49 protein-coding genes (2 of these 49 only partly in view) are annotated in these 57,671 nt (G+C 64.3%); 33 read left to right on the top strand and 16 right to left on the bottom strand.

Features of this window, described 5'->3' with window-relative positions; translation table 11 throughout:
* The 18 genes from BUE39_RS08955 to BUE39_RS08870 all read left to right on the top strand — a co-directional run.
* Positions 1–1,766, top strand: partial view of a DUF3683 domain-containing protein gene (locus BUE39_RS08955; RefSeq protein WP_073428290.1) — the 3' portion only. The gene continues 2,329 nt to the left of window position 1, outside the view; the window shows 1,766 of its 4,095 coding nt (coding positions 2,330–4,095); its start codon lies beyond the left edge, outside the window; the stop codon is at positions 1,764–1,766.
* 34 nt (positions 1,767–1,800) lie between these two features.
* On the top strand, positions 1,801–2,229 hold the full coding sequence (locus BUE39_RS08950; protein WP_073428289.1) for an HIT family protein: 429 nt from the start codon (positions 1,801–1,803) through the stop codon (positions 2,227–2,229).
* 84 nt (positions 2,230–2,313) lie between these two features.
* A complete protein-coding gene (locus BUE39_RS08945) occupies positions 2,314–2,727 on the top strand; it encodes a gamma-butyrobetaine hydroxylase family protein (RefSeq protein WP_073428288.1) in 414 nt (137 codons plus the stop codon).
* Positions 2,728–2,793: 66 nt separating this feature from the next.
* Positions 2,794–3,525, top strand: a complete 732-nt coding sequence (ubiE, locus tag BUE39_RS08940) for a bifunctional demethylmenaquinone methyltransferase/2-methoxy-6-polyprenyl-1,4-benzoquinol methylase UbiE (RefSeq protein ID WP_073428287.1) — start codon at positions 2,794–2,796, stop codon at positions 3,523–3,525.
* A 38-nt stretch (positions 3,526–3,563) separates the two neighbouring features.
* Positions 3,564–4,553, top strand: a complete 990-nt coding sequence (locus BUE39_RS08935) for a Tim44 domain-containing protein (protein WP_073428286.1) — start codon at positions 3,564–3,566, stop codon at positions 4,551–4,553.
* 154 nt (positions 4,554–4,707) lie between these two features.
* Complete coding sequence (locus tag BUE39_RS08930; protein ID WP_073428285.1) at positions 4,708–5,352, top strand: ubiquinone biosynthesis accessory factor UbiJ; 645 nt, start codon at positions 4,708–4,710, stop codon at positions 5,350–5,352.
* A 15-nt stretch (positions 5,353–5,367) separates the two neighbouring features.
* The gene (gene ubiB, locus BUE39_RS08925) at positions 5,368–6,945 is read left to right on the top strand and encodes a ubiquinone biosynthesis regulatory protein kinase UbiB (protein WP_073428284.1); all 1,578 of its coding nucleotides are present in this window, start codon (positions 5,368–5,370) and stop codon (positions 6,943–6,945) included.
* A 40-nt stretch (positions 6,946–6,985) separates the two neighbouring features.
* Positions 6,986–7,606: a class I SAM-dependent methyltransferase gene (locus BUE39_RS08920; RefSeq protein ID WP_073428283.1), complete on the top strand. Its 621-nt coding sequence runs from the start codon at positions 6,986–6,988 to the stop codon at positions 7,604–7,606.
* A 223-nt stretch (positions 7,607–7,829) separates the two neighbouring features.
* Positions 7,830–8,225, top strand: a complete 396-nt coding sequence (locus BUE39_RS08915) for an FmdB family zinc ribbon protein (protein WP_073428282.1) — start codon at positions 7,830–7,832, stop codon at positions 8,223–8,225.
* 75 nt (positions 8,226–8,300) lie between these two features.
* Complete coding sequence (locus tag BUE39_RS08910) at positions 8,301–8,954, top strand: DUF502 domain-containing protein (RefSeq protein WP_073428281.1); 654 nt, start codon at positions 8,301–8,303, stop codon at positions 8,952–8,954.
* A gap of 76 nt (positions 8,955–9,030) precedes the next feature.
* Positions 9,031–10,830, top strand: a complete 1,800-nt coding sequence (gene aspS, locus BUE39_RS08905) for an aspartate--tRNA ligase (protein WP_073428280.1) — start codon at positions 9,031–9,033, stop codon at positions 10,828–10,830.
* Positions 10,831–10,998: 168 nt separating this feature from the next.
* Positions 10,999–11,553, top strand: coding sequence for a dihydroneopterin triphosphate diphosphatase (gene nudB, locus BUE39_RS08900; protein ID WP_073428279.1), 555 nt, complete (start codon positions 10,999–11,001; stop codon positions 11,551–11,553).
* Positions 11,550–12,809 carry a cardiolipin synthase ClsB gene (gene clsB, locus BUE39_RS08895; RefSeq protein WP_073428278.1) on the top strand — a complete coding sequence of 420 codons (1,260 nt, stop codon included), beginning with the start codon at positions 11,550–11,552 and terminating at the stop codon, positions 12,807–12,809. The genes nudB and clsB overlap by 4 nt, the downstream gene beginning before the upstream one ends.
* Positions 12,810–13,042: 233 nt before the next feature.
* Positions 13,043–13,642, top strand: a complete 600-nt coding sequence (locus BUE39_RS08890; RefSeq protein WP_073428277.1) for a TetR/AcrR family transcriptional regulator — start codon at positions 13,043–13,045, stop codon at positions 13,640–13,642.
* Positions 13,643–13,756: 114 nt separating this feature from the next.
* Positions 13,757–15,544: an acyl-CoA dehydrogenase C-terminal domain-containing protein gene (locus tag BUE39_RS08885; protein WP_073428276.1), complete on the top strand. Its 1,788-nt coding sequence runs from the start codon at positions 13,757–13,759 to the stop codon at positions 15,542–15,544.
* A gap of 112 nt (positions 15,545–15,656) precedes the next feature.
* A complete protein-coding gene (locus tag BUE39_RS08880) occupies positions 15,657–18,092 on the top strand; it encodes a 3-hydroxyacyl-CoA dehydrogenase/enoyl-CoA hydratase family protein (RefSeq protein ID WP_073428275.1) in 2,436 nt (811 codons plus the stop codon).
* A gap of 238 nt (positions 18,093–18,330) precedes the next feature.
* Positions 18,331–19,530 carry an acetyl-CoA C-acyltransferase gene (locus BUE39_RS08875; protein ID WP_073428274.1) on the top strand — a complete coding sequence of 400 codons (1,200 nt, stop codon included), beginning with the start codon at positions 18,331–18,333 and terminating at the stop codon, positions 19,528–19,530.
* A 91-nt stretch (positions 19,531–19,621) separates the two neighbouring features.
* Positions 19,622–20,392: an enoyl-CoA hydratase gene (locus BUE39_RS08870; RefSeq protein ID WP_073428273.1), complete on the top strand. Its 771-nt coding sequence runs from the start codon at positions 19,622–19,624 to the stop codon at positions 20,390–20,392.
* A gap of 36 nt (positions 20,393–20,428) precedes the next feature.
* Here BUE39_RS08870 and fdhD read toward each other — a convergent pair whose 3' ends face one another.
* On the bottom strand, positions 20,429–21,259 hold the full coding sequence (gene fdhD, locus BUE39_RS08865) for a formate dehydrogenase accessory sulfurtransferase FdhD (RefSeq protein WP_412534855.1): 831 nt from the start codon (positions 21,257–21,259) through the stop codon (positions 20,429–20,431).
* 180 nt (positions 21,260–21,439) lie between these two features.
* On the opposite strand from fdhD, the gene BUE39_RS08860 reads away from it, so the two are divergent.
* Both BUE39_RS08860 and BUE39_RS08855 read left to right on the top strand, forming a co-directional pair.
* Positions 21,440–21,916 carry a nitrate reductase associated protein gene (locus BUE39_RS08860; protein WP_073428271.1) on the top strand — a complete coding sequence of 159 codons (477 nt, stop codon included), beginning with the start codon at positions 21,440–21,442 and terminating at the stop codon, positions 21,914–21,916.
* 185 nt (positions 21,917–22,101) lie between these two features.
* On the top strand, positions 22,102–25,212 hold the full coding sequence (locus BUE39_RS08855; RefSeq protein WP_073428270.1) for an EAL domain-containing protein: 3,111 nt from the start codon (positions 22,102–22,104) through the stop codon (positions 25,210–25,212).
* 43 nt (positions 25,213–25,255) lie between these two features.
* Here BUE39_RS08855 and BUE39_RS08850 read toward each other — a convergent pair whose 3' ends face one another.
* Positions 25,256–25,870 carry a glutathione S-transferase gene (locus BUE39_RS08850; RefSeq protein ID WP_073428269.1) on the bottom strand — a complete coding sequence of 205 codons (615 nt, stop codon included), beginning with the start codon at positions 25,868–25,870 and terminating at the stop codon, positions 25,256–25,258.
* 161 nt (positions 25,871–26,031) lie between these two features.
* On the opposite strand from BUE39_RS08850, the gene BUE39_RS08845 reads away from it, so the two are divergent.
* Positions 26,032–26,961, top strand: a complete 930-nt coding sequence (locus tag BUE39_RS08845; protein ID WP_073428268.1) for a LysR substrate-binding domain-containing protein — start codon at positions 26,032–26,034, stop codon at positions 26,959–26,961.
* Between the two features lie 53 nt (positions 26,962–27,014).
* Here the strand turns inward: BUE39_RS08845 and BUE39_RS08840 are convergent, their stop codons facing one another.
* Positions 27,015–27,410 (bottom strand): acyl-CoA thioesterase, encoded by a 396-nt coding sequence (locus BUE39_RS08840; protein ID WP_073428267.1) that lies wholly within the window; start codon positions 27,408–27,410, stop codon positions 27,015–27,017.
* A gap of 319 nt (positions 27,411–27,729) precedes the next feature.
* Here BUE39_RS08840 and BUE39_RS08835 point away from each other — a divergent pair, with 319 nt between their 5' ends.
* Positions 27,730–29,619: an ABCB family ABC transporter ATP-binding protein/permease gene (locus BUE39_RS08835; protein ID WP_073428266.1), complete on the top strand. Its 1,890-nt coding sequence runs from the start codon at positions 27,730–27,732 to the stop codon at positions 29,617–29,619.
* 67 nt (positions 29,620–29,686) lie between these two features.
* On the opposite strand, the gene murU is transcribed toward BUE39_RS08835, so the two are convergent.
* Complete coding sequence (murU, locus tag BUE39_RS08830; RefSeq protein WP_073428265.1) at positions 29,687–30,400, bottom strand: N-acetylmuramate alpha-1-phosphate uridylyltransferase MurU; 714 nt, start codon at positions 30,398–30,400, stop codon at positions 29,687–29,689.
* Between the two features lie 3 nt (positions 30,401–30,403).
* Complete coding sequence (locus BUE39_RS08825) at positions 30,404–31,492, bottom strand: aminoglycoside phosphotransferase family protein (RefSeq protein WP_073428264.1); 1,089 nt, start codon at positions 31,490–31,492, stop codon at positions 30,404–30,406.
* Between the two features lie 222 nt (positions 31,493–31,714).
* Between BUE39_RS08825 and BUE39_RS08820 the strand changes: the two genes are divergently transcribed.
* The 4 genes from BUE39_RS08820 (at position 31,715) to rsmA (ending at position 37,516) form a co-directional block, all read left to right on the top strand.
* The gene (locus tag BUE39_RS08820) at positions 31,715–34,081 is read left to right on the top strand and encodes an LPS-assembly protein LptD (protein ID WP_073428263.1); all 2,367 of its coding nucleotides are present in this window, start codon (positions 31,715–31,717) and stop codon (positions 34,079–34,081) included.
* Between the two features lie 73 nt (positions 34,082–34,154).
* On the top strand, positions 34,155–35,519 hold the full coding sequence (locus BUE39_RS08815; RefSeq protein ID WP_073428262.1) for a peptidylprolyl isomerase: 1,365 nt from the start codon (positions 34,155–34,157) through the stop codon (positions 35,517–35,519).
* 5 nt (positions 35,520–35,524) lie between these two features.
* A complete protein-coding gene (pdxA, locus tag BUE39_RS08810; RefSeq protein WP_073428261.1) occupies positions 35,525–36,535 on the top strand; it encodes a 4-hydroxythreonine-4-phosphate dehydrogenase PdxA in 1,011 nt (336 codons plus the stop codon).
* Positions 36,536–36,643: 108 nt separating this feature from the next.
* Positions 36,644–37,516 (top strand): 16S rRNA (adenine(1518)-N(6)/adenine(1519)-N(6))-dimethyltransferase RsmA, encoded by an 873-nt coding sequence (gene rsmA, locus BUE39_RS08805; RefSeq protein ID WP_073428260.1) that lies wholly within the window; start codon positions 36,644–36,646, stop codon positions 37,514–37,516.
* 93 nt (positions 37,517–37,609) lie between these two features.
* Here the strand turns inward: rsmA and BUE39_RS08800 are convergent, their stop codons facing one another.
* Positions 37,610–38,545 (bottom strand): DMT family transporter, encoded by a 936-nt coding sequence (locus BUE39_RS08800; RefSeq protein WP_073428259.1) that lies wholly within the window; start codon positions 38,543–38,545, stop codon positions 37,610–37,612.
* Positions 38,546–38,832: 287 nt separating this feature from the next.
* Between BUE39_RS08800 and BUE39_RS08795 the strand changes: the two genes are divergently transcribed.
* From BUE39_RS08795 to BUE39_RS08785, 3 genes are all read left to right on the top strand, one after another.
* On the top strand, positions 38,833–39,954 hold the full coding sequence (locus tag BUE39_RS08795) for a porin (RefSeq protein ID WP_073428258.1): 1,122 nt from the start codon (positions 38,833–38,835) through the stop codon (positions 39,952–39,954).
* An 87-nt stretch (positions 39,955–40,041) separates the two neighbouring features.
* A complete protein-coding gene (gene gloA, locus BUE39_RS08790; protein ID WP_073428257.1) occupies positions 40,042–40,428 on the top strand; it encodes a lactoylglutathione lyase in 387 nt (128 codons plus the stop codon).
* A 33-nt stretch (positions 40,429–40,461) separates the two neighbouring features.
* Positions 40,462–40,860, top strand: a complete 399-nt coding sequence (locus BUE39_RS08785) for a DUF4440 domain-containing protein (RefSeq protein ID WP_073428256.1) — start codon at positions 40,462–40,464, stop codon at positions 40,858–40,860.
* Between the two features lie 6 nt (positions 40,861–40,866).
* Here the strand turns inward: BUE39_RS08785 and BUE39_RS08780 are convergent, their stop codons facing one another.
* From BUE39_RS08780 to BUE39_RS08745, 8 genes are all read right to left on the bottom strand, one after another.
* Positions 40,867–41,769 (bottom strand): M48 family metallopeptidase, encoded by a 903-nt coding sequence (locus BUE39_RS08780; protein WP_073428255.1) that lies wholly within the window; start codon positions 41,767–41,769, stop codon positions 40,867–40,869.
* 44 nt (positions 41,770–41,813) lie between these two features.
* A complete protein-coding gene (locus tag BUE39_RS08775) occupies positions 41,814–42,572 on the bottom strand; it encodes a lysophospholipid acyltransferase family protein (RefSeq protein WP_073428254.1) in 759 nt (252 codons plus the stop codon).
* A gap of 40 nt (positions 42,573–42,612) precedes the next feature.
* Positions 42,613–43,167, bottom strand: a complete 555-nt coding sequence (gene gmhB / locus BUE39_RS08770) for a D-glycero-beta-D-manno-heptose 1,7-bisphosphate 7-phosphatase (RefSeq protein ID WP_073428253.1) — start codon at positions 43,165–43,167, stop codon at positions 42,613–42,615.
* A 10-nt stretch (positions 43,168–43,177) separates the two neighbouring features.
* On the bottom strand, positions 43,178–45,277 hold the full coding sequence (gene glyS, locus BUE39_RS08765) for a glycine--tRNA ligase subunit beta (protein WP_073428252.1): 2,100 nt from the start codon (positions 45,275–45,277) through the stop codon (positions 43,178–43,180).
* Positions 45,278–45,292: 15 nt separating this feature from the next.
* Complete coding sequence (gene glyQ, locus BUE39_RS08760; protein ID WP_073428304.1) at positions 45,293–46,300, bottom strand: glycine--tRNA ligase subunit alpha; 1,008 nt, start codon at positions 46,298–46,300, stop codon at positions 45,293–45,295.
* A 136-nt stretch (positions 46,301–46,436) separates the two neighbouring features.
* Complete coding sequence (locus BUE39_RS08755) at positions 46,437–48,047, bottom strand: FMN-binding glutamate synthase family protein (RefSeq protein WP_073428251.1); 1,611 nt, start codon at positions 48,045–48,047, stop codon at positions 46,437–46,439.
* Between the two features lie 226 nt (positions 48,048–48,273).
* The gene (gene mnmA / locus BUE39_RS08750) at positions 48,274–49,443 is read right to left on the bottom strand and encodes a tRNA 2-thiouridine(34) synthase MnmA (RefSeq protein ID WP_073428250.1); all 1,170 of its coding nucleotides are present in this window, start codon (positions 49,441–49,443) and stop codon (positions 48,274–48,276) included.
* A gap of 57 nt (positions 49,444–49,500) precedes the next feature.
* Positions 49,501–49,983, bottom strand: a complete 483-nt coding sequence (locus BUE39_RS08745; RefSeq protein WP_073428249.1) for an NUDIX hydrolase — start codon at positions 49,981–49,983, stop codon at positions 49,501–49,503.
* A gap of 300 nt (positions 49,984–50,283) precedes the next feature.
* Here BUE39_RS08745 and BUE39_RS08740 point away from each other — a divergent pair, with 300 nt between their 5' ends.
* From BUE39_RS08740 to BUE39_RS08730, 3 genes are read left to right on the top strand one after another with little or no spacing between them, the layout of a single operon-like run.
* On the top strand, positions 50,284–51,426 hold the full coding sequence (locus tag BUE39_RS08740; protein WP_073428248.1) for a Re/Si-specific NAD(P)(+) transhydrogenase subunit alpha: 1,143 nt from the start codon (positions 50,284–50,286) through the stop codon (positions 51,424–51,426).
* 25 nt (positions 51,427–51,451) lie between these two features.
* Positions 51,452–51,781 (top strand): NAD(P) transhydrogenase subunit alpha part 2, encoded by a 330-nt coding sequence (locus BUE39_RS08735; RefSeq protein ID WP_073428247.1) that lies wholly within the window; start codon positions 51,452–51,454, stop codon positions 51,779–51,781.
* On the top strand, positions 51,781–53,235 hold the full coding sequence (locus BUE39_RS08730) for an NAD(P)(+) transhydrogenase (Re/Si-specific) subunit beta (RefSeq protein ID WP_073428246.1): 1,455 nt from the start codon (positions 51,781–51,783) through the stop codon (positions 53,233–53,235). Before BUE39_RS08735 ends, BUE39_RS08730 begins: the two co-directional genes overlap by 1 nt.
* 46 nt (positions 53,236–53,281) lie before the next feature.
* Here the strand turns inward: BUE39_RS08730 and BUE39_RS08725 are convergent, their stop codons facing one another.
* Together BUE39_RS08725 and BUE39_RS08720 are read right to left on the bottom strand one after the other, a co-directional pair.
* Positions 53,282–54,022, bottom strand: coding sequence for a helix-turn-helix transcriptional regulator (locus BUE39_RS08725; protein ID WP_073428245.1), 741 nt, complete (start codon positions 54,020–54,022; stop codon positions 53,282–53,284).
* Between the two features lie 143 nt (positions 54,023–54,165).
* Positions 54,166–54,549, bottom strand: a complete 384-nt coding sequence (locus tag BUE39_RS08720; RefSeq protein ID WP_073428244.1) for a VOC family protein — start codon at positions 54,547–54,549, stop codon at positions 54,166–54,168.
* Positions 54,550–54,882: 333 nt separating this feature from the next.
* On the opposite strand from BUE39_RS08720, the gene BUE39_RS08715 reads away from it, so the two are divergent.
* On the top strand, positions 54,883–57,671 hold the 5' end (the start) of the coding sequence (locus BUE39_RS08715; RefSeq protein ID WP_073428243.1) for a hemagglutinin repeat-containing protein. It continues 6,241 nt past the right edge of the window; 2,789 of the gene's 9,030 nt are visible here — the first part of the coding sequence; it begins with the start codon at positions 54,883–54,885; its stop codon lies off the right edge, out of view.

Here is a 57,671-nt window from a genome sequence, read left to right as displayed (position 1 = left end):
TGATTTCCGGCGAGCACGGCATCGGCATCACCAAGCTCGAATTCCTCACCGACGACGAGATCGGCGAATTCCGCGCGTACAAGCAGCGCGTCGATCCGCATGGGCGCTTCAACGCCGGCAAGCTGCTCGCAGGCGCCGACCTGCGCAACGCCTATACGCCGAGCTTCGGGCTGATGGGCTATGAATCGCTGATCATGCAGCAGTCCGACATCGGCGCGATTTCCGAGTCGATCAAGGACTGCCTGCGTTGCGGCAAGTGCAAGCCGGTGTGCGCGACCCACGTGCCGCGCGCGAACCTGCTGTACAGCCCGCGCAACAAGATTCTCGCCACTTCCTTGCTGGTCGAGGCGTTCCTGTACGAAGAGCAGACGCGCCGCGGCGTGTCGATCAAGCACTGGGACGAATTCAACGACGTCGCCGATCACTGCACCGTCTGTCACAAGTGCGTGACGCCGTGCCCGGTGAAGATCGATTTCGGCGACGTGACCATGAACATGCGCAACCTGCTGCGCAAGATGGGCAAGAAGAAGTTCAATCCGGGCAACGCGGCCGGCATGTTTTTCCTGAACGCGACCAATCCGCAGACGATCAACCTCGCGCGCACCGCGATGATGGGCGTCGGCTACAAGGCGCAGCGCCTCGGCAACGACCTGCTGAAGAAGTTCGCGAAGAAGCAGACGGCGCACCCGCCGGCCACCGTGGGCAAGCCGCCGGTCACCCAGCAGGTGATCCACTTCATGAACAAGAAGATGCCGGGGAATCTGCCGAAGAAAACCGCGCGCGCGTTGCTGGATATCGAGGACAACAAGATCGTTCCGATCATCCGCAATCCGCAAACGACCAACGCCGACACGGAAGCGGTGTTCTACTTCCCCGGCTGCGGCTCCGAGCGGCTGTTCTCGCAAGTCGGGCTGGCGACCCAGGCCATGCTGTGGGAAGCCGGCGTGCAAACAGTGCTGCCGCCGGGTTATCTGTGCTGCGGCTATCCGCAGCGCGGCTCGGGCCAGTTCGACAAGGCCGAGCAGATCGTCACCGATAACCGCGTGCTGTTCCACCGCGTCGCGAATACGCTGAACTATCTCGACATCAAGACGGTGGTGGTGTCGTGCGGCACGTGTTACGACCAGCTCGCCGGTTACGAATTCGAAAAGATTTTCCCCGGCTGCCGGATCATCGACATCCACGAGTTCCTGCTGGAAAAAGGCATGAAGCTCGAAGGCGTGAACGGCGTGCGCTACATGTATCACGACCCGTGTCACACGCCGATCAAGACGATGGATCCGGTCAAGCTCGTCAACGAACTGATGGGCTCGGAGAAAGATGGCTACAGGATCGAGAAAAACGATCGCTGCTGTGGCGAGTCCGGCACACTGGCCGTGACTCGGCCTGACATTTCGACGCAGGTGCGCTTTCGCAAGGAAGAGGAAATCCGCAAGGGCGCGGCGAAGCTGCGCGGCATTCCGCTGCTCGCGGAAGCCGGCGCGAACGCGATCAATCCGGTCAACGCATCGGCCGGCTCGGCGGGCGCGCCGAACGGCTCCGTGCTGAAGGCCGGCGACGGTCCGCAGCCGAAGGGCGCCACCGACGTGAAGATCCTGACGAGCTGCCCGTCCTGCCTGCAAGGCCTGTCGCGTTACAACGAAGACGCGAATATCGACGCGGATTACATCGTGGTCGAGATGGCGCGTCATGTGCTCGGTGAAAACTGGATGGCCGATTACGTGCAGCGGGCGAACAATGGCGGAATCGAGCGCGTGCTGGTTTAATGCAAGCACTGACGATTTTTGCCTGAGGACGACGATGGATTGCGTTTTTTGCCATGAAGATGGCGGCGATGTGCTGTGGCAGGACGACACCTTGCGCGTCGTCCTCGCCGACGAACACGATTATCCGGGCCTTTGCCGGGTGATCTGGAACAGGCATGTAGCCGAGTTTTCCGATCTCGACGGAAGCGACCGCGATCGCGTGATGAAGGCCGTTTATGCGGTCGAACGCGCGATGCGGCGCATCCTTCAGCCGGTGAAGGTCAACCTGGCGAGCCTCGGCAACCAGGTGCCGCATGTGCACTGGCATGTGATTCCGCGTTTTTCGAACGACGCGCATTTCCCGCTGCCCATTTGGGCGCCGCGCCAGCGCACGGTGTCCGAAGCCATGCTGTCGTCGCGCCGCGCGCAAGCTACCTTGTTGCGCGAAGCCGTGCGGCAGGAAATCGAACAAGCGCTTGGCTGAGCGCCCCGTAACCTGCCGCTACGCGCCAAGCTCCGCGACGGGGCGACATCTTGGGGCGGCCCGGCGTTTTCTTTTGAGGCCATCATGAGCGGACTGACCCCCGATACACCGGTGCCGACCGGCGTCGTCCTGCATTCGAAATCGCGCGTGCTCGAATTGCAGTATGCAAACGGCGAATCGTATCGCCTGCCGTTCGAACTGCTGCGCGTGTATTCGCCTTCGGCGGAAGTGCAGGGTCACGGGCCCGGCCAGGAAACGCTGCAAACCGGCAAGCGCGAGGTGACGATCACGATGCTCGAAGGCGTCGGCAACTATGCGTTGCAGCCGACTTTCTCGGACGGCCACGCCACCGGCATCTATTCGTGGGATTTGCTGTACGACATGGCGGTCCGCCAGGATGAACTCTGGCGAGCCTACCTCGCCAAACTGGAAGCCGCCGGAGTCGACCGCGATACGCCGATGGTTCCAGCCGGCGCTGCGCACGGGCATTGTCACTGATACGATTCGCCCCATCGCCGCACTGATGCGGCGCAACATTTCAGAATACGCGAAAGGACGAGCGCGATGAGCAAAACCCACTTCGGCTTTCAATCGGTCGACGAACAGGAAAAGGCGCAGAAGGTGGCGGGCGTATTCCACTCGGTTGCCGCTAACTACGACCTGATGAACGACCTGATGTCGGGCGGATTGCACCGGGCGTGGAAGATGTTCACGATCGCCCAGGCCAACGTGCGGCCGGGTTTCAAGGTGCTCGACATTGCGGGCGGCACGGGCGATCTGTCCAAGGCGTTCGCGAAGCAGGCGGGCGACACGGGCGAGGTGTGGCACACCGACATCAATGAATCGATGCTGCGGGTGGGCCGCGACCGCCTGCTGGACAAGGGCGTGATCACGCCGGCGCTGCTCTGCGACGCCGAAAAAATCCCCTTTCCGGACAATTACTTCGACGTGGTGACCGTGGCATTCGGCTTGCGCAACATGACGCATAAGGATGTCGCGCTGGCGGAAATGCGCCGCGTGTTGAAGCCGGCGGGCCGTCTGCTGGTGCTGGAATTCTCGAAGGTATGGGACCCGCTCAAGAAGGTCTACGACGTCTATTCGTTCAGAGTGTTGCCGTGGCTCGGCGACCGCTTCGCGAAGGACGCCGAGAGCTACCGCTATCTCGCCGAGTCGATCCGGATGCACCCGGACCAGGAAACCTTGAAAACAATGATGGAACAAGCGGGCCTCGATGGCGTCAAATATTACAATTTGTCAGCTGGCGTGGTAGCTTTACATGTGGGGACCAAATACTAGGGTTCCTAACCCATCGATTTTTAAAGGAAAGTACGAAAATGTCCGATTCAGGTGTGTCATCTCCCCGTAAGGTGTCGAGGTCGTTGGTGAGAAGAATCGGACTGATCGCAATGGTCGGTCTGATCATGGCCGGCTCGCTCGCCTCGCTCGACGCGGAAGCTCGCCGCATGGGCGGCAGCCGCAGCATCGGCCGTCAGTCGAATACCGTTCAGCAACAGCAGGCGGCGCCGACCCAACCTTCACCGACCAATCAGGCTACGCAGCGTGCCCAGCCGGCCCCCGCGCCTGCGGCGCCGGCCCCGCAGCCTAACCGGTCGCGCTGGCTCGGGCCGATCGCCGGTCTGGCCGCCGGTCTCGGCATCGCGGCGTTGCTGTCGCACTTCGGTCTGGGCGGTGCGTTCGCCAGCGCCATGGCCAACATCATCGTGATTGCCTTGATCGCGATGATCGCCATCTGGTTGATCCGCCGCTTCATGGGTCGCAAGCGCGATGCGGCGCACCCGGCCTACGCGGGCGGCGCGCCGACTCTCAATTCGGGCGGCACCGGCTACTCGCAGGAACCGCGTTACACCGCACCGCCCACCGGCTCGTACCTCGAACCGCAAGGCAATCCGTTGACCACGCCGTCCATCAACGCTGTGCCCGCCGTGCCGGCCGGCTTCGATTCGGAAGCGTTCCTGCGCAACGCCAAGGTGTATTTCGTGCGGCTGCAAGCCGCATGGGACGTCGGCAACATGGACGACATCCGCGAGTTCACCACGCCCGAAATGTTCGCTGAAGTGAGGGTCGATCTGTCTTCGCGCGGTGCAGAGCCCAATCAGACCGACGTGGTGCAGCTGAACGCCGAACTGCTCGGCGTTGAGGAGCGCGCGAACGAGTACTTCGCCAGCGTGCGCTTCTCCGGCTTGATTCGCGAGGCACCGGGTGCGGCGGCGGAACCGTTCGTCGAAGTCTGGAACCTGTCGAAGTCGAACCGGGCCGGCGAAGGCTGGCTGCTGGCCGGCATCCAGCAGGTTGCGCAGCACTGAGGCGCGAGCAGGGAAGAGCCGAAGCGGTAGGGCTTAGCCCTGACTTTGCACAAAGCGTTGGCCGTTTGGCATAGCGAGCCGCGAAGCGAACGGACGTTACAATAGGAACCCGCGTGGGCACCTCGCCCGCGCGGGTTTTTTCTTGCCACTTTCAATGACCCTCGCCGCCAAGCCTTTCGCTGCTGCTGTCAATCATCTGCTCGCCCGCGAATCGTGGGCTCGTGAGCGCCTCGCCCCCTACGCGGGCAAAACCGCCAGGCTGACGTGCGCGCCAGTCGTGCTGATGTTGCTGGTGCAGCCGGATGGTTATCTGAGTGCGGTCGGCGAAACCGAGGCGCAACGGTTCGATGTGACCATTTCGGTGCCGTCCGATGCATTGCCGGCCTTCGTGCAAGGCGGCCAGGCCGCCGTGATGAAGCACGTGAAGATCGAAGGCGACGCGGAGTTCGCGCAGGTGATAGCCAAACTCGCCGAGCATCTGCGCTGGGAGCCCGAAGAAGATCTTGCCAGGCTGATTGGCGACGGTCCCGCATGGCGGGTTGCCTCGGTCGTGCGCTCGGTCGGCGAACACGTGCAGCGTACCGGGCGCAATCTGCTCGACACGGCCGCCGAATATCTGCTCGACGAGAACCCGCAACTGGTGCGCCGCATTGCGCTGGAAGACTTCAATGTCGAACTGGCGCGCGCACGCGATGCCCTGGCGCGTGTGGAGAAGCGCATCGAGCGTCTTCAACAGAAGGTCGAAGCCCGCGGCGCAGATGCGCCAGGCGGCGCCGCCACGTCGCGCGGCACGCGCTAGTCACTGGGCACAACCATGCGTTTTCTGCGTTTCCTCAAGATTTTTTTCACGGTTATCCGATTCGGTCTCGATGAGATGATGCTCGGGCGCATCAACGACCGGCGCGTGCGCCTGCTTCTGCGCATCACCACCATCGGCCGCAAGTTCGACGCGCCGCCCGGCGTGCGTTTGCGGCTCGCGCTGGAAAGCCTGGGGCCTATCTTCGTCAAGTTCGGTCAGGTGTTGTCCACCCGGCGCGACCTGCTGCCGGTCGATATCGCCAACGAACTCGCCAAGCTTCAGGATCAGGTGCCGCCGTTCGATTCAACGGTCGCGATCGGACTGGTGGAAAAGTCGCTGGGCGCACCGGTCGACGTGCTGTTCGACGACTTCGAGCGGGTGCCGGTGGCGAGCGCGTCGATCGCGCAGGTGCATTTCGCCAAGGTGAAGGCCGGCCAGCATGCGGGCAAGGCGGTTGCGGTGAAGGTGCTGCGGCCGAACATGCTGCCGGTCATCGACTCCGACCTCGCGTTGCTGCGCGACATCGCTGTCTGGGCCGAGCGCCTGTGGGCGGACGGCAAGCGCCTCAAGCCGCGTGAGGTGGTGGCGGAATTCGATAAATATCTGCACGACGAACTCGACCTGATGCGCGAGGCGGCCAACGGCAGCCAACTGCGGCGCAACTTCGCCGGGCTCGACCTGCTGTTGGTGCCGGAGATGTACTGGGAATTCTGCACGCCCACGGTGCTGGTGATGGAGCGCATGGTCGGCGTGCCGATCAGCCAGGTGGAAACGCTGCGTGGGGCGGGCGTCGATATCCCGAAGCTGGCGCGCGAGGGCGTGGAAATTTTCTTCACTCAAGTGTTCCGCGACGGTTTTTTTCATGCCGACATGCACCCCGGCAACATTCAGGTGAGCCTCGACCCTGTGCATTTCGGCCGCTATATCGCGCTCGATTTCGGCATCATCGGCGCGCTGTCGGACTTCGATAAGAACTATCTGGCGCAGAACTTCCTCGCGTTCTTCAAGCGCGACTATCATCGCGTCGCCACCTTGCACCTGGAGTCGGGCTGGGTGCCGCCCACCACCCGCGTCGAGGAACTCGAAAGCGCGATCCGCGCGGTCTGCGAGCCGTATTTCGACCGCGCGCTGAAAGATATTTCGCTGGGCCAGGTGCTGATGCGGCTGTTCTCGACCTCGCGCCGCTTCAACGTCGAGATTCAGCCGCAACTGGTGCTGCTGCAAAAAACCATGCTGAACGTGGAAGGGCTCGGCCGCTCGCTCGATCCTGAACTGGATCTGTGGAAGACCGCGAAGCCCTATCTCGAACGCTGGATGAACGAGCAGATTGGTCTGCGCGGCTGGTACGAGCGCCTGAAAATCGAGGCGCCGCAGTGGAGCAAGACGCTGCCGCAGTTGCCGCGCCTGATCCATCACGTGCTCGCTGAGCGTCACGACCACGGTCGCGGCATGAACGACGACATGATTCGCCAGATTCTGCTCGAGCAGAAACGCACGAACCGGTTGCTGCAAGGCTTGCTCCTATTCGGCGTGGCGGTCGGTGTCGGCGCAGTGTTGGCGCGGGCGTTTCTGGCTTTCGCCTACGGCGGTTGAGACCGATCCAGGTCCAGGTCTACATTCAGGCGAGTATTCCATGAGCGACCCAACGCAACCCTCCGCGCCCGACTTTGCAAGCCGCGACCCCAACTCGCCGGAGTTCTGGGACGAGCGTTTCGAGCGTCACCACACACCGTGGGATCAAGGTGGCGTGCCGTCCGCGTTTCAGTCGTTCGCGGCTCGTCACAGCGGCGCGGCCGTGCTGATCCCCGGTTGCGGCAGCGCCTACGAAGCGCTCTGGCTGGCCGAGCACGGTAACCCGGTGCGGGCGATCGATTTTTCGCACGCTGCGGTCGCAGCCGCGCATGAGCAGTTGGGCAAGCATGCGCACCTCGTCGAACAGGCGGATTTCTTCGTCTATGAGCCGCCGTTTTCGCCCGCGTGGATCTACGAGCGCGCATTCCTGTGCGCGTTGCCGCCGTCGCGCCGCGCCGACTATGCGCAGCGGGTAGCGGAACTGTTGCCTGCGGGCGCGCTGCTGGCCGGTTTCTTCTTTATCGGATCGACGCCGAAAGGACCGCCGTTCGGCATCGAGCGTAACGAGTTGGACGCACTGCTCACGCCCAATTTCGAACTGATCGAAGATGAAGCCGTGAACGATTCGATTCCCGTCTTTGCGGGACGTGAGCGCTGGCTCACTTGGCGTCGGCTGGCTTGAGGGCTGCCGCGCCGCACTCCGGCGCGGCTCGGTCAACGTTTTCGCGCGGCGCGGCACGGCTCCAAAACGGCTCGGACCGCACTTGATTCGGCGGCCGCCGCCCCCATCTGCCGCAACGGCGGCCGCGTCGATCGCCCGCCCCGAAATCCGGGGAGGGGAGATCGTTTGCGGCTATAATTCAAGGCTTTGCAAGCGTTTACAAGATTTCAGTAGGGAAAAGATCATGCCGATCTACGCTTATCGTTGCGAATCATGCGGCTTCGGGAAGGACGTGCTTCAGAAGATGAGCGACCCCCAGTTGACGCAATGTCCCGAATGCGGGAAAGACAGCTTTCGCAAGCAGGTGACTGCGGCCGGCTTTCAGTTGAAGGGCTCCGGCTGGTACGTCACCGATTTCCGCGGCGGCAATAGCGGCGCGGGCGCGCCTGCCAAACCCGACGCGAATGCCGCTTCGAATGGCGGCTCGGGAGAAAGCGCTGCAACCGCGAATGGCGGCGGCGCCAAATCCGACACGGCTTCGGCCAACAGCGCGGCCGCAGCCGGTTCATCGAGCGTGGCTGCAACGCCTGCCGCGCCAGCTGCCGCACCGGCCGCCACGAGCGGTGCCGGCAGCGCCTAGCGGGACTGCCGCTCAAACGAGCGGCGCACACGCCGCGCGCCGTTTACCGGCTCGCGCGGCTTTCTGGCGGTACACATGACGACGAAAAAAACGACGCTCAAATCGGTGTTCCTGACTGGCCTGCTGGTGCTGGTGCCTCTGGCTATCACACTGTGGGTGCTCGGCCTGATCATCGGCACGATGGACCAGACGCTGTTGCTCCTGCCGCGCGCGTGGCAGCCCGAGCGCATATTCGGCTTTCGCCTGCCCGGCCTGGGCGCGGTGCTCACGCTGGCGTTCATCTTTGTCGTCGGCTTGTTGACGCAAAACTTCGTCGGGCAGAAGCTCGTGAAGTGGTGGGAAGTCGTGGTCGCCCACATTCCGGTGGTCGGGCCGATCTACACCAGCGTCAAGCAGGTGTCGGACACCTTGCTGTCGAGCAGCGGCAACGCGTTTCGCAAGGCTCTGCTGATCGAGTATCCGCGCCGCGGCTCCTATACGATCGCGTTTCTGACCGGCATTCCGGGCGGCGACGTGGCCAATCACCTGAAAGAAGATCACGTCAGCGTGTATGTGCCGACCACGCCGAATCCGACGTCCGGCTTCTTCCTGATGGTGCCCAAGAGCGAAGTGATCGAACTCGACATGACGGTCGACGCCGCGCTCAAGTACATCGTCTCGATGGGCGTCGTGGCGCCGTCCGCGCCGCCGGCGCCGATGCGCCGCACGACAGTCGAGCCTCCGCTGTAATGCCGGCGCGCAGCGTTTCACGCAGGGTCCAACTGCGGCGCGCCGTTCAACCAATGCAAAACGAAAGACAAACATCATGTCGATGAGATCTGAATACTGCGGTCTGGTGACCGAAGAACTGCTGGGCCAATCCGTCTCGCTGTGCGGCTGGGTAAGCCGCCGCCGCGATCACGGCGGCGTCATCTTCATCGACCTGCGCGACCGTGAAGGCCTCGTCCAGGTCGTTTGCGACCCGGACCGCGCTGAGATGTTCAAGGCGGCCGAAGGCGTGCGCAACGAATTCTGTCTGCAGATCAAGGGCGTGGTGCGCAGCCGTCCGGAAGGCACGACGAATGCCGCGCTCAAGAGCGGCAAGATCGAAGTGCTGTGTCACGAACTGATCGTGCTGAACCCGTCCATCACGCCGCCGTTCCAGCTCGACGACGACAACCTGTCGGAAACCACGCGTCTCACGCATCGCGTGCTCGACCTGCGCCGTCCGCAGATGCAGCACAACCTGCGTCTGCGTTATCGCGTCGCGATCGAGGTGCGCAAGTATCTCGACGCGCAAGGCTTCATCGACATCGAAACGCCGATGCTCACCAAGAGCACGCCGGAAGGCGCGCGCGACTACCTCGTGCCGTCGCGCACCAACCCGGGCCAGTTCTTCGCGCTGCCGCAGTCGCCGCAACTGTTCAAGCAGCTCTTGATGGTGGCGAACTTCGACCGCTACTACCAGATCGTCAAGTGCTTCCGCGACGAAGACCTGCGCGCCGACCGCCAGCCGGAATTCACGCAGATCGACTGCGAAACCTCGTTCCTCTCGGAACAGGAAATTCGCGACCTGTTCGAGGCGATGATCCGTCACGTCTTCAAGGAAACGATCGGTGTCTCGCTGGACGAGAAATTCCCGGTCATGCTGTATTCGGAAGCGATGCGCCGCTTCGGCTCGGACAAGCCGGACCTGCGCGTGAAGCTCGAATTCACGGACCTGACCGATGCGGTGCGCGACGTCGACTTCAAGGTGTTCAGCACGCCGGCCAACACCAAAGACGGCCGCGTCGCGGCGATCCGCGTGCCGAAGGGCGGTGAACTCACGCGTGGCGATATCGACAGCTACACGGAATTCGTGCGCATCTACGGCGCGAAGGGCCTCGCGTGGATCAAGGTCAACGAAGTGGCGAAGGGCCGTGACGGTCTGCAAAGCCCGATCGTCAAGAACCTGCATGACGAAGCGGTCAAGGCGATCATCGAGCGAACCGGCGCGCAAGACGGCGACATCATTTTCTTCGCGGCGGATCGCGCGAAGGTGGTGAACGACAGCCTGGGCGCGTTGCGTCTGAAGATCGGTCACTCGGAATTCGGCAAGGCCAACGGTCTCGTCGAGTCGGGCTGGAAGCCGCTGTGGGTGGTCGACTTCCCGATGTTCGAGTACGACGAGGAAGACAACCGCTACGTCGCCGCGCATCACCCGTTCACGAGCCCGAAGGACGAGCATCTCGAATATCTGGAAACGGACCCGGCGCGTTGCCTCGCGAAAGCCTACGACATGGTGCTGAACGGCTGGGAAATCGGCGGCGGGTCGGTGCGTATCCATCGCGAGGAAGTGCAGAGCCAGGTGTTCCGCGCGCTCAAGATCGGCGCGGAAGAGGCGCAAGCCAAGTTCGGCTTCCTGCTGGACGCGCTGCAATACGGCGCGCCGCCGCACGGCGGTATCGCGTTCGGTCTCGACCGCATTGTCACGATGATGGCCGGCGCCGATTCGATCCGCGACGTGATCGCGTTCCCGAAGACGCAACGCGCGCAGTGCCTGCTCACGCAGGCGCCGAGCGAAGTGGACGAGCGTCAGTTGCGCGAGTTGCATATCCGTCTGCGTACGCCGGAACCGAAGGCATAAGCCGAAGCTGTCTGAAAACGACAGCCCGAGGTGGATGAAAAGCGAAACGAAAAAGGCGCCATGCGCCTTTTTCGTTTTTTGCGTTACAGTCGATGCAACTGCTTTCGACCGCTCACTGCACCATTCGCCGACATGTAGCGCGCAAGCGTTGCGCCCAGTTTTCACGCCATGCCGAAACCGCCGAAGATTCCGCAATCCGTGCTTGTCATCATCCATACGCCCTCGCTCGACGTGCTGCTGATCGAGCGCGCCGACCACGCGGGTTTCTGGCAGTCGGTGACGGGTTCCAAAGACCAGCTCGACGAGCCGCTCATCGAGACGGCGGCGCGCGAGGTCGCGGAAGAGACCGGCATCGTGGTCGGCAGCAAGCTGGTGCCGACGAGCGCGTTATTCGATTGGCAGTATTCGATCGAATACGAGATCTACCCGGAATTCCGGCATCGTTATGCCGAAGGCGTGATCCACAACACCGAGCATTGGTTCAGTGTGGAGGTGCCCGAGCAGCTCGAGGTGACGCTCGCGCCGCGCGAGCATACGGCGTTTCTGTGGCTGCCGTATGAGGAGGCGGCGTCGCGCTGTTTTTCGTCGTCGAATGCGGATGCGATCTTGCAGTTGCCCAGCAGGCTCGAAGCCCGGCGGCGGCTCGATGCTTCGCTCGACGCGCTGTCTGGTGAGCGGCTGGACACGCCCGTTGACGGGCGCTCCAAGGAGCGCGGCCGGTGAGCGTCGGCGGCGCGCGCCGTTTCGCTCGACTGCGGCAATCGCTGCTCGGCCGCCGCTATTGGCAACGCTACCGCTTCACGAGCGGCAACGACGTCAAGCTGCTGCGTTCCGGCGACGAGTTCTTCGCCGCACTGGTCGAACGGATCGACGCGGCGCGCGACGACGTGGTTCTGGAAACCTACATCTTCTGCGATGACAACGCCGGCCAGGCCGTCAGCGCGGCGCTGCTGCGCGCGGCTTCGCGCGGCGTCAAGGTGCGCGCGATCACCGACGGCATCGGCACCGCGCGGCTGCCGATGTTCAACGAGTGGCCGGTTGCCGGCATCGACCATCGGATCTACAACCCGCATCTGTTCGGCCGCTTCGGCTTTTCGCGCACGCACCGCAAGCTGGCGGTGATCGACGATCAGTACGCGTATTGCGGCGGCATCAACATCGTCGACGATTACGAGAACAACGGCGTAACGCTGCCTTACCGCCGCTGGGACTTCGCGGTCGAATTGCACGGACCGGTGGTCGCGGACGTCCGTCAGGCGTTCGAACTGCAATGGCGGCGGATTCGCCTCGGGCATCGTCCGATCGAATCCCTGGAGCCCGATCTCGGGCCCAAGACCACTGCATCGCTCGGCAGTCTGCGCCGGCGCCGCCGTCGCCGCAACGAGGCACTGTGGGCCGGCGGCCAACCGTGCGTGGCCTTCGTCGCGCGCGACAACCTGATCAACCGCCGCGCCATCGAGAAGGCATATCTCACCGCGATCGGCCAGGCGCGCAGCGAAGTGCTGCTCGCCAATCCGTACTTCATGCCGGGGCGCAAGCTGCGGCGCGCGCTGGTGCTGGCGGCGCGGCGCGGCGTCGAGGTAAAGCTCATCATCGGGCGTAAGGAGTTCAAGGCGCTCGATTACGCGGTGCCGTTTCTGTACCGCGCGTTGCTCAAGGCCGGTGTGCAGATCGCCGAGTACGAGAAGACCATGCTGCACGGCAAGGTCGCCGTGGTGGATTCCAACTGGGGAACGGTCGGGTCGTCGAACCTCGACGCGTTGAGCCTGATGCTCAACAACGAAGCCAACGTGGTGCTGGTGAACGATCCGTCGATCGAGGCTTTGCGCGAAGCGATCCTCGTCGCGTTCAGGGATTCGCGCCGGATTGACGAGGCACGTTACGACGCGCGTCCGGCCGGCGAGCGCGTGCTCAACTGGCTCGCCTATACGACCTACCGCGCAGTGATGAAGCTGCTGACGGTAGGCGGGTACGATTAGCGCCGCGTCTGCCGACCTCCCTCACCCTCCTTCCTTCATTGCAAGCCGTTCCGGCACAGAATAAAAGACAAACGCCTCTAAAAAATCTCATTCCACTGATTGACGGATGCCGCAGAATTGAAGCCAGGTTAGAAACCGGTTTCTAATAAAGTCCTTGTTTCGCGGACGGCCGCACACAATAATAGTACGGCCGTTCGATTTTATTTCGGTCAAATTAGAACGGTAGGGAAGCTATGCGAAAAGGCGAACAAACACGAGCCGCGATTCTCGAAGCAGCACTCGATCTGGCAAGCCGCGACGGACTCGAAGGTCTGACGATTGGGCTTCTGGCCGAGCGCATGCAGATGAGCAAAAGCGGTGTGTTCGCGCATTTCGGGTCGCGCGAGGATCTGCAGGTCGAAGTCGTGCGCGAATATCACCGTCGTTTTGAAGACGAGGTGTTTTTCCCGAGCCTGCGCGAGCCGCGTGGCTTGCCGCGCTTGCGCGCCATGATTTCCCGCTGGATCGAGAAGCGCATTCAGGAAGTCACGACCGGCTGCATCTATATCAGCGGCGCGGTCGAATACGACGACCGCGCGGACAACCCGGTGCGCGAGCAACTGGTATCGAGCGTGACGATGTGGCGTGCGGCGCTCACTCGCGCGATTTCGCAGGCGGTGGAAGAAGGGCATCTGCGTGCCGATACCGATCCGCAGCTCATGCTGTTCGAACTGTATAGCTTCACGCTCGGTCTGCATCACGACGCGCGCTTCCTGCACTTGCCGGACGCGGTGCGTCTCACGTGGGCCGCGCTGGAAAAACTGATTGTTTCGTATCAAAGCGAAAGCCGTTAGCAGCGCCGCCGAACCGACAGACGGGACCCACCGGACCCAGCGGATTCAGCGGCGCGGAATCCGACCACGGACTCAGCTAACAGCCTGGCTTCTTGTCAAACTTTGGAGAGAGTCATGGGACAGTACGCCGCGCCGCTGCGCGACATGCAATTCGTGTTGCACGAACTGCTCAACGTCGAAGCCGAAATCAAGCAGATGCCGAAGCACGCGGATCTCGATGCCGACACGATCAACGCGGTGCTCGAAGAAGCCGGCAAGTTCTGCTCCGAAGTGCTGTTCCCGCTCAATCACAGCGGCGATCAGGAAGGCTGCACGTATGTCGGCGACGGCGTCGTGACCACGCCGAAGGGCTTCAAGGAAGCTTATCGACAGTACGTGGAAGCGGGCTGGCCCGCACTGGGCTGCGATCCTGAATACGGCGGCCAGGGTTTGCCCGCGTTCGTCAACAACGCGCTGTATGAAATGCTGAACTCGGCCAACCAGGCCTGGACGATGTATCCCGGCCTTTCGCACGGCGCATACGAATGTCTGCACGCGCACGGCACGCCGGAGTTGCAGCAACGCTATCTGCCGAAGCTGGTCGCGGGCGTCTGGACCGGCACGATGTGTCTGACCGAACCGCACTGCGGCACCGATCTCGGCATCCTGCGCACCAAGGCCGAGCCGAACAGCGACGGCTCGTATGCGATCAGCGGCACGAAGATTTTCATCTCCAGCGGCGAACACGATCTCGCCGAGAACATCGTTCACCTGGTGCTCGCGCGTCTGCCGGATGCGCCCACGGGCACCAAGGGCATTTCGCTTTTCATCGTGCCGAAGTTCATCCCGAACGAAGCGGGCGCGCCGGGCGAGCGCAACGGCGTGAAGTGCGGTTCCATCGAGCACAAAATGGGCATTCACGGCAACGCGACCTGCGTGATCAATCTCGACAACGCGAAGGGCTGGCTGGTCGGCGAGCCGAACAAAGGCTTGAACGCGATGTTCGTGATGATGAACGCGGCGCGTCTGGGGGTCGGCATGCAGAGCCTGGGCCTGACCGAAGTCGCGTATCAGAACTCGCTGACGTATGCGAAAGAACGTCTGCAAATGCGTTCGCTGAGCGGCCCGAAGGCGCCGGAAAAAGCCGCCGATCCGATCATCGTCCACCCGGACGTGCGCCGCATGCTGCTCACGCAAAAGGCCTACGCCGAAGCCGCGCGCGCCTTCTCGTACTGGTCCGCGCTGCATATCGACAAGGAGCTGTCGCACGGCGACGAAGCGGTGCGCAAGGAAGCCGCCGATCTCGTCGCGCTGCTCACGCCGATCCTGAAAGCGTTTCTGTCGGACAACGCATTCGAAAGCACCAATCACGCGATGCAGATCTACGGCGGCCACGGCTTCATCGCGGAGTGGGGCATGGAGCAGTACGTGCGCGATGCGCGCATCAACATGATCTACGAAGGCACCAACGCGATCCAGGCGCTGGACCTGCTGGGCCGCAAGATCCTCGGCGACATGGGCGCGAAGATGAAGAAGTTCGGCAAGCTGGTGTCGGAATTCGTCGAAGCGGAAGGCGTGAAGCCGGAAATGCAGGAGTTCATCAACCCGCTCGCCGACATCGGTGAAAAGGTGCAGAAGCTGACGATGGAAATCGGCATGAAGGCGATGCAGAACCCGGACGAAGTCGGGGCGGCCGCCGTGCCGTATCTGCGCACCGTCGGCCATCTCGTGTTCGCGTACTTCTGGGCGCGCATGGCGCGCGTCGCGCTGGACAAGCAGGCATCCGGCGATCCGTTCTACAAGGCGAAGCTCGCCACCGCACGCTTTTACTTCGCGAAGCTGCTGCCCGAAACCGCAATGACCATCCGTCAGGCGCGCGCGGGGTCGAAGTCGCTGATGGAAGTCGACGAAGCGCTGTTCTAAGCCCACATCACGGCAAGCGCCGCGCTATGCACAGCGTGGCGCTCCGCCAGCCACACATCGCGAAGCGACGAAACACATTCGCGACTACCGCATAACTCCCCGGAGGAACGACGTGAGCAATCTGATCATTCGCAAGGTAGCCGTGCTCGGCGCCGGCGTGATGGGCGCGCAGATCGCCGCGCACCTGATCAACGCCAAGGTGCCCGTGCTGCTGTTCGACCTGCCCGCAAAAGAAGGCCCGAAGAACGCGATCGCCCTGAAGGCGATCGAAAATCTGAAGAAGCTGTCGCCCGCGCCGTTCGGCGTGAAGGACGACGCGCAATACATCCAGCCCGCCAACTACGACGACGATATCGCCAAACTCGAAGAGTGCGACCTCGTGATCGAAGCGATCGCCGAACGCATGGACTGGAAGCACGAGCTGTACAAGAACGTCTCGCCGCACATCGCGCCGAATGCGATCTTCGCGACCAACACGTCGGGCCTGTCGATCACCGAACTCTCGCAAGGTTTCGCGGACGAACTGAAGGCGCGCTTCTGCGGCGTGCACTTCTTCAATCCGCCGCGCTACATGCACCTGGTCGAACTGATTCCGACGGCAACGACGCGCCCGGAAATCCTCGATCAACTCGAATCGTTCCTGACGAGCGTGGTGGGCAAGGGCGTCGTGCGCGCCAAGGACACGCCGAACTTCATCGCCAACCGCGTCGGCATTTTCTCGATCCTCGCGGTGATGACCGAGGCCGCGAAGTTCGGCCTGCGTTTCGACGAGGTGGACGACCTGACGGGCGCGCGCCTCGGCCGCGCGAAGTCCGCCACGTTTCGCACCGCCGACGTGGTCGGTCTCGACACGATGGCGCACGTCATCAAGACGATGCAGGACAACCTGAAGGACGATCCGTTTTTCCCGGTCTACGAAACGCCCGCCGTGCTGGCCGAACTGGTGAAGAAGGGCGCGCTCGGCCAGAAAACCGGCGGCGGTTTCTATAAAAAGGAAGGCAAGGCCATCAAGGTGCTCGACCCGAAAACGGGCGAGTACGTCGACGGCGGCGCGAAAGCGGACGAACTGGTCGGCCGCATTCTGAAGCGTCCGCCGGCGGAGCGTCTGAAGCTCTTGCGCGAATCGGAGCATCCGCAGGCGCAATTCCTGTGGTCGATCTTCCGCGACGTATTCCACTACATCGGCGTGCATCTGGAATCGATCGCCGACAACGCGCGCGACGTCGATCTCGCGATCCGTTGGGGCTTCGGCTGGAACGAAGGCCCGTTCGAAGGCTGGCAGACAGCCGGCTGGAAGCAGGTCGCCGAATGGGTGCAGGAAGACATCGCCGCCGGCAAGGCGCTGTCGAATGCGCCGTTGCCGTCGTGGGTGCTGGACGGTCCGGTCGCGGAAAAGGGCGGCGTCCATGCGAACGAAGGTTCGTGGTCGCCGGCTTCGAAGACGTTCGTGTCGCGTTCTTCCCTATCGGTGTACGACAAGCAGGTGTTCCGCGCGCCGCTGGTCGGCGAAACCTTGGCTGATCCGAAGACCTACGGCAAGACGCTGTTCGAAACCGATGCGGTGCGCGCATGGGTCGACGACCGCGCGGGCGAGAACGACGTGCTGATCGTGTCGTTCAAGAGCAAGATGAACACGATCGGACCGTCGGTGATCGACGGTCTGACGCAGGCAATCGAACTCGCCGAAAAGGACTACAAGGGTCTCGTCGTATGGCAGCCGACGTCGCTGAAACTCGGCACGCCGGGCGGCCCGTTCTCCGCGGGCGCGAACCTTGAAGAAGCGATGCCCGCGTTCATGATGGGCGGCGCCAAGGGCATCGAGCCGTTCGTGAAGAAATTCCAGCAAGGCATGCTGCGCGTGAAGTACGCGAGCGTGCCGGTCATCTCGGCGGTGTCGGGCATCGCGCTCGGCGGCGGCTGCGAACTGGTGCTGCATAGCGCGAAGCGTGTCGCGCACATCGAAAGCTATATCGGGCTGGTGGAAGTCGGCGTGGGCCTCGTGCCTGCGGGCGGCGGCCTGAAGGAAGCGGCGCTGCGCGCGGCGGAAGCCGCGACGCAAGTGGGTGCCACCAACGACCTGCTGAAGTTCGTGCAGAAATCGTTCGAAAACGCGGCGATGGCGAAGGTCTCGGCCTCCGCGCTCGACGCGCGCGCGATGGGCTATCTGAAGCCGTCGGACACGATCGTCTTCAACGTATTCGAACTGCTCGACGTCGCGAAGAAGGAGGCGCGCGCGTTATCGGCGGCCGGTTACCGTCCGCCGCTGCGCGTCACGCAAGTGCCGGTCGCGGGGCGCTCGGCGATCTCGACCATCAAGGCATCGCTCGTCAACATGCGCGACGGCCGCTTCATCAGCGAGCACGATTTCCTGATCGCGAGCCGCATCGCGGAAGCGGTGTGCGGCGGCGACGTGGAAGCGGGCAGCCTGGTCGACGAGGAATGGCTGCTGCAACTCGAACGTCGCGCGTTCGTCGATCTGCTCGGCACGCAAAAGACGCAGGAACGGATCATGGGCATGTTGCAAACCGGCAAGCCGGTGCGTAACTGAGCGAGTGGGATACGACTGCATGCGACCGGAGGCAGCGCTGAAGTGCTAACTCCTGTCGACCGCGATAGGACTGCATGGGACGGGAGGCAGCGCTGAAGTGCTAACTCCCGTCGACCGCGATAGAACCGCATGGGACGGAAGTAAGCGCTAAAGCGCTAACTTCCGTCGACCGCGATAGAACTGCATGGGACGGGAGTAAGCGCTAAAGCGCTAACTCCCGTCGACAAAGGAGCTTTAAATGACAAAGCAATTGCAAGACGCCTACATCGTCGCCGCGAGCCGCACGCCGATCGGTAAAGCGCCGCGCGGCATGTTCAGGAACACGCGCCCGGACGAACTGCTCGTGCATGCGATCAGATCGGCCGTGGCGCAAGTGCCCGGCCTCGACACGAGCGTGATCGAGGACGCGATCGTCGGCTGCGCGATTCCCGAAGCGGAACAAGGGCTCAACGTCGCGCGGATCGGCGCGTTGCTGGCCGGCCTGCCGAACACCGTCGGCGGCGTGACGGTGAACCGTTTCTGCGCGTCGGGCCTGACCGCGCTCGCGATGGCGGCCGACCGCATTCGCGTCGGCGAATCGGACGCGATGATCGCGGGCGGCTGCGAGTCGATGAGCATGGTGCCGATGATGGGCAACAAGCCGTCGCTGTCGCCGCATATCTTCGATCGCAACGAGGACGTGGGCATTGCCTACGGCATGGGCCTTACCGCCGAAAAGGTCGCCGAGCGCTGGAAGATCAGCCGCGAGGCACAGGACGCGTTCTCGGTCGAATCGCACCGTCGCGCGATCGCCGCGCAGCAGGCCGGCGAATTCAACGACGAAATCGCCGCGTACACGATCACCGAGCGTTTCCCCGATCTCGCCAGCGGCGAAGTGCGCGTGAAAACGCGCGAAGTGTCGCTCGATGAAGGCCCGCGCGCGGACACGTCGCTCGAAGGTCTCGCTAAACTGCGCACGGTGTTCGCGAACAAGGGTTCGGTGACGGCGGGCAATAGTTCGCAAACCTCGGACGGCGCGGGCGCGTTGATCGTCGTGTCGGAAAAGATCCTCAAGCAGTTCAATCTCACGCCGCTGGCGCGCTTCGTCAGTTTCGCCGTGCGCGGCGTGCCGCCGGAAATCATGGGCATCGGTCCGAAGGAAGCGATTCCGGCCGCGCTGAAGGCCGCGGGTCTCAAGCAGGACGACCTCGACTGGATCGAGCTGAACGAAGCGTTCGCCGCGCAATCGCTGGCGGTGATTCAGGATCTCGGCCTCGATCCGTCGAAGATCAACCCGCTCGGCGGCGCAATCGCCTTGGGTCATCCGCTCGGGGCGACGGGCGCGATTCGGGCGTCGACGGTCGTGCATGGCCTGCGCCGCCGCAACTACAAGTACGGCATGGTGACGATGTGCGTCGGCACCGGCATGGGCGCGGCGGGCATCATCGAGCGCCTGTAAGCTCGGCTCGATCGAGACGTATGAACGGAACGGTTCGCAGGCTGCGTGGCTTGCGAACCGTTTTTCACATTCGCAGCAGGACTACGAGGAGATGACGATGGATATTCTGATCGAGCGTGCCGACGGCGTGCTCACGATTGCCTTCAACCGGCCCGACAAGAAGAACGCGATTACGGCCGCGATGTATCAGACGATGGCCGACGCGTTCGTCGAAGCGCAAGGCGATGCCGCGGTGCGGGTCATTCTGATTCGCGGCAGCGCGGGCATTTTCAGCGCCGGCAACGATCTCGAGGACTTCATGAAGGCGCCGCCGGCGGGCGAGGACGCGCCGGTGTTCCGGTTCCTGCGCGCGATCAGTTCGGCGGAAAAGCCGGTGGTGGCGTCGGTGGCGGGGCCCGCGGTCGGCATCGGCACGACGCTGCTGCTGCACTGCGATCTGGTCTATGCGGCGGACACGGCGAGCTTTTCGCTGCCGTTCGCGCAACTCGGGTTATGTCCGGAAGCGGCGTCGAGCCTTCTGTTGCAGCGCGTCGCCGGCTATCAGGCGGCGGCGGAAAAGCTGCTGCTGGGCGAAGCCTTCGACGCGCGCGAAGCGCAACGCATGGGCTTCGTGAATCGTCTGCTGCCCGCCGCCGAAGTCGACGCGTTCGCGGCTTCGCAAGCCGCTAAACTGGCCGCGTTGCCGGCCTCGTCGTTGCGCGTGACGAAGAGCTTGATGAAGCGCGCGAGCCACCACGACGTGCAAACCCAGATCACCGACGAAGCCGTGCACTTCGGCAAGATGCTGCTGGCGCCGGAAGCGCGGGAGGCGTTGAAAGCGTTCTTCGAGAAGCGCAAGCCGGACTTCCGGCAGTTCGATTGAACCCTCGCGCGTGCAGGCGAGAGCCGGCGGCGCGGCTCACGACTGCGCCGGCTGCAACGTGTCGTAGTCGACGTAGCTCGTTTCGCGGCAGAAGCTGACGAGCCGCACGCCCGCCTTGCGCGCAATCGCAATCGCGAGCGACGACGGCGCCGAGATGGTGGCGAGCATCGGCACGTCGACGCGAGCGGCCTTGCGCACCAACTCGTAGCTCGCGCGGCTCGACAGAAACACGAACCCGTCTTGTGTGTCCACGCGATCGAGCACGAGCCGGCCGATCAGCTTGTCGAGCGCGTTGTGACGGCCGACGTCCTCGAACGCGTAGCGGATCGTGCCTGCCGCGTCGCACCATGCGGCGGCGTGCAGGCCGCCGGTCAGCCGCGTCAGCGCCTGGTGCTCGGGCAATTCGCGCGCGGCGCGAGCAATCGCATCCGGCGCGAGCCGTTGCAGAAAGCCGGTATCGGGCACCCGCTCCGGTTGCAGATCCAGCAGATCGATGCTTTCGATTCCGCACACGCCGCAGCCGGTGCGCCCGGCCAACGCGCGGCGCTTTTCCTTCAGCGCGACGAACGCCTGCTGCACGACCTGCAATTGCACTTCGGCATGCGGCAATTCGCCGTCTTCGTGCAATTCGACCTCGATGTCCTGAATATCGCTGCCGCGCCCGACGATGCCTTCCGAAATCGCGAAGCCGACCGCGAACGCTTCGAGATCGCAGGGCGTGCACATCATCACCGCGTGCGAAATGCCATTGAAGACGAGCGCCACCGGCCACTCCTGACCGATGTGATCGGTAACGGTTTCGACCGCGGCGCCGCGATGCCGGTGCACCTGGCGCTCGACCGCGCCCGGCTGTCCGGCTGTTTCCATATCGTTCAAGCTGGTTCACTCCTTTGCCATGCCGCGCGCCTGCGCGGCTTGCGGTCTCGCCCCGCCCCGCGCCGCCAAGGGTAGCGGACGGCTCCAAGCCGCGCCGCCTTTACGCGAATAAGGTTCTAAAATACCCCAAGCCGGGCTTGCGCGTTGCCCGTCATCCAAGAGGAACTTGTCATGGGACTCAACGAAGCACCGCTGCTGTTCAACTTCGAGGTCGAGTCCTCGGAGAATTTCACCTATATCCCCATGTCGGTGCGGTTCAATCTCGACCGTTTCGGCCTGCGCATTACGCTCGCGCAGTGGCAGTTGCTGCCGCTCGAGGACCGCAAATTGCTGGCGCGTTTCCCGGTGGAAGAAGACGCGGAAATCGAGCCGAACTTCGATCACGCGCTGTTCGAGATGCTGCGCACTCACGCGAACGTCGAGCCGGAATGGTTCACGCCCGAGGAGTCGCCGGCCTGGCGCCGCATCGACAGCGTGCCGGAAGGCGTCGCGCAGCAAGCGGGGCTGGCCGGTCTCGCCGCGCCGAGCGTCGCCCAGTGGGCCGCCCTCGCGCCATTCAAGCGCTACGTGCTCGCCAAATTGTCGCGCAAGCCGGAAGCCAATCACGACTTCGTCCCCGCGATGAAGGAATTCGGCGCGGCCGGCTAGGTGCGACCGGCTAGGCGCGGCCGGCTAGGCGCGACCGGCGATTTTTTTCACTCACCCCCCTCAACCTGTTCCGAACGCTGCCGTTATCCATGAGTTGGCGCGTAAAAGGACTTGCCCCGATGCGCCGCGGCGCATCGGCAGCGGCCGCGCGCTCCCGTCAAGAGAACGATTGACGTTCGGAACCCATGACTCCTTTTCTCACGAAGCGGCTGCTGATCAATATAGCGGTCGTCGCCGCCGCGCTCGGCGCTAATGCGTTCGTCGCCTATTCGCAGATTTGCGGCCAGCGCGACGCCGACGCACGCATGCTGCGTTCGACGAACGTGCGCCAGAACCTCGACGCGTACCAGGCCGCGCTCGACGGCGGACTCGCGGCGCTGGGCCGTTTCGAGGCATCGGGCGAGCCGGCGCCCGCGCATGCGGCCACCGCGCTGAGCGCAACGCTCGCCGGTCTCGAGCGCGATCTGCGTGCCGAACTCGCCGGCGAGCCGGCCATGCTCGCCGCGCTGGCGAGGCTGAGCGCGGACAGCCTGGCGCTGCGCCATGATCTCGACGACGCGCTCGTCAGAAGCGCCCACGCCGAACCGGATACCTCACGCACGTGGGCGGCATCCGCCTATACGCATCTCGGGCTCGTGCTGGATCGCGTCGAAGCCGCGCTGGCGGCCCTGCGCAGCGAGGAGAACCGCGCGTTGAAGGCGTCGCTCGCGGCGTCGGCGAGCGAAACCCGGCGCGCGACGTTTCTACTGATCGTGACGATGCTGGCCGGCAGCGCGCTGTTGATCCTCACGTTCAGCGCACGCGAAAACAGCGCGCGCGAGAAGCTGCGCAGCGTTCGCGCGCTCGGCCGCAACGACGAGCGCTTTCGCAGCCTGTTCGACGATCATCCGGTGCCGATGTATATCTTCGATCGCGAGACGCTGCGCTTTCTCGCCGTCAACGCGGCCGCGATTCAGCAATACGGTTACACGGAAACAGAATTCCTGCGCATGACGATTCGCGCGATCCGGCCGGACAGCGAAGTCCCGCGTCTCGAATCGCATCTGCAACGCAGCGACGCGGTGTCGCACGGCCGCACGATGGCGGGCATCTGGCATCACCGGCGCAAGGACGGCTCCACGATCAGCGCCGACATTTCGTATCACGCGCTGAATTTCATGGGCCGCGCCGCGCTTTTCGTGCTGGCCGACGACGTCACCGAGCAGATCAACGCCGAGGCCGAAGCGCGGCGTTCGAACCAGATGCTCGAAACGGTGATCGACAACATTCCGCAGCGCATCTTCTGGAAAGATCAGCAATCGCGCTATCTCGGCTGCAACATGGCGTTCGCGCGCGATGCCGGGCTCGCTTACCCCGAGCAGGTGGTGGGCAAGAGCGACGCCGACATGCCGTGGCGCGCGTTCGCCGATCTGCTGAATCAGCACGACCAGGAGGTGGTGAGCACCGGCGTGCCGAAGATGAATTTCGAAGTCGACGTGATGATCGGCGGCGTGCATCGCACCACGATGACGAGCAAGCTGCCGTTCACCGACGGCGACGGCCGCGTGATCGGCGTGCTCGGTTCCTATACGGACATTACCGAGCGCAAGCGCGCCGATCTCGCGTTGCGTCTGCAAAGCCGCGCGCTCGACGCCAGCGTCAACGCGATTCTGATCACCGCGCCATCGCCGGCGGGCAACCTGATCGAATACGTGAATCCGGCGTTCATGCGCATCACCGGTTACGATCCCGCCGAAGTGATCGGCCAGGATTGCCGCGTGCTGCAGCGCGACGACCGCGATCAGGAAGGCGTCGCGTCGATTCGCCAGGCGCTCGCGGCGAACCGCGAAGTGAGCGCGGTGGTGCGCAACTATCGCAAGGACGGCGCGCTGTTCTGGAATCAACTGTTCATCGCGCCGGTGCCGAACGCGGAAGGCGTGATCACGCATCACATCGGCGTGGTCAACGACGTGACCGACCTGATGCGCTATCAGGAACAACTCGAATACCAGGCCAACTACGACAGCCTCACGCGACTGCCCAATCGCAACCTGCTGCGCGATCGTCTGCAGCACGCGTTGATCGTCGCGCAGCGGCAGCACAAGGGCGTCGCCGTTGTGTTCATGGATCTGGACGGCTTCAAGAACGTCAACGACAGCCTCGGCCATAGCGTCGGCGACCGTCTGTTGAGCGTGGTCGCGGAACGGCTCGCGCGCTGCACGCGCACGAGCGACACCGTGGCGCGGCACGGCGGCGACGAGTTCGTGATCGTGATGACCGATACGGTCGACGAGCAATCGCTGATCACATGGATGGAGCGCGTGCGCGCGTCGATTTCCGAGCCGGTGTGGCTCGACGGCACCGAGTTGTACGTGGGCTGCAGCATGGGCGCGAGCCTCTTCCCGCAAGACGGCGACGACGCCGAAACGCTGATGAAGAAGGCCGACCTCGCGATGTATCGCGCGAAGGACATGGGCCGCAACACGTTCCAGTTCTATCAGCCGGAGATGAACGCGAGCGCGAGCGCGCGGCTGAATCTCGACCGGCGTCTGCGCCGGGCGCTGCGCGACAACGAATTCCTGCTGCACTATCAGCCGCAGGTGGACATCGTGAGCGGACAGATCGTCGGCACCGAAGCGCTGGTGCGCTGGCGCGATCCCGAAGCGGGGCTGGTGCCGCCGTCGTCGTTCATTCCGGTCGCGGAGGAAAGCGGGCTGATCGGGCCGCTTTCGGAGTGGGTGTTGCGCGAGGCGTGCCGCCAGAACAAGGCCTGGCAGGATGAGGGTTTGCCGCCGGCGCGCGTGTCCGTGAACCTGTCCGCGCGGGTGTTCCAGCAGCGCGACATCGCGAAGCTGGTGATGCAGGTGCTGGCCGAGACCGGGCTCGAACCGCGGTATCTCGAACTCGAACTGACCGAGAGCACGATCATGCGCAACGCCGAAGAGGCCGTGTCGATGCTCAACGAACTGCATGCGCTCGGCATCGGTCTCGCCATCGACGACTTCGGCACCGGCTATTCGAGCCTCAGCTATCTGAAGCGCTTTCCGGTGGACCGCCTGAAGATCGACCGCTCGTTCGTCTCGGACATCGGCATTTCTGGCGACGATGAAACCATCACGTCGGCGATCATCGCGCTGGCGCACTCACTGAAGCTGCAGGTGATCGCCGAAGGCGTGGAGACGTCCGCGCAACTCGATTTCCTCAAGGAGCGCGCGTGCGACGAGATGCAGGGCTTCTACTTCGCGAAGCCTTTGTCGACGGACGCGATTTCCGCATTGTTTCAGGGCGGCGTGGGGCGCGAACTGGCGACGGTGTGACGCGCGGTGCGGCGAGCGCGGTCGAGCGCTCGCCGCGACACGCTCATACCGGGGGTGTGCTCACGAATTCCGGCAGTTGCTCGGCGCGCGCGGCGAACGCCCGCAAGCGCGGATGGTCCGCTGCGCTGACGATCTGCGGCAACATCATCTGCGTGAAACGCCAGGCCACGGCCACCGTGACGTCGGCCGCGCCGAAGTGATCGGCCTCGATCGGCAGCGGTGCCGCCGCCACTTCCTGCTCGAGTTCGCCGTAGGCCGCGAGCATTTGCGAGCGCACGCGCTCCATCCAGGGCTCATGCTGCTTATCCGCCGGGCGCAGATTGCGTTCGTAGACGATCTGCACGGTCTTGTCGCACGCGGCAAGCGCGAGCCCCGTGAGACGGGCGGCGCGCAGGCAGGCGTCCGGGCGCGACGGGAAGAGCCGTTGCTCCGGCCCGGCGAGCGTCGCGAGGTACTGAAGAATCACCGTCGAATCCATCACGCTCTGGCCGTGGTCGGCGATCAGCGTGGGCGCCTTGACGACCGGGTTGATTCTCGCGAACTGGTCGTAGGTGCTGAACACGGAGATCGACTGGTGCTCGAAGTCGAGCTTCAGCAATTTGAGGCAGATCGCGACGCGGCGCACGTAAGGCGAATCGAGCATTCCGATCAGTTTCATCGCATTTCCCGTTAGAGGATCTATCATTGCGCGCCTCGGTTCGCAGCACTGCGGCTAGCCGGTCAGCGGCGGTGACGGTGGCGCATCGAACCGATAGCTTAAGCATCTCTTCGCGCCAAAAAAAGCGACATTATTCGACGGTTTACGTCAGAATTTCTTACATGAAACCCATCCCGCCTTTAACCGCGCTTCGCTGCTTCGAAGCCGTCGCCCGCTTGGGCGGCGTGACTCAGGCCGCGCGCGAGTTACATGTCACGCATTCGGCGGTGAGCCAGCAAATCAAGGTGCTGGAAGAGTCGATGGGGGTCGCGCTGTTCGTGCGCGAGGCGCGCGGCCTGCGGCTCACCGAGGAAGGACGTTTCTACGCGCTCGAAATCCGCGCGGCGCTGCGCGACATCACGCAAGCCACGCGCCGCGCGCAGGCGCGTCCGCACGAAAGCGAACTGGTGATCGCGACCTTGCCGTCGTTCGCGCAACATTGGCTCGTGCCGCGTCTCGCGAGCTTTCGCCATGCGCATCCTTACTATCGGGTCCGTTTGCTGACGAGTTTGCAGATCGAGGACTTGCGCCAGGGCGTGAGCGACATCGGCATTCGCATGGGCCAGGGGCACTGGCCGGACGTCGCGCAACAGAAACTGTTCGACGACGAGATGGTGGTGGTTGCCGCGCCGCATTTCGCGCTCGCGCCGAACGGCCGCTTTCCCGTCAGCGCCGAGGACGTGATCGCCTGCCCGCTGATTTCAAGCCCCGACGCGCCGTGGGCGCCGTGGTGTCAAGCGGCCGGGGTGGCGGAGCCGGACGCCGAAGCGGTGGTGCTGTCGTCGAACGATTCGAACATCGTTCTCGGTGCAGTCCTGCTCGGGCAGGGCGTGGCGCTCGAACGGCGCAGCCTGGTCGCGCATGCGCTGGCGCGCGGCGAACTGGTGCAGATCACTGAGATTCGCGTGCCCTACCGGTATCCGTATTGGCTGGTGTGGCAGCAGCGCGAAACCCTCGATGCCAGGCAGGCGCATTTCGCGCAGTGGATCGAAGGGCAGGTCGACGCCTATTTGCGTGACAGCGGCTCGCCTTTGTCGATTGCCGTGAAGTAGCTTCGCGCTTCGCGCGCTGGTTCGTGCAGCGCGAGCCTCTTTGCGCGAGCCGCTCAGTCCAGCACCGGCAGCGCGCGCGGACGGCGGTCGCTGTCGGTGGCGACGTAGGTCAGGGTCGCCTCGGTCACCTTCACGACATCTTGCGTCAGGCTCATACGCTGCGCGTAGACCTCGACCGACACCGTCACCGACGTGTTGCCCGTCTTGACGATATCCGCGTAAAAACTCAGCAGATCGCCGACGAACACCGGCTGCTTGAACACGAACGAATTGACCGCGATGGTGGCGACCCGCCCGTTGGCGCGGCGGCTCGCCGGAATGGAGCCGGCTATGTCCACCTGAGCCATGATCCAGCCGCCGAACACGTCGCCATGGACATTCGCGTCCGACGGCTGCGGCACGACGCGCAGCGCGCAAGGCTTTTGCGGGAGTTGCGGAAGATCGGTCATCGGGACACCCTTGAAAACGTATGTGGCTCGGTCGGCTCGACCGGCAGGCGGGGATTCACGACAACGGTACGACACGGCCGTGGGGCACGACCGCGCGGCCAACGTGAACGATGGGCCGGACAACCCGTGGAAAGCGGCGCCAGCCGGCTTCTGCGACAATGGAAAGACTAGGAATTGTACGGGAAAGCGCCCAGCCGGGTCGCGCGACAAAAACCAGTGTGACGGGCCGGGAGGCCGCGTCCGCTGGGTCACTCAAGTGTCGTCGCGCGCGCCGTTCGCTGCGAACTCCGTCGCTTCCACACTCTCCCCAGCCGATCCCATGCGCCGCACGCCCTCGTCCGAACCCTCGCCGATTTCCACCCAGCCGCGCAACGACTGGCAGACGATCCTGTCGCTGCTGCCGTATCTCGCCACGTACAAATGGCGCGTCGCGTTCGCGCTGAGTTGCCTGATCGGCGCGAAGATCGCCAACCTCGGCGTGCCGATCGTGATGAAGCGGATCGTCGACAATCTCGCCTCGGTGCAGCATCTCACCACGCTTGGCCGCGCGCAGGATTCGCCGGGTATCGTGCTGCTGGGCGGCGTCGGCTTGCTGGTGGTCGCATATGCGGTGGTGCGGCTCTCCACCTCGCTCTTCACCGAGTTGCGCGAGATCCTGTTTTCGAAAGTGACCGAAAGCGCGGTGCGCCAACTTGCGCTGAAGGTGTTCCGCCATTTGCATGCGCTGTCGCTGCGCTTCCATCTCGAACGGCAGACGGGCGGCATGTCGCGCGACATCGAGCGTGGCACGCGCGGCATCACGCAACTCATTTCGTATTCGCTGTACAGCATTCTGCCGACGCTCGTCGAAGTCGGTCTCGTGCTTGGTTTTTTCGTCGTCAAATACGAGGCGTATTACGCGGTGGTCACGTTCATCGCGCTCGCCGTGTACATCGTTTTCACGGTGAAGGTCACCGAATGGCGCACGCATTTTCGCCGCACGATGAACGATCTCGATTCGAAGGCGAACTCGCGCGCGATCGATTCGCTGCTTAACTACGAGACCGTGAAGTACTTCGGCAACGAAGAGTGGGAAGCGCAGCGCTACGACGAAAACCTCAAGCGCTACCGCACGGCGGCGATCAAGTCGCAGCGCTCGCTGTCGGCGCTGAATTTCGGTCAGCAGGCGATCATCGGCACGGGGCTCGTGTTCATTCTGTGGCGCGCGACCGAGGGCGTGATGGCCGGGCGTCTCACGCTCGGCGATCTGGTGCTGATCAATACGTTCATGTTGCAGCTCTATATTCCGCTGAACTTTCTCGGCGTCGTGTATCGGGAACTGAAGCAAAGTCTCACCGACATGGACCGCATGTTCACGCTGCTCGGCGCCGCGCGGGAAGTGCCCGATCTGCCGAACGCGCCGGCGTTGAAGGTGAGCGGCGCGCAAGTGCGCTTCGAGCATGTGAACTTCGCGTATGAGCCGGCGCGGCAGATTCTGTACGACGTGAGTTTCACGATTCCTGCCGGCACCACCACGGCGGTGGTCGGTCATAGCGGCTCGGGCAAATCCACGCTCGCACGGTTGATGTTCCGCTTCTACGATCTGGACCGCGCGACGGGTGGCGCGATCACCATCGACGGTCAGGATATTCGCGACGTCACGCAGGATTCGCTGCGCGCGTCGATCGGCATCGTGCCGCAGGACACCGTGCTGTTCAACGACTCGATCTATTACAACATCGCTTATGGCCGGCCGTCGGCGACACGCGAGGAAGTGATCGCGGCGGCGCGCGCGGCGCACATTCACGAATTCATCGAAGGCTTGCCGAAAGGGTATGAGACGCCGGTCGGCGAGCGCGGGTTGAAACTGTCGGGCGGCGAGAAGCAGCGGGTCGCGATTGCGCGGACCATCCTCAAGAACCCGCCGATCCTGCTGTTCGACGAAGCGACCTCCGCGCTCGATTCACGTTCGGAGCGCGCCATTCAGCACGAACTCGACCAGATCGCCCGCGAGCGCACGACGCTGATCATCGCGCACCGGCTGTCGACGGTGGTGCACGCACAGCAGATCATCGTGATGGATAGAGGGCGGATCGTCGAGCGCGGCACGCACGCCGAATTGCTGCGCGCGAACGGCCTGTTCGCGCAGATGTGGGCGTTGCAGCAGCAACGCGCGGCAGAGACGCCGGAAACGGTGAGCGCGATCGACGCGGGCGAAGGCGGGCGTTGATTTACTGCTTTCCGGTGCGGGCTTCTCGGTGCGGGCTTCTCGGTGCGCGCTTTTCAGCGAGTATTTCTCAGCGCCCGTTCAAACGCTCATCCAACGCGTGCAACTGCGCCGGCGTGCCGACGTTTTCCCACAAGCCTTCGAATAACTCGCCGCTCGCCAGGCCGCGCGCGATCGTCTCGCGGTAGTACGGCCTGAGCGCGCGCCGCGTGCCGCGCGGCAGATCGCGAAACATGCGCGTGTCGTAAAGGCCGATATTGCCGAACGTGAAGCGCGGCTGTGCATCGAGCGAGAGCGCGCCGCCGACCAAACCGAAGTCGCCTGCCGGATGAAACGCCGGGTTCGGCACCATCACCAGATGCATGCCCGGCTCGGGCATTGCCGCGAGCCGGGCAGCCGGTGCGTTCAACGCGGCGTAATCGTAATCGGCGTATACGTCACCGCTGACCGCGACGAATACTTCGCTAGCGCCGTGCTCTTCGAGCAGCGGCAAGGCCTGCACGATTCCGCCCGCCGTTTCCAGCGCTTCGTGCTCGGCCGAATAGCGCAACTGGACATGCCAGCGCGAGCCGTCGCCGAGCGCGGCTTCGATCCGCTCGCCGAGCCATGCATGGTTGATCACGATGGTTTGAAAGCCGGCGCTCGCGAGCCGTTCGATCTGCCACACGATCAGCGGCTTGCCGCCCACCTCGAGTAAAGGCTTGGGGCACGCGTCGGTCAACGGACGCATGCGTTCGCCGCGGCCCGCGGCGAAAATCATCGCTTTCTTCAGGGGCATCGTCATCGGTCAGAAGGTGTAGCCGACTTCATTCGCGCGGCCTTCGAGATCGTCGAGCAGCTTCGCGAACGGACGCAGCGGCGCATAGCGTTCAGCCACCTTGCGCGCATAGCCGATGAAACGCGGCAGATCCTTCATGTAATGCGGCTTGCTGTCGCGATAGTTGATCCGGCAGAACAGGCCCAGCACCTTGATGTGCCGTTGCAGGCCCATCCATTCGAGCTGACGGTAGAACTCGCCGAAGTCGGGGTCGACCGGCAGGCCGGCTTTTTTCGCGCGCTCCCAGTAGTACACGAAGCAATCCAGTTCGAACTCTTCGTCCCAACTGAGGAACGCGTCGCGCAGCAGCGAGGCCACGTCGTAGGTGATCGGGCCGTACACCGCGTCCTGGAAGTCGAGCACGCCCGGATTGGGTTCCGCGATCATCAGATTGCGCGGCATGAAATCGCGCAGCATGAACACTTGCGGTTGCGCCCGCGCGCTCGCGATCAGCAGCGCGAAGGTGCGATCGAGCAGCCCGCGGGTTTTTTCGTCGACCTCGCGACCCAGGTGCCGGGCGATGAACCATTCCGGCATCAACTCCATCTCGCGGCGCAGGAAGGCTTCGTCGAATGGCGGCAGCACGTTTTCACGCGACGTGAGCTGCCAACGGATCAGCGCATCGAGGGCGTCGCGCATCAGCGTGCGGGCGCGGCGCGGCGCGTTGGTGTCTTGCGCGTCGCGCGCATCGTCTTGCGCGCCGGTCAGCGCGCTCAGATAAGAGTCGGTGCCCAGATCGGTGACGAGCATGAACCCGGCCTCCAGATCGAGCTCCAGCACGCGCGGCACATGCACGCTGGCCGCGTCGAGCAACTGCGCGATCTGCGCGAACTCGCGGCACTTTTCGGGCGGAGGCGCATCGACGGCGATCAGCGTGCCGATGTCGTCGCCTTCCGCCGCCTTACCGGCGAGCCGGAAATAGCGGCGAAAACTGGCGTCGGACGAGGCCGGGGCGAGCGTCTCCAGCACGAGCGCATAGCGCGCCGCATGGCCGTGCAGCCAGGCCTTGAGCAGTTCGAGGCGGGTATCTGTAAAGTCTTTGGAAGGGGGCAGCGTCATGAAAACCGGCGGCAAATTCAGGGGGGCAACGTCTTGCCATATAATACCCCACGACTTTTTTGACGCGACTCACGCCAGCTTTTCGCGTATTCCGCTTTGCCGCCCGCCTCACCGTTCGACCGATTGTAAATTTGATGTGCAGCCGACTGTCACGGTCGTGGTGCGCAGGCGGTGGATCGTGACTACGAAAGCTGACGGACGGGCCGATTCGCCAAACGATACATGCCGCCTAGACAGCTTTCCCATACGATTCCCTCTTGTGCCTTAGTGCCACGCAAAAGGCGGCTCGTCGCGGCGTTGATCGCCGTTCCGGGCCTGATGCCCGCGCTTGCGCACGCCCAGTTGGTTGGGGAAGCCGCGCAGCCGCAACCGATCGACGCACCCTGGGGCATGCGGCTCGCCCCGCAGCTCGAAGAACACCCGTTGCCGGCTGGCCAGAAGCCGGCCACGTTCGTGCTTGGCGACAGCACCAGCGGCACGACGGACCAGGACATGGCCGCCAAGGGCTCGGCCGAAGTGCGCCGCAATACCGCGGTGATCAAGGCCGACGCGCTGCATTACGACCAGGACACCGACATGGCCGACGCATACGGCCAGGTTCGCGTGATCAACAACGGCAACTCGTTCGCCGGACCGGAAGCGCATCTGCGTGTGGATTCGAGCGAAGGCTACATGTCCGCGCCGAAGTACCGCTTCAACATCACGGGCGGCTCGGGCAGCGCGGAGCGCGTCGATCTGCTCGACAACGAGCGCTCGGTATTTACGAAGGGCACCTACACCGCCTGCGCGTGCGCGGACGATCCCGCCTGGTACATCAAGGGCAGCGAATTCGATTTCGACACCGGCGCGGACGAAGGCGTCGCCTATAACAGCGTGCTGTTCTTCCAGGGCTTGCCGGTATTCGCGTCGCCGTGGCTGTCGTTCCCGCTTTCGGGCGCGCGGCGCAGCGGCATCTTGCCGCCCACGTTCTCGCTGAGTTCGTCGAACGGCTTCGAACTGTCAGTGCCGTATTACTTCAACATCGCGCCCAATCGCGATCTGACGATCACGCCGCGTGTGATCTCGAAGCGCGGCGTGCAGGTGCAGTCCACGTTCCGTTATCTGTCGCCGACCTACGCGGGCTCGATCACCGGCGAATTCCTGCCCAACGACCGGCTCACCCGCACCAACCGCTACGCGCTGTACATTCAGCACAACCAGAACTTCGGCAACGGGTTCGGCGGCTACATCTACTACAACAAGGTCTCGGACAACACGTATCCGGAAGACCTGTCGTCGTCGGTCAATCAGTTCATGAACGGCACCCAGCTCCTGTATCAACAGGAAGCCGGGTTGACGTACAACAACGGTCCGTGGTCGGTGCTCGCGCGCGAACAGCACTGGCAGACGCTGACGCCGTCCATCGCGCCGTATGGCCGCGAGCCGCAGTTGAACGTGAAGTACGCGAAGTACAACGTCGGCGGCTTCGACTTCGGCGCGGAAGCCGACTACACGAATTTCCGCATCACCACCCAGGACATGACGCAAGGTCAGCGGGTGATGTTCAACCCGTACCTCTCGTATTCGGTGGTCGGGCCGGGCTACTTCGTCACGCCGAAGGTGCAATGGCACTTCGCGTCGTACAACCTGAACAACATTTCGAACGACGTGCCGGCTGGCACGCCGAAGAACTTCAACGAATCGATCCCCACGCTCACCTTCGACACGGGGCTGATTTTCGACCGTTCGGTGCGCCTCTTCGGCCAGGATTACATTCAGACGCTCGAGCCGCGGCTGTACTACGTGTACACGCCGTATCGCAACCAGGCGTCGGCGCCGCTGTTCGACACGGCCGATTCCGACTTCGGGCTGGCGGAGATTTTCACGCCGAACACCTTCGTCGGCAACGACCGGATCGCGGACGCGAACCGTCTGACCGCAGCCATCACCACGCGCTTCATCAACCCGGCCACCGGCGACGAGCGCGCGCGCTTCGTGCTCGCGCAGCAGTACTATTTCCAGGACCAGCGGGTCACGCTGCTGCCGAATCAGACCAGCACGCAGGCCACGCATTCGGACCTGATCGCGGGGGCGTCGATCAAGCTCGGCGCCGGTTTCGCTTCGGAAACCGCGTTCCAATATAATGCCGACAACAACCAGTTGGTGAAGACGAGCATCGGCTTCGGGTTCAGTCCGGGCACCAACAGGGTGATCAACGTCGCGTATCGCTACACGCGCGCGAACACCACGCTGGACAACCAGCCGATCAACCAGGTGCTGATTTCGGGGCAATGGCCGCTGTCGCACCGGGTGTACGGCGTGGGCCGTTTCAATTACGACCTCGGCGGGCATCGGATCGTCGACGGCCTGGTCGGACTGCAATACGACGCCGACTGCTGGACGCTCGGCGCCGGGATTCAGCGCTATGCGAACGGTCTGAACACGTCGTCGCAGCATCAGTCGAGCACGCGGTTTCTCGCGCAGTTGACGTTCAAGGGCTTGTCGACCGTCGACAACGGGCTGATGACCGCTTTCCGCAACAGCGTGGCGGGTTACACGCCGTTGCCGCCGCCGCCGCCGCCGGAAGCGCGCTTCACCAATTACGAATGACGCTGGTCCGACAGCGGTCGTTTATAGAATGCGAAAAGACGGGCCAGGCGCGCCCGACATCATTGGAGTATCTGTGGCAATCATGAAAAAGCTTCGCTTGGCAACACTCGCGGCCGGTCTTGCCGCCGCGGCGTCTTTCCTGTCGGTTGCGCCGGTGCAGGCGCAGGCGCTGAACGGCGGTCGCGGCCAGACGGTCGACACCATCGCCGCAGTGGTCAACAACGGTGTCATCACGCGGCGCGAACTCGACGAGCGCACGAGCCTGATCACGCGCCGGCTGAATCAGCAGAACGCGCCCCTTCCGCCGACGGACCAGCTGCGCCAGCAGGTGCTCAACCAGATGGTGCTCGAACGCATCCAACTGCAAAAAGCGAAAGAAGACGGCATCAACATCGACGACGCCACCGTGCAAAAAACGCTCGAGCGGCTCGCCCAGGCGAACAACCTCACGCTCGACACCTATCGCGCGCGCATCGAGGCGCAAGGCGTGCCCTGGACCACCTTCACCAGCGACGCGCGCACCGAGCTCACGCTCTCGCGTCTGCGTGAGAAGGAAGTGGACAGCAAGGTCACGGTCTCGGACGCCGAGGTCGCGAACTACATCGCCAGTCAGCGTGGCCCGAACGCCGGCCTGACGAGCGACCTGCATATGCAGCACATTTTCCTGAAGGCGCCGCTCAACGCGTCGGAAACCGACATCGAAGCGGCGCAGAAAAAGGCCCAGGCGCTGCTCGCCGAAGCCAAGGGCGGCGCCAACTTCGAAAAGCTGGCGAAGTCGAATTCGCAGGCGCCCGATGCGTCGAAGGGCGGCGATACCGGTTTCGTGTCGCCTTCCAGGCTGCCGCCTGAGTTCGTCAAGGCGGCCTCCGCGCTGCGCCCCGGTCAGGTCAATCCCGATCTGATCCGCACCAGCGACGGTTTCGAAATCGTGCGCCTCGTCGAGCGCCGCGCGGGTCAAGGCGCCGGCTCGGCGGATGCCGTCAAGCTCGTGCAAACGCACGTGCGCCACATTCTGCTGCGCGTCGGCGACGGCATGTCGGAGCCGCAAGCGCGCCAGAAGCTGCTCGAGATCAAGAACCAGATCGCCGCGGGCGGCGACTTCGCGAAGTTCGCGCACACCTACTCGCAAGACGGTTCGTCGTCGCAAGGCGGCGACCTCGGCTGGATCAGCCCCGGCGAGACGGTGCCGGACTTCGAGCGCGCGATGAACAGCCTGCAGGACGGCCAGATCAGCGACCCGGTCCGCAGCGAATACGGTTACCACCTGATTCAGGTGCTGGGCCGTCGCGAATCGGAAGGCTCGGCCGCGCAGCAGATGGACCTGGCGCGTCAGGCAATCGGCCAGCGCAAGGCGGAACAGGCCTACGCCGACTGGCTGCGCGAATTGCGCGACACCGCCTACGTGGAAGTGAAGCCGAACCTCTCGGCTTTGCCATAAGCCTCATGACAAGCGCCGCGCCGTCCGCCAGCCTTCCGTTGCAGATCGCCATCACGACCGGCGAGCCCGCGGGCGTCGGCCCCGAGCTGACGGCGCAGGCGCTGGCCGGCGCGGCAACCCATTGGCCCGGCGCGGAGTTCACCGTGCTGGGCGATGCGGCTTTGCTCGCCGACCGCGCGCGCGCGGTGGGCGTCGACTGGGCCGCGCTGTTGGCGCACGGCAAGCGCGTGCAGGTGCAGCACCGGCCGCTCGGCGCACCTTCGCAGGCGGGCAAGCTGAACGCGGCCAATGGCCGCTACGTGCTCGATCTGCTCGATAGCGCGATCGACGGCGCGATGGCCGGCACCTTCGACGCGATCGTCACCGCGCCGCTGCAAAAAAGCACCATCAACGACGCCGGCGTGCCGTTCACCGGCCACACCGAATATCTGGCCGAGCGCACCCACACGCCGCGCGTGGTGATGATGCTGGCCGGCACCGGCAAGCGTCCGCTGCGCGTCGCGCTGGCTACCACGCATCTGCCGCTCAAGGACGTCTCCGCCGCGCTGTCGGTCGAGGGCATCGTCGAGACCTTGCGCATCGTCGATCACGACTTGCGCCACCATTTCGGCTTGCCCGCGCCGCGCATTCTCGTGACGGGGTTGAACCCGCACGCGGGTGAAAACGGTTATCTCGGCCGCGAGGAAATCGACGTCATCGCGCCGGCCCTGAAGCTCGCGAATGACCAGGGCATCGACGCGCGCGGGCCCTATCCGGCCGACACGCTGTTCCAGCCGCGTTACCTGGACGAGGCCGACTGCGTGCTGGCGATGTTCCACGATCAAGGCCTGCCGGTGCTGAAATACGCGACCTTCGGCGAAGGCATCAACATCACGCTCGGCTTGCCGATCATCCGCACCTCGGTCGATCACGGCACCGCGCTCGATCTGGCCGGCACCGGTCGCGCCGACGCGGGCAGCCTGATCGCCGCGATCGATACGGCGGTGTCGATGGCGCAGCACCGCCGCGCGGGCTGATTCGGCGGCTTGCTGCGCGCGGCCCGTCGTCGCGGGCTCGGCATGCGTCGAGCCATGCGTCGAGCGTGCTCTTTTTCTCAAGCAGTTCTCTTTCTTAGCGTTTCTTCGATGTCCACCAGCAGACAGCAACAGGGCCGGCACCAAGGTCATATCGCACGCAAGCGTTTCGGTCAGAACTTCCTGGTCGACATGGGCGTGATCGATTCGATCGTCGACGTCATCCGGCCGCAGCGCGGCGAACGCATGGTCGAGATCGGGCCGGGTCTCGGCGCGCTCACCGAACCGCTGATCGAACGCCTCGCGACAGCCGAGTCGCCGTTGCACGCCGTCGAACTGGACCGCGATCTGATCGGGCGTCTCAAGACGAAATTCGGCGACCTGCTGCAACTGCATGCGGGCGACGCGCTCGCCTTCGACTTCGGCTCGCTGGCCGCGCCCGGAGATAAAGCGTCGCTGCGCATCGTCGGCAATCTGCCGTACAACATTTCGAGCCCGCTGCTGTTTCATCTGACCGCGTTCGCGCAGCGCGTCATCGATCAGCACTTCATGCTGCAGAACGAAGTCGTCGAGCGGATGGTGGCGGAGCCGGGCACCAAGGCGTTCGGCCGTCTTTCGGTGATGCTGCAATACCGTTACGTGATCGACAAGCAGCTCGACGTGCCGCCCGAAGCCTTCAATCCGCCGCCCAAGGTCGACTCGGCGATCGTGCGGATGATTCCCTACGAACTGCATGAACTGCCGGCCGTGAACGAGCGCGTGCTCGGCGAAGTGGTGACGGCGGCGTTCTCGCAGCGCCGCAAGATGCTGCGCAACACGTTGGCCGCGTTTCGCGATTCGGTGGACTTCGACGCGCTCGGCTTCGATTTGCAGCGTCGCGCGGAAGATGTGCCGGTTGCCGAATATGTGCGCGTGACGCAGGTGGTTCAGGCGCTGCCGTCGCGCGGCGCGGCAGCCGGTGGGAGCGACGCGGACGAAGCTTGAGTTGCCGCGTGCCGTGTCGGTCAGTCACAAACAGGTTCGTTCGAACGAGGCGCGCCATGCGCTTGCCGGCGCACCTGAAAATCTCCTCAGCCCTTAATCGGCAACCCGTTTTGCCGGCGCGTTGACGAGCCCAATGCCGGTCAACACCAGCACCGCCGCCATCAGAAAGCGCAGGCTGAACGATTCGCCCAGCAACAGCACGCCGAAGGTCACGCCGAACAGCGGCGTGAGGAACGAGAACACCGACAGGCGCGACGCGCTATACCGCGTCAACAACCAGAACCACACCAGATAGCTGACGAACGCGACGACCACCGCCTGATACGCGAGGCTCATCACGGCCAGCGGCGTGACGGCTTCGACGCGCGCCTGGCCGAGTCCCAGCGCTAGCGCGAGCAGCACCACCGCCGACACCGTCAGTTGATAGAACAGCGTCTTGCTGGCGCTCGATTGCGCGAGGCGCGTGGCGCGCACGACCACCGTGGTCGCGGCCCAGGCGACGCCGGCCAGCACGCCGAGCGCGTCGCCGGCGACCCCTCGCAGCGTCGAGCCCTGCGCCGGAGGGCCGTGCAGAAAGCCGTCCGCGAACGCCAGCGTCATGCCCGCGAACGCCGCGAAGATGCCGACCCACTGAATCCGCCGCATGCGCTCGCCGTCGACGAACCAGTGCAGGCCGAGCGCCGTGAAGCAGGGCGCGGTGTACAGAAAGACCGCCATGCGCGACGCGCTGGTCAGCGTCAGACCGAGAAAAATGCACACGAATTCGCCGGCGAACAGCACGCCCGCGAGCAGGCCGGCGGCGAGCGTGCCGTCGTCGCGAAAGAGCGGCGTGCCGCGCGAACGCGCCCAGCCCCACACCAGCACGGCGGCGATCGCCGAGCGCAAGCCCGCCTGAAAGAGCGGCGGCAGCGCCGCGTTGGTGCTCTTGATCGCGACTTGCTGGAGTCCCCAGATCGCGCACAAACCGATCATCAGCACGATCGCGAAGCTATCGGGTGCGCGGCGCGCGGGCAGGGCGGTAGTGCTCATGGGGGGATGGCCAAATGAAGGGTCGGTGATTGCTGGCCGTACGATAACAAACCTGCCCGCCGAGCTTCGCGATGACCCCACCGCCCGCGCGTGCTTCGTTCTTCGCCGCCCACGATTCGCGGACTTAACAACACCCACGTCACACTAATTTCTTACCGTCGACGTTTCGCGCTAAGGTTGCGCCACATGCGTTTCGTCGGGTGGACCGTGCGTGTGATGAGTCGATTCGTGCCGCCAAAACCGACGAACCGTATCCGCACAATGCGGAATCCGGACGAGGAGACGAGATGAGCAAGGCAAGGAGGTGGACGGCGATCGTGATGCCCGCGGCGCTGGCGTCGTTGGCTTGCCCGATGGCGCAGGCTCAGTCCAGTGTGACGCTGTACGGCGTGGTCGACGAAAGCGTGCGTTATCTGACCCACGCCAACAAGGCCGGCGATTCGTCGCTCGCGCTCGGCGCCGGCGGCATGACGGAGAGCCGCTGGGGGCTCAAGGGCGTCGAGGATCTGGGCGGCGGCTGGTCGACTTTCTTCAAGCTGGAAAATCGTTTTTATATCAACGGCGGGCAGAGCGACCCCACCTTGCCGTTCTTCAACGAAGCACAAGTGGGCATCCGCTCGAATGCTTATGGCCAGGTGATCATTGGGCGCCAGTACAACCTGATGATCGAAGGCATCTCGGTGGCCGGCTACGGCAGCAATCTCTGGATCCCCTACGATTTCAGCTTCCAGCCGGAAGTGACGATGACCGGCGGTATCTGGACCAGCAACCAGGTGCAGTATCAGGCGCGATATAACGGCTTCAATTTCGCCGCGGGCTACGCGTTCGGCGGCAACGCGGGCAATTCATACGGCAGCCAGATCGGCGCGGCCGCGGCTTATGCGCCGGCGGGCGGTCCGTTCAGCATTGGCGGCGCCTATGAAGTGTCGAAGGATTCGGTCAACGGCTCGGCCGCCACGGCATGGACCTTCGGCGGCGCGTACACGTGGAACAAGACCCGTTTTTCCGCGGGCTATATCGTCAATCAGAACGACGCCGGCTTTTCGACGTTCGCCAACGGGCCGTTCTCCGCGGCCGCGCTCGTGGCGCTGAAGTACACGGACTTTTCGCGGCGCCGCATGATCATGGGCGGCATCACGCAGCAAGTCGGCAATGCATGGCACTTCGCCGCGAACGTATGGCGCACGCTGCAGGACGGCAAGCGCGCCGCGCAGGACGGCTCCGCCTGGCAGTATCAACTGGTCGCCGACTACGACCTCTCGAAGCGCACCGACGTCTATCTGGAAGGCGATTACTCGCTCTATCGGGGCGGTCTGATCGGCGCGCAACTGCAAGGCGTGAACGGCGCGGGACTCGCGCAGAAGGGCACGCAGATCGGCTTGATGGCGGGCGTGCGGCATCGGTTCTGAGCACGCCTCGCGGCGTGTGGCGCGCTGCAGCGCCGCGTGATTCCGGGTACATTGACGGTCTCCATATCACGCAACAGGGAGTGCACAATGCGCCTGCTTCACACCATGCTCCGGGTCGGCGACCTGGACCGTTCCATCGCTTTCTATACCGAACTCCTCGGCATGAAACTGCTGCGCCGTGACGACTATCCCGACGGCAAATTCACGCTGGCCTTCGTCGGCTACACGGACGAGCGCGACGGCACGGTCATCGAACTGACGCACAACTGGGACACGCCGTCCTACGATCTCGGCAACGGCTTCGGGCATCTGGCCGTCGAGGTTGAAGATGCGTATGCCGCATGCGAAAAGATCAAGGCCCAAGGCGGCAACGTCGTGCGCGAAGCGGGCCCGATGAAGCACGGCACCACGGTGATCGCGTTCGTGACGGACCCGGACGGCTACAAGATCGAGTTCATCCAGAAGAAGAAATGACGTAAGACACGCGTCCCTGGCCGAGATCGGGCAATGAATAACAGCAATCCCTACTTCAAGGAACTCGACGACATCCACGTCGAAATCGAGGCTCTGTTCGACGGCTCAGCGGATGACGGTGCGCTCGAGCGCATCATGGCGCGTTTCGCCGAGCCATTCACGTTGATCATGCCGTCCGGTCTCGTGCTGGATCACGCCGCGTTGCGCGAGACCTTCGCGAAGCTGCGCGGCGCGCGTCCCGGCTCGCGGATCAGCATCCGCGATAGGGAGATCGTCGCGGACTATCCGTCGGGCGCGGTGGTGAAATATCGGGAGTATCAGCGCGACAACGCGGGCAACGCGAACGTGCGGCGCTCCACGGCGGTGATGAACCTCGACGCGCACGGCCGGGTGACGTGGCGCCATTTGCAGGAAACGTTCTGCACGGAGTGAGCCGCATCAAAGCGTCGGCAGCAATTCCGGCGGATGCGACTTCAACGTCTGCCGCGCTTCGCGGAACTCCGGAAAAATCGACTCGACCGTTTGCCAGAAGCGCGGACTGTGATTCATCTCACGCAAATGCGCGAGTTCGTGCGCGACGACGTAATCGATGATCGAAAGCGGAAAATGGATCAGCCGCCAGTTCAGGCGAATCTTGCCGTCGCTCGAACAACTGCCCCAGCGCGTGGCCGCCGACGAGAGCGCATAGGCGCGATAGTTCACGCCCAGCTTCTCCGCGTAAATCGCCAGACGCTCGCCGAACACGCGCTTCGCTTCGCCTTGCAGCCAGCCTTGCACGCGGTCCTTGATCTGCTGCGGATCCGCTTGTAGCGGCAACGGCAGTTGCAGCGCCGCATCGTCCGCGCTGAACGCGAGCGTGCCTTGCGGCGAACCGAGTGTCACGCGCACCGGCTGGCCGAGATACGGCACTTGCGCGCCGTCTTTCCAATCGACCTTCGGCAACGCGCGCTGCTCCACACGCGTTTGCCATTCGATTAGCTTCGTGAAAATCCACCGCTGCTTCTCGGTGATCGCGGTTTCGATATCGGCGAGCGTGACCCAGCGTGGTGCGGTGATCGTGAGACCGGTGCTGTCGATTGCAAAACCAATCGAGCGGCGCGCGGAACGCTTGAGCGCGTAATGGAGCGTGCGTGAGCCGAGCGCGAGGCTGCGCAATTTGCTGCCGTCCGGCGCGAGCGGCACGGCCGGTTGCTGGCCGCCTTGCGAGCCCGTTGAAGAGCCGGGCGCAGGCGCGGATGGTGACGGTGACGACGACGTCGATCCCGGCTCGGCAAAAAGCGGGAGATCGAGCTGCCGGTTATCGAGCGCCGCAGCGGCTTGCGGCGTAGGAGACTTCTGCATCGGATTAGGCTTCGCGCAAATACGCCTTCGAGGGCGTGGGCGCGTCAGATTGGTGCGGCGGCGGAACTGCTTTCCGCCGCGCGGTACGCGGTTGGATCGATGCGACGCATTTCAGCTTCGATCCACTTTTCGACGCGCGTGTTCACTTCGTCGGGCGTGAGCCCCGTCGTCTCAATCGGCTTGCCGATCGACACTGTGACTATACCCGCATATTTGAGAAACGAGTTGCGAGGCCACACGCGTCCGGCGTTGTGCGCGATCGGCACGACGGGTGCGCCGGTGGCGATCGCAAAACGCGCACCGCCGGTTTTGTATTTGCCCTGCTTGCCGGTCGGCGTGCGCGTGCCTTCCGGAAACATGATGACCCATGCGCCTTCGGCCATGCGCGCCTTGCCTTGCCTGATGACCGACTCGAACGCGTACTTGCCTTCCTTGCGGTCGATGTGAACCATCTTCAGCATGCCGAGCGCCCAGCCGAAGAACGGCACGTACAGCAGCTCGCGCTTGAACACATAGCACAGCGGCCGCGGCATCAACGCCGGAAACGCCAGCGTTTCCCATGCGGATTGATGCTTGGACAGCAGCACGGCGGGACCGTCGGGCAGGTTCTCATAGCCTTCGATCCTGTAGCGGATGCCGTTCAGCCAACGCACCGTGTTGAGCGTGGCGCGGCACCAGCCGGCCGCCATCCAGTAGCGGTGGTCGGCGCGCATGAACGGGAACGCGATGAAGCACGCGGTTGCGTACGGCACCGTGAACAGAACGAAGTAGATCAGCAGCAGGAAAGAACGAATGAAGCGCATCGGCGTGGTCGGTGAGGGTTGGGGACGCGCGTGGCGCGCGTCACTCTTGAGCGTCGGCGAGAAAGTCGAGCACGAACGCGCGCAGATCGTCGTGGACGCGCGTGCCTTCGGGCAGGCCGCCGGCCGCGAGCGTCTTACGGCCCTTGCCGGTCAGCACCAGATGAATCGGGCAGCCGAGCGCGGCGCCCGCTTGCAGATCGCGCAGCGAATCGCCGACCGTGGGCGTATGTTCCGGATCGACGTCGAAGCGCTCGATGATCATCTGCAGCATGCCCGGCTTCGGCTTGCGGCACTCGCAGTGGTCGTCCGCCGTGTGCGGGCAGAAGAACACCGCGTCGATGCGCCCGCCGACCGCCGCCGCCATGCGATGCATTTTCAGATGCATCGCGTTGAGCGCGTTCATGTCGAAGAGCCCGCGGCCGATGCCGGACTGGTTGGTCGCAACCGCGACGCGATAACCGGCCTGGCTCAGCCGCGCGATGGCTTCGAGCGAGCCGGGCAGCGCGACCCATTCGTCGGGCGACTTGATGAACGCGTCGGAGTCGGCGTTGATCACGCCGTCGCGGTCGAGGATCACCACTTTTTTGGTCGGCATGGCGCGGGGCTCAGGCGGCGAGTCGGGAAATGTCGGCGACGCAATTCATCTGCTGATGCAGCGCGCCGAGCAAGGCCAGACGATTGGCGCGCAGCGCGGCATCCTCGGCGTTCACCATCACGTCGTTGAAGAACGTGTCGACCGATTCGCGCAACGCGGCGAGCGCGGTTAGCGCGCCCGTGTAGTCGCGTGCGGCAAGCTGCGATTGCACGCGCGGCGCGACCTGTTCGAGCTGCGCATGCAGGGCTTTTTCCGCCGACTCGACGAGCAGCGCGGCCTGCACGCCGCCGTTCGTCGCGCCTTCCGACTTCTTCAGGATGTTGGAAATGCGCTTGTTGGCCGCGGCGAGCGATGCTGCTTCGGCGAGTGCCGCGAATTCGCGCACCGCATCCAGACGCGCGACGATGTCGTCGAGACGCGTGGGATCGAGCGCCAGCACCGCGTCGATTTCGCCTGGCGCGTAGCCGCGTTCGCGCAGCAGACCGCGCAGGCGGTCCATGCAGAATTCGTAGATCGCCTGCGTGGAATCGGCGACGTTCGGCACCGCGGCGAATTGCGCGTAAGCGGTGCGCAGCAGTTCGATCACGTCGACCGGCAGTTGCTTCTCGATCAGGATGCGCAGCACGCCGAGCGCGTGACGGCGCAGCGCGAACGGATCTTTTTCGCCGGTGGGTTGCAGGCCGATGCCCCAGATGCCGACCAGCGTTTCGAGCTTGTCGGCCAGCGCGACGACGGTGCCGGTTGCGGTGGCCGGCAATGCGTCGCCGGAGAAGCGCGGCTGATAGTGTTCCGAGCACGCGAGCGCGACTTCTTCCGGCTCGCCGTCGTGGCGCGCGTAGTACGTGCCCATCGTGCCTTGGAGCTCAGGGAATTCGCCCACCATGTCGGTGATCAGGTCGGCCTTTGCGAGACGCGCGGCGCGCATGGCGAGCGCCACGTCCGCGCCGATCAACCCGGCGATCGCGCCGGCCAGCGCTTCGACGCGCTCGACGCGTTGCAGCGCCGAACCCAGCTTGTTGTGATACACGACGTTCGCGAGCAGCGGCACGCGCTCGGCGAGCGGCTTCTTCTTGTCCTGCTCGAAGAAGAATTTCGCGTCGGCCAGGCGCGGCCGCACCACACGCTCGTTACCTTCGACGATATCGCCTGGCGTGGCCGTTTCGATGTTCGACACGATCAGGAAGCGCGAGCGCAGCTTGCCGTTCGCATCCGTGAGCGCGAAGTATTTCTGGTTCGTCTGCATCGTCAGGATCAGGCATTCCTGCGGCACTTGCAGGAACTCGTCCTCGAAACGGCAGGCGTAGACCACCGGCCATTCGACCAGCGACGTCACTTCATCCAGCAGCGCTTCGGGCATCACCACCTGGTCGCCGTCGGCTTGCGCGAGCAGGTGCGTGCGGATGGTTTCCTTGCGGTCGGAGAAATTGGCGACCACGCGGCCTTTGTGCATCAGCGTGTCGGCATAGGCGTCCGCGTGCTGGATCTGCACGAAGCCTTCGGATAGGAAGCGATGACCGAGCGTGGTGTCGTCGGCGTCGATGCCGAGCGCGCTGACCGGCACGATCCGCTCGCCGTGCAGTGCGGTGAGACGATGCGCGGGACGCACGAACTGCACATTGGTGCCGTCCGGGCGCTGATACGTCATGAACCTCGGAATCGGCAGCTTGCCGAGCGTTTCGTCGAGCGCGCTTTGCAGTCCTTCGGCGAGCGTGGCGCCCGGCGCCGCGTAACGCAGGAAGAAGGCCTCCGCCTTGCCGTCTTGCGCGCGCTCCAGGTCGCTCACCGAAAAATCGGGGAAGCCGAGCGCGGCGAGTTTCTTGGCAAGCGGCGCGGCGGGTTGGCCGTCTTTGTCCAATGCGACGGAAACCGGCAGCACTTTTTCGCGCACGTGTTTTTCCGGCGCGACCGCACGCACGTTTTTAATCGTGACGGCGAGACGGCGCGGCGTTGCGTAGCGTTCGAACGACAGGTCGCCTTCGATCAGGTCGCGCGCCGCGAGGCGCTGCGCAATGCCTTCGGCGAAGGCCTCGCCGAGACGCGCGAGCGCCTTGGGCGGCAGTTCTTCGGTTAGCAGCTCGACGAGCAGGGTAGCTTGGTGGGGATGAGTCATTTCTTGGTGTTCTCGTCAGTCCTGGTCGATCTTGCGTTCGACTTTCAGCGGCGGCGCCCAGGCGGGCATCGCGGCATCTTGCGCGTCGGTGGTAAGGCCGGGCACGCCGTGCACCGGATTGCCGAGCATCGGGAAGCCGAGCTTTTCGCGCGAATCGTAGTAAGCCTGCGCGACCAGCTTCGATAGCGCACGAATGCGGCCGATATACGCCGCGCGCTCCGTGACGGAAATGGCGCCGCGCGCGTCGAGCAGATTGAAGGTGTGACCGGCCTTCAGCACCAGTTCGTAGGCGGGCAGCGCGATTTGCGCCTCGATCATGCGCCTCGCTTCCGCCTCGTAGCTGTTGAAGATCGAGAACAGCAACTCGACGTTCGCATGCTCGAAGTTATACGTGGACTGTTCGACTTCGTTCTGGTGGTACACGTCGCCGTAGGTCAGGCGGCGGATTTCGGGGCCGTTCGGACCTTGTTCTTCCCACTCGGTCCAGACGAGGTCGTAGACGTTCTCGACCTTCTGCAAGTACATGGCGAGGCGTTCGAGACCGTAGGTGATTTCGCCGAGCACCGGCTTGCAATCGAGACCGCCCACTTGCTGGAAGTAGGTGAACTGCGTCACTTCCATGCCGTTCAGCCACACTTCCCAGCCGAGGCCCCATGCGCCGAGCGTGGGGTTTTCCCAATCGTCCTCGACGAAACGCACGTCGTTCTGCTTCAGGTCGAAGCCGAGCGCTTCGAGCGAGCCGAGGTACAGATCGAGGATATTTTCGGGCGCCGGCTTGAGCACCACCTGGTACTGGTAGTAATGCTGAAGGCGGTTCGGGTTCTCGCCGTAGCGGCCGTCTTTCGGACGGCGCGACGGTTGCACATAGGCTGCGCGCCACGGTTCCGGGCCGACCGCGCGCAGAAACGTATGAACGTGGGACGTGCCCGCGCCGACTTCCATGTCGATCGGCTGGAGCAATGCGCAACCCTGCTTGTCCCAGTAGGACTGCATTGTCAGGATGATTTGCTGAAACGTGAGCATGAAGTGCCTTTCGGGCATGGGGTCGCGCCGCGAGCGCCGAAGCGCGCGAGGCGACCGTGGAGCGAAGTGCTAAACCTTGGATTTTAACGGAAAGGGGAGGGGGGTGTCCGTTTTGCGGGGTCGGACGGAATCCGACTCAAGCCACCGCCAACCCCACCTTCGGCGCAAACGAATCGCTTTGCGCCACCGGCCACCACTTCTCATACAGCGAATAGCGATAGGTGCCGTTCAGCAGATCGTTCGGCTCCAGATACTTCAACAACTCCGACATCAACCGCACCTCATGCGACGACACCCGTCGCACGAGGTGATGCGCGCGCAATTCCGCCGGATGCTTCAAGCCCGCCGCCTGAATGATTTCCTTCAGCGCATGCAGCGTGTTGTGATGGAAGCTGAACACGCGGTCGGCCTTATCCGGCACGACGAGCGCACGCTGGCGCACCGGGTCCTGGGTCGCGACGCCGGTCGGACAGCGCCCGGTGTGGCAGGTCTGCGCCTGAATGCAGCCGACCGCGAACATGAAGCCGCGCGCCGCGTTCACCCAGTCGGCGCCGATCGCCAGCGTCCGCGTGATGTCGAACGCGGTGATCATCTTGCCGCTCGCGCCGATGCGGATGCGTTGCCGCAAGCCGATGCCGACCAGCGTGTTGTGCACGAGCAGCAGCCCTTCCTGCAACGGCACGCCCACGTGGTCGGTGAATTCCAGCGGCGCCGCGCCCGTGCCGCCTTCCGCGCCGTCCACGACGATGAAGTCCGGCAAGATTCCCGTCTCCAGCATCGCCTTCGCAATGCCGAAGAATTCCCACGGATGGCCGATGCACAGCTTGAAGCCGGTCGGCTTGCCGCCGGACAGCGTGCGCAAGCGGTCGACGAATTCGAGCAGGCCGCGCGGCGTCGAGAACTCCGAATGCGTGGCGGGCGAAATGCAATCGCGGCCCATCGGCACGCCGCGCGTTTCGGCGATTTCGGGCGTGATCTTGGCGGCCGGCAGCACGCCGCCGTGACCGGGCTTCGCGCCTTGCGAGAGCTTCACTTCGATCATCTTCACTTGCGGCTCGGCGGCCTGCCTGGCGAATTTCTCCGCGCTGAAGGAGCCGTCGTCGTTGCGGCAGCCGAAGTAGCCCGAAGCGATTTCCCAGATGATGTCGCCGCCATGCTCGCGGTGATACCTGGACATCGAGCCTTCGCCCGTGTCGTGCGCGAAGTTGCCTTTCTTCGCGCCGAGGTTCAGCGCCATGATCGCGTTCGCGGACAGCGAGCCGAAGCTCATCGCGGAGACGTTGAAGATCGACATCGAGTAAGGCTGCGCGCGCTCGCTTCCCACGACGATGCGAAAGTCGTGGCTATCCAGCCTGGTCGGCGCGAGCGAATGACTGATCCATTCGTGCGCGACGGCCTTGACGTCGAGTTCGGTGCCGTAGGGGCGGCTGTCGACGTCGTTCTTCGCGCGCTGGTAGACGATGCTGCGCTGAGCGCGCGAGAACGGCTTCTCGTCGGTATCGTTCTCGACGAAATACTGGCGGATTTCCGGGCGGATGAATTCGAACAGAAAGCGCAAGTGTCCCCACAACGGATAGTTGCGCAGAATCGCGTGGCGCTGCTGCGCCAGGTCGAATACCCCGAGCGCGACGAGCGCCGCCGGCACGATGAGCCAGAACCACGCAATGCGGTGCGTTGCGGCGAGCGCCGCGCAAACGGCGAGCAGCACGGCTGCGCACCACATGGCCAGATAACGCCGAGAAAACATGGAGACTCCGGTGCAGTGAGGATCGTCGGCGCGGATTGCGCCGGCGGAATCCGCCCACGAGTGAAAACGAACGACTGCTTCTTATGGTGAAGCTGGCTGCGACTTGAAGATGCAACGCACGCGTGGAGCGCGCAGTGTCGAATCAGAAGACGCGGTGTGAACTTGAAGCGTGAAGGTAAAACGCGTGCGGCGATGACGAACCTTGCCGCACGGTGCAACGCGGCGCCTAGCGAGCGGTCAGCAGCGCGGCCGTTTGCGGCTGACGCGCCGTCGGCTGCCCGGTCACCGCGTGTTCGATGATGCCGCCGCCGAGACACACGTCGCCATCGTAGAGCACCGCCGATTGCCCCGGTGTGACAGCCCATTGCGCAGTGTCGAAGTTCAGCTCGAAGAGGCCTTCGCCGGGGTTTGCCGCGCTTGCACCCGCGCTTGCCGCCGCACCGAACGTGCAGCGCGCATCCGCTTGCCGGTAACGGGTTTTCGCGCCGCACGCGAAGCCGTCCGCGGGCGGCTCCCCCGCGACCCAGCTCGTATTGCCTGCAGTGAGCGTATGGCTGAGCAGCCACGGATGATCGTGGCCCTGCGCGACGTACAGCGTGTTCGACGGAATGTCCTTGCCGGCGACGAACCACGGCTCGCCGCTGCCGTCCTTGCTGCCGCCGAGGCCGATGCCCTTGCGCTGGCCGAACGTGTAGAACGCGAGGCCGATGTGTTCGCCGACCACTTTGCCGTCGGTGGTTTTCATCGGGCCCGGCCTGGTCGGCAGATAGCGATTCAGAAAATCGCGGAACGGCCGTTCGCCGATGAAGCAGATGCCCGTCGAATCTTTTTTCTTCGCGTTCGGCAGGGCGATCTGTTCGGCGATCTCCCGCACCTTGGTCTTGGGAATCTCGCCCAACGGAAACAGCGTCTTCGATAACTGCGCCTGATTCAGCCGATGCAGGAAGTACGACTGATCCTTCGTATGGTCGAACGCCTTCAGCAATTCGAAGCGGCCGTTGTTCTCACGCACGCGTGCGTAGTGGCCGGTCGCGATGGTTTCCGCGCCGAGCGACATTGCATGGTCGAGAAAGGCCTTGAACTTGATTTCGGCATTGCACAGCACGTCCGGATTCGGCGTGCGGCCGGCCGAATATTCGCGCAGGAATTCGGCGAACACGCGGTCCTTGTATTCGGACGCGAAGTTGACCGCTTCGACGTCGATGCCGATCAGGTCCGCCACCGACACGACGTCGATCCAGTCCTGCCGCGTCGAGCAGTATTCGCTGTCGTCGTCGTCTTCCCAGTTTTTCATGAACAGGCCGACCACGTCGTAGCCCTGTTCCTTCAGCAGCCATGCGGTCACCGACGAATCGACGCCGCCCGACATGCCTACTACGACTTTCTGCTTGCTCATAAGATGCTCACTGGGTACTGCGTGACTTCATTGATCGTGGGTTGGCCGCTCGTCAGCCTACGGCCGTTTTTGCGCGACCGAATGCGTATGCACGAAGTCGAGCGGGAAACGCCGGCCCGCGAGGTAGTCGTCGAGGCATTGCATGACGAGCGGCGTGCGATGCCGTTCGGCGCAGGCGCGCAATTCGTCGGCGCTCATCCATAGCGTGCGGGCGATGTCGGGATCGAGCGCGCACTCCGCGTTCGGTTCGCCGCCCGTGCCGCAATAGGTGAAGCGCAGATACGTCACCCCCTCGCTGCCGGGCCGCTCGAAATGCGTCATGTACATGCCGACCAGCGCTTCGGGTTCGAAGGGATGGGCGGTCTCCTCGAGCGTTTCGCGGATCACCGCTTGCAGAAGCGTTTCACCCGCCTCCAGATGGCCGGCGGGCTGATTCAGGCGCAGGCCGTCGGCGGTATTTTCCTCGACCATGAGAAAGCGCCCGTCGCGCTCGACGATGGCCGCGACGGTCACGTGCGGCAACCAGGTTTCCGGTTTCATGGCTGCGCATTTTACCGTTTATGGGCGGGGGCTGCCGGAATGCGGGCGACCGGCTGGGCGACCGGCTGCGGGCGACGGCTCGCCTTGGCTGGCGGCAGGCGCATGGGCCCGAGAGCCGGGGATTGCGTACGCAGCGGCTGCGATGTGCAAGCCGCCCGGCCGGCCGGGCGCCCCCGGATTGTCCCCGATTTCTGCGCACCCCCGTGTTTCGGTTAAAGTGAGGCGTTAGCCGTTGCACTCGTAAGCCGGCGTGCCTCGTCGGCGATCTGTCGTAAAACAGGAAGTCGAGGAGGAACAACGATGCACATCGGAGTGCCAGCCGAGACGCGCGCGCACGAAACCCGCGTCGCCGCGACGCCCGAAACGGTCAAGAAGTACGTGGCCCAGGGCCATCGGGTCACCATCCAGAGCGGCGCCGGTTCCGGCGCGAGCTTTCCTGACGATGCCTTCACAGCCGCCGGCGCCGAAATCGCCGACGCGGCCACGGCGTTCGGCGCCGATCTCGTCCTCAAGGTGCAGTCTCCAACCGATGCCGAACTGCCGCTCCTCAAGCGCGGCGCGACGCTGATCGGCATGCTCGATCCGTTCAACGCCGAAAACGCGTTGAAACTCGCGGCAGCCGGCGTCACCGCCTTCGCGCTCGAAGCCGCGCCGCGCACCACGCGCGCGCAGAGCCTCGACGTGTTGTCGTCACAGGCGAACATCGCGGGATATAAGGCGGTGCTGCTGGCGGCCACGCTTTATCCGCGCTTCATGCCGATGTTGATGACCGCCGCGGGCACCGTGAAAGCGGCGCGCGTGCTGATTCTCGGCGCGGGCGTGGCGGGCTTGCAGGCGATCGCGACCGCCAAGCGCCTGGGCGCGGTGATCGAGGCGTCCGACGTGCGTCCGGCGGTGAAGGAGCAGATCGAATCGCTCGGCGCCAAGTTTCTCGACGTGCCCTATGAAACCGACGAGGAGCGCGAAGCCGCGCAGGGCGTCGGCGGTTATGCGCGGCCGATGCCGCCGTCGTGGCTGCAACGGCAATCTGCGCTCGTTCATGAGCGCGCGAAACAGGCCGACGTGGTGATCGCCACCGCGCTGATTCCTGGCCGCGCCGCGCCGACGCTGATCTCAGTGGAAACGGTGCAGGCGATGAAACCCGGCTCGGTGCTGATCGACCTGGCGGCGGGCCGCGGCGCGGAGTACGAAGGCCGGCGCGGCGGCAACTGTCCGCTCACCGAGGCGGACCAGGTCGTGAGCAAACACGGCGTGACGATCGTCGGCTATACGAACCTGGCCTCGATGGTGCCCGCCGACGCGTCGTCTTTATACGCACGCAACCTGCTCGACTTCCTCAAGCTGATTATCACGACGGAAGGCGCCCTGAACATCGATCTCGCGGACGATATCGTCGCGGCCACGTTGCTGGCCCGCGACGGCGAAGTCACGCGCAAGACATAAAACGAATTCACCAGGAGAAACGGCGATGGAAGTGCTCAACCACACCGTCATCAATCTGATCATTTTCGTGCTGGCGATTTACGTCGGCTACCACGTGGTCTGGAATGTCACGCCCGCGTTGCACACGCCGCTGATGGCCGTGACCAACGCGATCTCGGCGATCGTGATCGTCGGCGCGATGCTCGCAACCGGCCTCACGCTCGGCGCGCCCGGCAAGTTCTTCGGCACGCTCGCCGTCGCGCTCGCGGCGGTCAACGTGTTCGGCGGCTTTCTCGTGACGCGGCGAATGCTGGAGATGTTCCGCAAGAAAGAGCCGAAGAAACTCATCGCGGACAAGACCAAGGGGAACGCGTAATGAGCCTGAACCTCGTCACGCTGCTTTATCTGGTCGCGTCGGTCTGCTTCATTCAGGCGCTCAAGGGGCTGTCCAATCCGAAGACGGCGCGCATCGGCAATACCTTCGGCATGGTCGGGATGGCGATCGCGATCCTCACCACCATCGCGCTGATCGCCAAACAGGCCACCACGCTCGGCTCGAATCTGGGCCTCGGGCTCGGCTTGCTGCTGGTTGCGTTGGTGATCGGCGGCGCGGTCGGCGCGTTCGTCGCGGCGCGCGTCGAGATGACCAAGATGCCGGAACTGGTCGCGGCGATGCACTCGCTGATCGGTCTTGCCGCTGTCTGCATCGCGTATGCGGTGGTGTCGGAGCCCTCGGCGTTCGGCTTGATCGATCCCGAGAACCCGGTGCCGGGCTTTCTGCCGTATGGCAATCGCGTCGAGCTATTCATCGGCACGTTCGTCGGCGCGATTACGTTCTCCGGATCGGTGATCGCGTTCGGCAAGCTGTCGGGCAAGTACAAGTTCCGGCTGTTCCAGGGCGCGCCGGTGGTGTACGGCGGTCAGCATCTGATCAACCTCATGCTCGCGATCGGGATGCTCGGCTTCGGCGTGATCTTTTTCCTCACGCAGTCGTGGCTGCCGTTCATCATCATGACGATCATCGCGTTCGTGCTCGGCGTGTTGATCATCATCCCGATCGGCGGCGCGGATATGCCGGTGGTGGTGTCCATGCTCAATTCGTACTCGGGCTGGGCGGCGGCGGGCATCGGCTTCTCGCTGAACAATCCGATGCTGATCATCGCGGGCTCGCTGGTCGGCTCGTCGGGTGCGATCCTGTCGTACATCATGTGCCGCGCGATGAACCGCTCGTTCTTCAATGTGATTCTCGGCGGCTTCGGCAACGAGCCGGGTGCGGCGGCGGCGGGCGGCGCGGCGGAGCAGCGTCCGGTGAAATCGGGTTCGGCCGACGATGCGTCGTTCATGCTCGGCAACGCGGAAACGGTGGTGATCGTGCCGGGTTACGGTCTCGCGGTGGCGCGCGCGCAGCATGCGTTGAAGGAGCTGACCGACAAACTGGTCGAGAAGGGCATCGAGGTGAAGTACGCGATTCACCCGGTGGCCGGACGGATGCCGGGTCACATGAACGTGTTGCTCGCCGAAGCCGAAGTGCCTTACGACATGGTGTTCGAGATGGACGACATCAACGGCGAGTTCGGTCAGGTGGACGTGGTGCTGGTGCTCGGCGCGAACGACGTGGTGAATCCGGCGGCGAAGAACGACCCGAAGTCGCCGATTGCGGGCATGCCGATCATCGAGGCGTACAAGGCGCGCACCGTGATCGTCAACAAGCGTTCGATGGCGGCGGGCTACGCCGGTCTCGACAACGATCTCTTCTACATGGACAAGACGATGATGGTGTTCGGCGACGCGAAGAAGGTGATCGAGGATATGGTGAAGGCGGTCGAATAAGCACGCGTTGGCGATTCGCGGCTTGCCTCGCGGCGGGCCGCGATTTCTACTTCGGCTTCGCGTTCACATGCCGCAACAGGTCCGCGAGCCGCCTGCCTTCCTGATCCGGATAGGGTTCGCGCATCTGAAGATCCCGGATCTTCTCCAGCCCGAAATTGCGGAAGTCGCCGCGCAATTCACACCACGCGCCGAGGGTCCAGCGTGCGCCCCAATAGGCGAGCGCGAGCGGCCAGACGCGGCGCTCGGTCGCCGCGCCGTTCACGTCGGTATAGGCAAAGCTCACCACATGTCTTGCATCGATCGCGCGATGCAGCGCGTCCAGTTGCGCGGAGAAATCGCTCTTGATGTGAAACGACGGCGCGAAGATCGCGAGGCGTTCGAGCGTCGCGCGCTTGTCGGCGGGCATTGCCGAGGCGATCTTCGCGAGCGCCCCGCGCGCGCCGCTCGCAAAGCCGGCGCCGCCCCACGATTCGAGCATCCGCGCGCCGGCTGCGAGCGCGGCCAGTTCGTCGGCGGTGAAGGTGAGCGGCGGCAGACTCGCCGCGCGGCTCAACCGGTAGCCGATGCCGGCTTCGCCTTCGATCGGCACCCCCGACAGTTGCAGATCGCGCACGTCGCGATAGACGGTGCGCAGTGAGATGTTTAGCCAGTCGGCGAGTTGTTGCGCGGTGGTCAGGCGCCGTCCGCGCAGCAGTTCGGCGATCTGGAACAGGCGGTCGGCGCGGCGCGTCATCGTGGGCGTCTTGTAGAAAAGGACGGGAACAGTTCCGCGATGATAGCGCCGCATGCCGCGCTCCGGTTTGCGTTTTGGTCTGCGCTACGCTCAGCCGTTGCGCGGCGCTTGCGCGGGCCTTGGACGGTGCCATGACGTTGCCGTGCAGGCTGTGCACGTTGTACGTGAGCGCTGCGCCGCGCCGCGTCGTGTCGCCGTTAACCGTTGGTCCGCGAATGCAGGCCGAGGCGGTTGCCTTCCGTATCCGTGAAAAACGCAATGTAGCCGATGTCCTGCGGCAGCTTGATCACCGGTCCGTCGGTCTTGCCGCCGGCCTGCTCGACACGGGCGAGCGTGGCGTCGACGGTCGGCTGCGCGTTCAGATAGACGAGCACGCCGTCGCCGGTGGGCGTCATCGACGGACTGTGGACGATCGCGCCGCCCGTCGCCGGTTCTTCATAGCCGAAGACCGCGATCGGCTGGCCGCCGATTTCCTGGCGATTCAGTTCGACGTCGAGCGCGGCTTCGTAAAAGCGAACGGCGCGATCGAAGTCGATCGACGGAATCTCGAACCATGCAACAACTTTGGATGATGCGGACATGACATTCTCCTGTGACGGGCGGGTAAGCCGGGTAAAGCGCCGGATGGCGTGAGGAGAAGTGTGCGGGGGTGCTGCTGACAGCGTGGTGTCAGTAGGGTGTGCCGCGACGCGGGTTGCGGAGAAAACGTTGGCAGAAGTTAGACGCCGACAACAGCGATAGTCTTTGCCCGCGTCGTGCGTTTTTTTCGCCCGCATGGGCTGGAAGAACCGTCAATCAGACGACGTTGATTCGATGTGAAGTGTTGCGCGCGGGCCGATGTTGACAAACCTTGACAGTGGTCTTCGTCGGGTTCCACTACGTTACGGGTCCGTTACTGATTTCGCGCAACAGCAATGAACCGAGGAACGCACAGGCTGGTGTTCAGCCGACTGAGAGGCATGCTGGTCGCCGTCGGGGAAACCGCCACCGCAACGGGGAAGCAAGCCGGACAGACCACGTTGCACAGCCGCAGAGATGCGGCCGGTCACACCGCGCCATTCACGCTGCGGCAGATCGCCTTCGCCGCCCTGGCGCTGCTCGGCGCATTGCCGGCGATCTCGGGCGCGCAGATCGTTCCCGGTGGCGCGCATGCGCCCTCCGTCATCCAGACGCAGAACGGTCTCGATCAGGTGAACATCAACCGGCCGTCCGGCGCCGGTGTTTCGGTGAATACCTACGGCCAGTTCGACGTGCAGCAGCGCGGCGCGATCCTGAACAACTCGCCGACCATCGTGCAGACGCAGCAGGCGGGCATGATCAACGGCAACCCGAACTTCGGCCCCGGCCAGTCCGCGCGGATCATCGTCAACCAGGTCAATAGCGGCGCGGCGAGCCAGATCAACGGGCATCTGGAAGTCGCGGGCCAGCGCGCGGAAGTGGTGATCGCGAACGGCTCGGGTATCAGCGTGAACGGCGGCGGCTTCATCAACACGTCGCGCGCGATCCTGACGACGGGCACGCCGAACTTCGCCGCGGACGGCTCGCTGACGGGTTTCAATGTGACGGGCGGCAACATTACCGTGCAGGGCGCGGGGCTGAATGCGTCGAACGTCGATCAGGTCGATCTGATCGCGCGCGCGGTGCAGGCGAACGCGGCGATCCATGCGAAGAACCTGAATGTCGTCACGGGTGCGAATGCGGTCGGGCACGACACGCTCACGACCACCCCAATCGCGGGCGATGGTCCGGCGCCGGGTGTGTCGATCGACGTAAGCAACCTGGGCGGCATGTACGCGAACCGCATCGTTCTGGTCGGTACGGAGAACGGCGTTGGCGTGTCGAACAGGGGCGTGCTCGCGGCGCAGGCGGGTGATCTGATCCTGACCGCGCAGGGCAGGCTCGTGCTGGCGGGGCAGACCAACGCGAGCGGCAGCATCAACGTATCCGCTCGCGATGGCATCGACAACACCGGCACCACCTACGCGCAGCAGAACGTCACGGCGGACACGTCGGGCGCAATCACGAACAGCGGCGTGCTCGCCGCGCAGCAGAACACGACCGTCACTGCGGGCAGCGTGGCCTCGACCGGTACGCTCGGCGCGGGCGTGAACGGCGACGGCACGATTGCCAATGCGGGCGACCTGTCGGTTTCCGCCCAGGGTGCGCTCAGCGCGACCGGCCGTAACGAAGGCGGCGGCAACACGACGATCCAGGGCGCGTCCGTCAGTCTCGCCGGCAGCAACACGTCGGCGAATGGCACGCTGACGCTGGCGGCAAGCAGTGGCGACCTGGACCTGTCGGGTGCGACGACGACGGCAGGCGGCGCGCTCGACGCGAGCGCGGCGGGCACGCTCACCAACGACCACGGCAACCTGTCCGGCGGGTCGGTCCAGGTGACGGCGGCGAACGTGTCGAACCGCGACGGTCAGTTCGTTTCGGGCGGCGCGCTCAACGTCACGTCGGCGGGCGGCCTGTCGAACCAGGGCGGAACGATCCAGGCAGCGGGCGCACTGTCCGCCGCTACCGGTTCGCTGGAGAACACCGCGGGCCGCATCGTGTCGCTCGGCAGCGACGGGATGACCCTCACGACGACGGGCGCGCTCGTCAACGGGACGGGCGGCACCATCGGCACAAACGGCGCGTTGAGTGCGTCAGCGGGCACGCTCGCGAACCAGGGGAAAATCAGCGCGGCGAGCGATGCAACGGTTCGCGCGCAGGGCATCGACAATCACGCTGGCACGATCGGCGCGGGTGGCGCGCTCGATGTCACCACGACCGGCGCACTGAACAATGCGGCCGGCACGCTGTCAGGCGCGGCGACCACCGTGTCAGCGGCGTCCATCGACAACACGAGCGGCGGCATCGAAGGCGATACGCTGGCTGTCTCGGCATCGGGCGACCTCACCAATCGCAGCGGCAGGCTCACGCAATACGGCACAAGCGACCAGACCGTCAGCGCGGGTGGCACGCTCGACAACACGGGCGGCACGATCGCCTCGAACGCGAACAGTCTGACGGTGTCGGGCCGGTCGGTCGCGAATGACAGCGGCACGCTCCAGCACGCGGGCACAGGCTCGCTTGACGTGAGCGCGACGGCGGCGGTCTCGAACGTCGCGGGTACGCTCCAGACGAACGGCGCGCTCGCCGTCAGCGGGGAGCGCCTCGATAACACCCACGGCACGCTGTCCGCGCAGAAAGCGGCTCAGGTCGACGTGGCCTCGGACATCGTGAACCGGAGCGGCACACTGTACGGCCACGACGGCCTGACCCTCACCGCTCAAAGCGGCATCGACAACACGGACGGCTCGGCGCAGACAGCGGGCGACCTGTCGGTGACGGCGGGCGGCGCGCTGTCGAACGCACGGGGCACGCTGACCGCCAACGGCGCGCACGGCGTGGTGAACGTGACGGCGGCGAGCCTCGACAACACGGCGGGCAGGCTGACCAACGCGGGCGACGGCGTGACGACTGTTTCCGCCGCAAGCGTGACCAGCACGGGCGGCACGCTGGGCGGCAATGGCGACGTGACGCTCAACGCCCAGACGCTGGCGAACGACGCGGGCGCAAATCTCGTCGCGGGCGGCGCAGCGAACCTGAACGTCATGCAGGCCGTGAACAACGCGGGCGGCACGATCTTCGGCGGCACGGCGCTGAACCTGAACCAGGCGGGCGCGGCTGTGATCAATGACGGTGGCGCGATCCT

The organism is Paraburkholderia terricola, from assembly GCF_900142195.1.
GTDB classification, from domain to species: Bacteria; Pseudomonadota; Gammaproteobacteria; order Burkholderiales; family Burkholderiaceae; genus Paraburkholderia; species Paraburkholderia terricola.
This window is presented reverse-complemented; position numbering and strand designations above follow the sequence as displayed.

Bases quoted from the DNA above. Each gene is read 5' to 3' on its own strand.
- BUE39_RS08950 (WP_073428289.1), top strand. From the start codon at position 1,801: ATGGATTGCGTTTTTTGCCATGAAGATGGCGGCGATGTGCTGTGGCAG.
- BUE39_RS08945 (WP_073428288.1), top strand. From the start codon at position 2,314: ATGAGCGGACTGACCCCCGATACACCGGTGCCGACCGGCGTCGTCCTG.
- ubiE (WP_073428287.1), top strand. From the start codon at position 2,794: ATGAGCAAAACCCACTTCGGCTTTCAATCGGTCGACGAACAGGAAAAG.
- BUE39_RS08935 (WP_073428286.1), top strand. From the start codon at position 3,564: ATGTCCGATTCAGGTGTGTCATCTCCCCGTAAGGTGTCGAGGTCGTTG.
- BUE39_RS08930 (WP_073428285.1), top strand. From the start codon at position 4,708: ATGACCCTCGCCGCCAAGCCTTTCGCTGCTGCTGTCAATCATCTGCTC.
- ubiB (WP_073428284.1), top strand. From the start codon at position 5,368: ATGCGTTTTCTGCGTTTCCTCAAGATTTTTTTCACGGTTATCCGATTC.
- BUE39_RS08920 (WP_073428283.1), top strand. From the start codon at position 6,986: ATGAGCGACCCAACGCAACCCTCCGCGCCCGACTTTGCAAGCCGCGAC.
- BUE39_RS08915 (WP_073428282.1), top strand. From the start codon at position 7,830: ATGCCGATCTACGCTTATCGTTGCGAATCATGCGGCTTCGGGAAGGAC.
- BUE39_RS08910 (WP_073428281.1), top strand. From the start codon at position 8,301: ATGACGACGAAAAAAACGACGCTCAAATCGGTGTTCCTGACTGGCCTG.
- aspS (WP_073428280.1), top strand. From the start codon at position 9,031: ATGTCGATGAGATCTGAATACTGCGGTCTGGTGACCGAAGAACTGCTG.
- nudB (WP_073428279.1), top strand. From the start codon at position 10,999: ATGCCGAAACCGCCGAAGATTCCGCAATCCGTGCTTGTCATCATCCAT.
- BUE39_RS08890 (WP_073428277.1), top strand. From the start codon at position 13,043: ATGCGAAAAGGCGAACAAACACGAGCCGCGATTCTCGAAGCAGCACTC.
- BUE39_RS08885 (WP_073428276.1), top strand. From the start codon at position 13,757: ATGGGACAGTACGCCGCGCCGCTGCGCGACATGCAATTCGTGTTGCAC.
- BUE39_RS08875 (WP_073428274.1), top strand. From the start codon at position 18,331: ATGACAAAGCAATTGCAAGACGCCTACATCGTCGCCGCGAGCCGCACG.
- BUE39_RS08870 (WP_073428273.1), top strand. From the start codon at position 19,622: ATGACGATGGATATTCTGATCGAGCGTGCCGACGGCGTGCTCACGATT.
- fdhD (WP_412534855.1), bottom strand. From the start codon at position 21,259: ATGGAAACAGCCGGACAGCCGGGCGCGGTCGAGCGCCAGGTGCACCGG.
- BUE39_RS08860 (WP_073428271.1), top strand. From the start codon at position 21,440: ATGGGACTCAACGAAGCACCGCTGCTGTTCAACTTCGAGGTCGAGTCC.
- BUE39_RS08855 (WP_073428270.1), top strand. From the start codon at position 22,102: ATGACTCCTTTTCTCACGAAGCGGCTGCTGATCAATATAGCGGTCGTC.
- BUE39_RS08850 (WP_073428269.1), bottom strand. From the start codon at position 25,870: ATGAAACTGATCGGAATGCTCGATTCGCCTTACGTGCGCCGCGTCGCG.
- BUE39_RS08845 (WP_073428268.1), top strand. From the start codon at position 26,032: ATGAAACCCATCCCGCCTTTAACCGCGCTTCGCTGCTTCGAAGCCGTC.
- BUE39_RS08840 (WP_073428267.1), bottom strand. From the start codon at position 27,410: ATGACCGATCTTCCGCAACTCCCGCAAAAGCCTTGCGCGCTGCGCGTC.
- BUE39_RS08835 (WP_073428266.1), top strand. From the start codon at position 27,730: ATGCGCCGCACGCCCTCGTCCGAACCCTCGCCGATTTCCACCCAGCCG.
- murU (WP_073428265.1), bottom strand. From the start codon at position 30,400: ATGACGATGCCCCTGAAGAAAGCGATGATTTTCGCCGCGGGCCGCGGC.
- BUE39_RS08825 (WP_073428264.1), bottom strand. From the start codon at position 31,492: ATGACGCTGCCCCCTTCCAAAGACTTTACAGATACCCGCCTCGAACTG.
- BUE39_RS08820 (WP_073428263.1), top strand. From the start codon at position 31,715: ATGCCGCCTAGACAGCTTTCCCATACGATTCCCTCTTGTGCCTTAGTG.
- pdxA (WP_073428261.1), top strand. From the start codon at position 35,525: ATGACAAGCGCCGCGCCGTCCGCCAGCCTTCCGTTGCAGATCGCCATC.
- rsmA (WP_073428260.1), top strand. From the start codon at position 36,644: ATGTCCACCAGCAGACAGCAACAGGGCCGGCACCAAGGTCATATCGCA.
- BUE39_RS08800 (WP_073428259.1), bottom strand. From the start codon at position 38,545: ATGAGCACTACCGCCCTGCCCGCGCGCCGCGCACCCGATAGCTTCGCG.
- BUE39_RS08795 (WP_073428258.1), top strand. From the start codon at position 38,833: ATGAGCAAGGCAAGGAGGTGGACGGCGATCGTGATGCCCGCGGCGCTG.
- gloA (WP_073428257.1), top strand. From the start codon at position 40,042: ATGCGCCTGCTTCACACCATGCTCCGGGTCGGCGACCTGGACCGTTCC.
- BUE39_RS08785 (WP_073428256.1), top strand. From the start codon at position 40,462: ATGAATAACAGCAATCCCTACTTCAAGGAACTCGACGACATCCACGTC.
- BUE39_RS08780 (WP_073428255.1), bottom strand. From the start codon at position 41,769: ATGCAGAAGTCTCCTACGCCGCAAGCCGCTGCGGCGCTCGATAACCGG.
- BUE39_RS08775 (WP_073428254.1), bottom strand. From the start codon at position 42,572: ATGCGCTTCATTCGTTCTTTCCTGCTGCTGATCTACTTCGTTCTGTTC.
- gmhB (WP_073428253.1), bottom strand. From the start codon at position 43,167: ATGCCGACCAAAAAAGTGGTGATCCTCGACCGCGACGGCGTGATCAAC.
- glyS (WP_073428252.1), bottom strand. From the start codon at position 45,277: ATGACTCATCCCCACCAAGCTACCCTGCTCGTCGAGCTGCTAACCGAA.
- glyQ (WP_073428304.1), bottom strand. From the start codon at position 46,300: ATGCTCACGTTTCAGCAAATCATCCTGACAATGCAGTCCTACTGGGAC.
- BUE39_RS08755 (WP_073428251.1), bottom strand. From the start codon at position 48,047: ATGTTTTCTCGGCGTTATCTGGCCATGTGGTGCGCAGCCGTGCTGCTC.
- mnmA (WP_073428250.1), bottom strand. From the start codon at position 49,443: ATGAGCAAGCAGAAAGTCGTAGTAGGCATGTCGGGCGGCGTCGATTCG.
- BUE39_RS08745 (WP_073428249.1), bottom strand. From the start codon at position 49,983: ATGAAACCGGAAACCTGGTTGCCGCACGTGACCGTCGCGGCCATCGTC.
- BUE39_RS08740 (WP_073428248.1), top strand. From the start codon at position 50,284: ATGCACATCGGAGTGCCAGCCGAGACGCGCGCGCACGAAACCCGCGTC.
- BUE39_RS08735 (WP_073428247.1), top strand. From the start codon at position 51,452: ATGGAAGTGCTCAACCACACCGTCATCAATCTGATCATTTTCGTGCTG.
- BUE39_RS08730 (WP_073428246.1), top strand. From the start codon at position 51,781: ATGAGCCTGAACCTCGTCACGCTGCTTTATCTGGTCGCGTCGGTCTGC.
- BUE39_RS08725 (WP_073428245.1), bottom strand. From the start codon at position 54,022: ATGCGGCGCTATCATCGCGGAACTGTTCCCGTCCTTTTCTACAAGACG.
- BUE39_RS08720 (WP_073428244.1), bottom strand. From the start codon at position 54,549: ATGTCCGCATCATCCAAAGTTGTTGCATGGTTCGAGATTCCGTCGATC.